This window comes from Algoriella xinjiangensis (genome assembly GCF_900115015.1).
GTDB classification, from domain to species: domain Bacteria; phylum Bacteroidota; class Bacteroidia; order Flavobacteriales; family Weeksellaceae; genus Empedobacter; species Empedobacter xinjiangensis.
This window is the reverse complement of sequence record NZ_FOUZ01000005.1, coordinates 57,672-115,342: the sequence shown is the minus strand read 5'-3', so window position 1 is coordinate 115,342 and position 57,671 is coordinate 57,672. Positions and strand designations below refer to the sequence as shown.

The 57,671-nt window shown below is 32.0% G+C and carries 52 protein-coding genes and 4 tRNA genes (2 of these 56 cut by a window edge); 13 read left to right on the top strand and 43 right to left on the bottom strand.

Annotated elements, in window-relative coordinates; translation table 11 throughout:
• The 13 genes from BM072_RS05870 to BM072_RS05810 form a co-directional block, all read right to left on the bottom strand.
• Window positions 1–470, bottom strand: partial view of a glycosyltransferase family protein gene (locus BM072_RS05870; protein WP_143080476.1) — the 5' portion only. 340 nt of this gene lie to the left of the window's left edge; the window shows 470 of its 810 coding nt (coding positions 1–470); the start codon lies at window positions 468–470; the stop codon falls past the left edge of the window.
• A 27-nt stretch (window positions 471–497) separates the two neighbouring features.
• The gene (locus tag BM072_RS05865; RefSeq protein ID WP_092907492.1) at window positions 498–1,319 is read right to left on the bottom strand and encodes a glycosyltransferase family 2 protein; all 822 of its coding nucleotides are present in this window, start codon (window positions 1,317–1,319) and stop codon (window positions 498–500) included.
• Window positions 1,320–2,393, bottom strand: a complete 1,074-nt coding sequence (gene gmd, locus BM072_RS05860) for a GDP-mannose 4,6-dehydratase (RefSeq protein ID WP_092907490.1) — start codon at window positions 2,391–2,393, stop codon at window positions 1,320–1,322. It lies immediately after the preceding gene.
• Window positions 2,394–2,400: 7 nt separating this feature from the next.
• Window positions 2,401–3,324: a GDP-L-fucose synthase gene (gene fcl, locus BM072_RS05855; protein WP_092907488.1), complete on the bottom strand. Its 924-nt coding sequence runs from the start codon at window positions 3,322–3,324 to the stop codon at window positions 2,401–2,403.
• A 35-nt stretch (window positions 3,325–3,359) separates the two neighbouring features.
• Window positions 3,360–4,646 (bottom strand): glycosyltransferase, encoded by a 1,287-nt coding sequence (locus BM072_RS05850; RefSeq protein ID WP_092907486.1) that lies wholly within the window; start codon window positions 4,644–4,646, stop codon window positions 3,360–3,362.
• Window positions 4,647–4,648: 2 nt separating this feature from the next.
• Window positions 4,649–5,794, bottom strand: coding sequence for a dTDP-4-amino-4,6-dideoxygalactose transaminase (rffA, locus tag BM072_RS05845; protein ID WP_092907484.1), 1,146 nt, complete (start codon window positions 5,792–5,794; stop codon window positions 4,649–4,651).
• The gene (locus BM072_RS05840) at window positions 5,791–6,432 is read right to left on the bottom strand and encodes a PglD-related sugar-binding protein (protein WP_092907482.1); all 642 of its coding nucleotides are present in this window, start codon (window positions 6,430–6,432) and stop codon (window positions 5,791–5,793) included. Before BM072_RS05840 ends, rffA begins: the two co-directional genes overlap by 4 nt.
• A complete protein-coding gene (locus BM072_RS05835; protein ID WP_092907480.1) occupies window positions 6,429–7,553 on the bottom strand; it encodes an ATP-grasp domain-containing protein in 1,125 nt (374 codons plus the stop codon). Before BM072_RS05835 ends, BM072_RS05840 begins: the two co-directional genes overlap by 4 nt.
• Window positions 7,554–7,573: 20 nt before the next feature.
• A complete protein-coding gene (locus BM072_RS05830; RefSeq protein ID WP_092907478.1) occupies window positions 7,574–8,371 on the bottom strand; it encodes a class I SAM-dependent methyltransferase in 798 nt (265 codons plus the stop codon).
• 18 nt (window positions 8,372–8,389) lie between these two features.
• Entirely contained in the window at window positions 8,390–9,646 is a 1,257-nt protein-coding gene (locus BM072_RS05825; protein ID WP_092907476.1) for an ABC transporter ATP-binding protein, read from the bottom strand.
• Window positions 9,647–9,666: 20 nt separating this feature from the next.
• The gene (locus tag BM072_RS05820; protein ID WP_092907474.1) at window positions 9,667–10,524 is read right to left on the bottom strand and encodes an ABC transporter permease; all 858 of its coding nucleotides are present in this window, start codon (window positions 10,522–10,524) and stop codon (window positions 9,667–9,669) included.
• Window positions 10,525–10,595: 71 nt separating this feature from the next.
• A complete protein-coding gene (gene rfbB / locus BM072_RS05815) occupies window positions 10,596–11,642 on the bottom strand; it encodes a dTDP-glucose 4,6-dehydratase (RefSeq protein WP_092907472.1) in 1,047 nt (348 codons plus the stop codon).
• Between the two features lie 15 nt (window positions 11,643–11,657).
• A complete protein-coding gene (locus tag BM072_RS05810; RefSeq protein WP_092907470.1) occupies window positions 11,658–12,977 on the bottom strand; it encodes a UDP-glucose dehydrogenase family protein in 1,320 nt (439 codons plus the stop codon).
• Between the two features lie 253 nt (window positions 12,978–13,230).
• On the opposite strand from BM072_RS05810, the gene panB reads away from it, so the two are divergent.
• The 8 genes from panB (at window position 13,231) to BM072_RS05770 (ending at window position 22,085) form a co-directional block, all read left to right on the top strand.
• Window positions 13,231–14,046 carry a 3-methyl-2-oxobutanoate hydroxymethyltransferase gene (panB, locus tag BM072_RS05805; protein ID WP_092907468.1) on the top strand — a complete coding sequence of 272 codons (816 nt, stop codon included), beginning with the start codon at window positions 13,231–13,233 and terminating at the stop codon, window positions 14,044–14,046.
• Between the two features lie 75 nt (window positions 14,047–14,121).
• Window positions 14,122–14,799 carry an RluA family pseudouridine synthase gene (locus BM072_RS05800; protein ID WP_092907466.1) on the top strand — a complete coding sequence of 226 codons (678 nt, stop codon included), beginning with the start codon at window positions 14,122–14,124 and terminating at the stop codon, window positions 14,797–14,799.
• A 30-nt stretch (window positions 14,800–14,829) separates the two neighbouring features.
• Window positions 14,830–15,690 carry a lysophospholipid acyltransferase family protein gene (locus BM072_RS05795; RefSeq protein ID WP_092907464.1) on the top strand — a complete coding sequence of 287 codons (861 nt, stop codon included), beginning with the start codon at window positions 14,830–14,832 and terminating at the stop codon, window positions 15,688–15,690.
• 3 nt (window positions 15,691–15,693) lie between these two features.
• Window positions 15,694–16,686 (top strand): glycosyltransferase family 2 protein, encoded by a 993-nt coding sequence (locus BM072_RS05790; protein ID WP_092907462.1) that lies wholly within the window; start codon window positions 15,694–15,696, stop codon window positions 16,684–16,686.
• 79 nt (window positions 16,687–16,765) lie between these two features.
• The gene (locus BM072_RS05785; RefSeq protein WP_092907460.1) at window positions 16,766–17,545 is read left to right on the top strand and encodes a GLPGLI family protein; all 780 of its coding nucleotides are present in this window, start codon (window positions 16,766–16,768) and stop codon (window positions 17,543–17,545) included.
• A gap of 186 nt (window positions 17,546–17,731) precedes the next feature.
• Window positions 17,732–18,334, top strand: coding sequence for a bifunctional nicotinamidase/pyrazinamidase (gene pncA, locus BM072_RS05780; RefSeq protein ID WP_092907458.1), 603 nt, complete (start codon window positions 17,732–17,734; stop codon window positions 18,332–18,334).
• A 144-nt stretch (window positions 18,335–18,478) separates the two neighbouring features.
• Window positions 18,479–19,252, top strand: coding sequence for a GLPGLI family protein (locus tag BM072_RS05775; RefSeq protein WP_092907456.1), 774 nt, complete (start codon window positions 18,479–18,481; stop codon window positions 19,250–19,252).
• A 103-nt stretch (window positions 19,253–19,355) separates the two neighbouring features.
• Window positions 19,356–22,085, top strand: a complete 2,730-nt coding sequence (locus BM072_RS05770; protein ID WP_092907454.1) for a TonB-dependent receptor — start codon at window positions 19,356–19,358, stop codon at window positions 22,083–22,085.
• 46 nt (window positions 22,086–22,131) lie between these two features.
• Here BM072_RS05770 and BM072_RS05765 read toward each other — a convergent pair whose 3' ends face one another.
• The 3 genes from BM072_RS05765 to dapF are packed head-to-tail and all read right to left on the bottom strand — an operon-like array spanning window position 22,132 to window position 25,368.
• A complete protein-coding gene (locus tag BM072_RS05765) occupies window positions 22,132–23,532 on the bottom strand; it encodes an FAD-binding oxidoreductase (protein ID WP_092907452.1) in 1,401 nt (466 codons plus the stop codon).
• Window positions 23,533–23,562: 30 nt separating this feature from the next.
• The gene (gene mltG, locus BM072_RS05760) at window positions 23,563–24,585 is read right to left on the bottom strand and encodes an endolytic transglycosylase MltG (protein WP_092907450.1); all 1,023 of its coding nucleotides are present in this window, start codon (window positions 24,583–24,585) and stop codon (window positions 23,563–23,565) included.
• Window positions 24,586–24,591: 6 nt separating this feature from the next.
• Window positions 24,592–25,368 (bottom strand): diaminopimelate epimerase, encoded by a 777-nt coding sequence (gene dapF / locus BM072_RS05755; protein ID WP_092907448.1) that lies wholly within the window; start codon window positions 25,366–25,368, stop codon window positions 24,592–24,594.
• Between the two features lie 165 nt (window positions 25,369–25,533).
• Here dapF and BM072_RS05750 point away from each other — a divergent pair, with 165 nt between their 5' ends.
• The 3 genes from BM072_RS05750 to BM072_RS05740 all read left to right on the top strand — a co-directional run bounded on the left by BM072_RS05750 (window position 25,534) and on the right by BM072_RS05740 (window position 28,215).
• A complete protein-coding gene (locus BM072_RS05750) occupies window positions 25,534–27,051 on the top strand; it encodes a Do family serine endopeptidase (RefSeq protein WP_092907446.1) in 1,518 nt (505 codons plus the stop codon).
• Window positions 27,052–27,235: 184 nt separating this feature from the next.
• Window positions 27,236–27,712: a hypothetical protein gene (locus tag BM072_RS05745; protein ID WP_092907444.1), complete on the top strand. Its 477-nt coding sequence runs from the start codon at window positions 27,236–27,238 to the stop codon at window positions 27,710–27,712.
• Window positions 27,713–27,732: 20 nt separating this feature from the next.
• Window positions 27,733–28,215: a hypothetical protein gene (locus BM072_RS05740; RefSeq protein ID WP_092907442.1), complete on the top strand. Its 483-nt coding sequence runs from the start codon at window positions 27,733–27,735 to the stop codon at window positions 28,213–28,215.
• On the opposite strand, the gene BM072_RS05735 is transcribed toward BM072_RS05740, so the two are convergent.
• Window positions 28,172–28,702: a hypothetical protein gene (locus BM072_RS05735; protein ID WP_092907440.1), complete on the bottom strand. Its 531-nt coding sequence runs from the start codon at window positions 28,700–28,702 to the stop codon at window positions 28,172–28,174. The genes BM072_RS05740 and BM072_RS05735 overlap by 44 nt on opposite strands.
• A 101-nt stretch (window positions 28,703–28,803) precedes the next feature.
• On the opposite strand from BM072_RS05735, the gene BM072_RS05730 reads away from it, so the two are divergent.
• The gene (locus BM072_RS05730) at window positions 28,804–29,379 is read left to right on the top strand and encodes a DUF3575 domain-containing protein (protein ID WP_092907438.1); all 576 of its coding nucleotides are present in this window, start codon (window positions 28,804–28,806) and stop codon (window positions 29,377–29,379) included.
• 37 nt (window positions 29,380–29,416) lie between these two features.
• On the opposite strand, the gene BM072_RS05725 is transcribed toward BM072_RS05730, so the two are convergent.
• The 22 genes from BM072_RS05725 to BM072_RS05620 form a co-directional block, all read right to left on the bottom strand.
• A complete protein-coding gene (locus BM072_RS05725; RefSeq protein WP_092907436.1) occupies window positions 29,417–31,441 on the bottom strand; it encodes a hypothetical protein in 2,025 nt (674 codons plus the stop codon).
• Between the two features lie 161 nt (window positions 31,442–31,602).
• A complete protein-coding gene (locus BM072_RS05720) occupies window positions 31,603–32,670 on the bottom strand; it encodes a hypothetical protein (protein WP_125113365.1) in 1,068 nt (355 codons plus the stop codon).
• Window positions 32,657–33,649, bottom strand: a complete 993-nt coding sequence (locus BM072_RS05715; RefSeq protein WP_177190265.1) for a helix-turn-helix domain-containing protein — start codon at window positions 33,647–33,649, stop codon at window positions 32,657–32,659. Before BM072_RS05715 ends, BM072_RS05720 begins: the two co-directional genes overlap by 14 nt.
• Before the next feature lie 307 nt (window positions 33,650–33,956).
• A complete protein-coding gene (locus BM072_RS05710; RefSeq protein WP_092907430.1) occupies window positions 33,957–35,255 on the bottom strand; it encodes a dihydrolipoamide acetyltransferase family protein in 1,299 nt (432 codons plus the stop codon).
• 233 nt (window positions 35,256–35,488) lie between these two features.
• Complete coding sequence (locus BM072_RS05705) at window positions 35,489–35,782, bottom strand: DUF3467 domain-containing protein (RefSeq protein WP_177190264.1); 294 nt, start codon at window positions 35,780–35,782, stop codon at window positions 35,489–35,491.
• Window positions 35,782–40,059, bottom strand: coding sequence for a DNA-directed RNA polymerase subunit beta' (rpoC, locus tag BM072_RS05700; RefSeq protein ID WP_092907426.1), 4,278 nt, complete (start codon window positions 40,057–40,059; stop codon window positions 35,782–35,784). The genes BM072_RS05705 and rpoC overlap by 1 nt, the downstream gene beginning before the upstream one ends.
• Before the next feature lie 61 nt (window positions 40,060–40,120).
• Window positions 40,121–43,963 carry a DNA-directed RNA polymerase subunit beta gene (rpoB, locus tag BM072_RS05695; RefSeq protein WP_092907425.1) on the bottom strand — a complete coding sequence of 1,281 codons (3,843 nt, stop codon included), beginning with the start codon at window positions 43,961–43,963 and terminating at the stop codon, window positions 40,121–40,123.
• Window positions 43,964–44,065: 102 nt separating this feature from the next.
• A complete protein-coding gene (gene rplL / locus BM072_RS05690) occupies window positions 44,066–44,431 on the bottom strand; it encodes a 50S ribosomal protein L7/L12 (RefSeq protein WP_092907423.1) in 366 nt (121 codons plus the stop codon).
• A 42-nt stretch (window positions 44,432–44,473) separates the two neighbouring features.
• The gene (rplJ, locus tag BM072_RS05685) at window positions 44,474–44,983 is read right to left on the bottom strand and encodes a 50S ribosomal protein L10 (RefSeq protein WP_092907731.1); all 510 of its coding nucleotides are present in this window, start codon (window positions 44,981–44,983) and stop codon (window positions 44,474–44,476) included.
• 18 nt (window positions 44,984–45,001) lie between these two features.
• Window positions 45,002–45,697, bottom strand: a complete 696-nt coding sequence (rplA, locus tag BM072_RS05680) for a 50S ribosomal protein L1 (RefSeq protein WP_092907422.1) — start codon at window positions 45,695–45,697, stop codon at window positions 45,002–45,004.
• A 20-nt stretch (window positions 45,698–45,717) separates the two neighbouring features.
• Window positions 45,718–46,158: a 50S ribosomal protein L11 gene (rplK, locus tag BM072_RS05675; protein WP_092907420.1), complete on the bottom strand. Its 441-nt coding sequence runs from the start codon at window positions 46,156–46,158 to the stop codon at window positions 45,718–45,720.
• A 72-nt stretch (window positions 46,159–46,230) separates the two neighbouring features.
• Entirely contained in the window at window positions 46,231–46,779 is a 549-nt protein-coding gene (gene nusG / locus BM072_RS05670) for a transcription termination/antitermination protein NusG (RefSeq protein ID WP_092907418.1), read from the bottom strand.
• Window positions 46,780–46,813: 34 nt separating this feature from the next.
• Window positions 46,814–47,002 (bottom strand): preprotein translocase subunit SecE, encoded by a 189-nt coding sequence (secE, locus tag BM072_RS05665; RefSeq protein ID WP_092907416.1) that lies wholly within the window; start codon window positions 47,000–47,002, stop codon window positions 46,814–46,816.
• 15 nt (window positions 47,003–47,017) lie between these two features.
• Window positions 47,018–47,088 (bottom strand) — tRNA-Trp (locus BM072_RS05660).
• Between the two features lie 65 nt (window positions 47,089–47,153).
• Window positions 47,154–48,341: an elongation factor Tu gene (gene tuf / locus BM072_RS05655; RefSeq protein ID WP_092907414.1), complete on the bottom strand. Its 1,188-nt coding sequence runs from the start codon at window positions 48,339–48,341 to the stop codon at window positions 47,154–47,156.
• A 194-nt stretch (window positions 48,342–48,535) separates the two neighbouring features.
• Window positions 48,536–48,608, bottom strand: a tRNA-Gly gene (locus BM072_RS05650).
• Between the two features lie 86 nt (window positions 48,609–48,694).
• A tRNA-Tyr gene (locus BM072_RS05645) sits at window positions 48,695–48,776 on the bottom strand.
• 35 nt (window positions 48,777–48,811) lie between these two features.
• Window positions 48,812–48,885, bottom strand: a tRNA-Thr gene (locus tag BM072_RS05640).
• A 131-nt stretch (window positions 48,886–49,016) separates the two neighbouring features.
• Window positions 49,017–49,316 (bottom strand): ribosome hibernation-promoting factor, HPF/YfiA family, encoded by a 300-nt coding sequence (gene hpf / locus BM072_RS05635; protein WP_092907412.1) that lies wholly within the window; start codon window positions 49,314–49,316, stop codon window positions 49,017–49,019.
• 2 nt (window positions 49,317–49,318) lie between these two features.
• Window positions 49,319–50,218, bottom strand: a complete 900-nt coding sequence (locus BM072_RS05630) for a tyrosine-type recombinase/integrase (protein WP_092907410.1) — start codon at window positions 50,216–50,218, stop codon at window positions 49,319–49,321.
• A gap of 81 nt (window positions 50,219–50,299) precedes the next feature.
• Window positions 50,300–50,494: a 30S ribosomal protein S21 gene (rpsU, locus tag BM072_RS05625; RefSeq protein WP_092907408.1), complete on the bottom strand. Its 195-nt coding sequence runs from the start codon at window positions 50,492–50,494 to the stop codon at window positions 50,300–50,302.
• A gap of 68 nt (window positions 50,495–50,562) precedes the next feature.
• Window positions 50,563–51,705, bottom strand: a complete 1,143-nt coding sequence (locus tag BM072_RS05620; protein WP_092907406.1) for an acyl-CoA dehydrogenase family protein — start codon at window positions 51,703–51,705, stop codon at window positions 50,563–50,565.
• A 238-nt stretch (window positions 51,706–51,943) separates the two neighbouring features.
• Between BM072_RS05620 and BM072_RS05615 the strand changes: the two genes are divergently transcribed.
• Window positions 51,944–52,591: an OmpW/AlkL family protein gene (locus tag BM072_RS05615; protein WP_092907404.1), complete on the top strand. Its 648-nt coding sequence runs from the start codon at window positions 51,944–51,946 to the stop codon at window positions 52,589–52,591.
• 77 nt (window positions 52,592–52,668) lie between these two features.
• On the opposite strand, the gene BM072_RS05610 is transcribed toward BM072_RS05615, so the two are convergent.
• From BM072_RS05610 to BM072_RS05595, 4 genes are all read right to left on the bottom strand, one after another.
• Complete coding sequence (locus BM072_RS05610; protein ID WP_092907402.1) at window positions 52,669–53,595, bottom strand: cation diffusion facilitator family transporter; 927 nt, start codon at window positions 53,593–53,595, stop codon at window positions 52,669–52,671.
• A 62-nt stretch (window positions 53,596–53,657) separates the two neighbouring features.
• Complete coding sequence (pruA, locus tag BM072_RS05605; RefSeq protein ID WP_092907400.1) at window positions 53,658–55,286, bottom strand: L-glutamate gamma-semialdehyde dehydrogenase; 1,629 nt, start codon at window positions 55,284–55,286, stop codon at window positions 53,658–53,660.
• Between the two features lie 128 nt (window positions 55,287–55,414).
• A complete protein-coding gene (locus tag BM072_RS05600; protein WP_092907398.1) occupies window positions 55,415–56,143 on the bottom strand; it encodes a DUF1003 domain-containing protein in 729 nt (242 codons plus the stop codon).
• Window positions 56,144–56,280: 137 nt separating this feature from the next.
• Window positions 56,281–57,671: the 3' portion of a hypothetical protein gene (locus tag BM072_RS05595; RefSeq protein WP_092907396.1), read on the bottom strand. 1,180 nt of this gene lie beyond the right edge of the window; the window shows 1,391 of its 2,571 coding nt (coding positions 1,181–2,571); the start codon falls outside the window, past its right edge; the stop codon is at window positions 56,281–56,283.

The window sequence follows — 57,671 nt, the reverse complement described above, 5'->3', positions numbered from 1 at the left end:
ATTCTTAATGCAAATCCAACTTTTGTAACTCTTTTAAAATATTTATCTAAATAATGAATTAATGTTAACATAAAATCTTTAGGCAAATCTTTATTAGGTACGATATCCGCATCAGTTAATACATAATAACCTTTTCCGTATTTTTTTTGTAATTCTATATTCTCAAAAAAAACGTTATGTCCATAGTTATCATCCATATATTCTATCATCACTTTATCCTCAATATCTTTGTAATAATCTAACAAAGGAGGATAGGTTGATTTATTGTCAACTATAACAATATTAGTAAAACCTCTAATAATCAAAAAATCTACTAATTGTTTTAAATAGAATAACTGGTTAAAATTAATGATAATGACAGGTATTTTTAAAGGGTTTTTACGCTGTTTTCTGATTGTTAAGTTAAGTCTAATTAAGAGTTTGTATTTTATCTTTTCAACAACTCTATTTAGTCTGTCTCTATTTATCATATTTAGTATTTCTGTTAAAATATCAACTTAATCAATTTTATGTTTTTCAAAATATTTATAAAAACCTAGTTTTTTTAGAAAAATAATAATTCTTGATTGCAATAATAAATTATATTTCTTTTTAACCAAATGATAATTAAAGAAATACACCTCATACTCATCATATAAATCCAAAAGAAGTGGAAATTCTTCATTAAGACTTTTTTCTCTTTCAAATTTTATTAGTTCTTTATTTTCTTCATTTGAACTTATTCCATCAGCATAAAATTTAGCAATTACATGATTTATTTTTTTATAAGAACAATTGTACTTCGCTATAGCTAATAGAAACCATTTCCAATCAGAGACAATTTTTAAATTTTCATCATATAAACCTATTAGTTCAAATTTATCTCTTCTAATAAAACTACACGGATGCCAAATAGTATTATAAATAAGATGCTTATAATCTACATTTTCTGGAGAAATTAATATATCACTTTTAGTTTCATCTATATGAAAAAGATTTCCGGAAATAATATCCTGATCAAAAATTTCATTAAATACATCCGAAATAACATGTTGGTTATATAATTCATCTCCACTATTCAAAAACAAAAGATATTCGCCATTTGCAGCTTTTATTCCTTTGTTCATCGCATTATAAATTCCTTTGTCGGGTTCGCTAACCCAATAGGAAATTTTATCTGCATATTTTTCGATAATTTCTTTGCTACCATCGTTAGAACCACCATCTATAACGATATACTCAAAATCATTTAGACTTTGAGAAGTTACACTTTTTATCGTTTTTTCTAAACCATCACAATTGTTATAACTAATGGTAATTATTGAAATTTTCGGATTCATTTAAGCTAATTTTAGATCACTTTCTACCATTTCTTTCACCATTGCAGCAAGATCATATTTCGGCATCCAATCTAATTGAGTATTGGCTTTTGTAGGATCTCCGATTAACAAATCTACTTCTGTAGGACGGTAATATTCTGGATCTACTTTTACTACAGTTTTCCCTATTTCTAATTGAAAATTTGGGTTATTACAAGTTTTTACTTTTGCAATTTCGTTTTCATTTTCGCCTTCACATTCTATTTCGATACCTACTTCAGCAAAAGCCATTTTCACAAAATCACGAACCGTAGTTGTTTTTCCAGTTGCAATAACAAAGTCTTCTGGTTGGTCTTGTTGTAGCATTTTCCACATCGCCTCTACATAATCTTTGGCGTGTCCCCAATCTCTTTGTGCGTTGAGGTTTCCAAGATATAAAACATCTTGTTTTCCTTTTGCAATGCTTGCTACAGCCATCGTAATTTTTCTGGTTACGAAAGTTTCCCCTCTTCTTGGAGATTCATGGTTGAATAAAATTCCGTTACAAGCGTACATATTGTAGGCTTCACGATAGTTTTTGGTAATCCAAAAGCCATAAATTTTGGCAACACCATAAGGCGAACGTGGATAAAATGGTGATTTCTCATCATAAAATCCTTTTTCATTTTTATTTTCTGGCAAGCCACCATACAATTCGGAAGTAGATGCTTGATAAATTCTAGTTTTCTTTTCTAAACCTAAAATTCTGATTGCCTCTAAAATTCTTAAAGTTCCTAATCCATCAACATTCCCAACATATTCTGGCGAATCGAAACTTACTTTTACGTGACTCATTGCTCCAAGATTATATATTTCGTCAGGTTGAACTTCTTGAATAATTCTTATAATATTGGTAGAGTCCGTCAAATCTCCGTAATGAAGTTTGAAACGAACGTTTTTCTCGTGTTGATCAACATACAAATGATCAATTCTTTGGGTATTGAAAGAGGAAGCTCTTCTTTTTACACCATGAACTTCGTATCCTTTTTCTAATAAAAGTTCGGCAAGATAAGATCCATCTTGTCCTGTAATTCCTGTGATAAGTGCTTTTTTCATGGTGGTTTTATGATAAAAATTTCTCTTGATATACTTTTGTTATTCCTTCTTCTAATCCAATTTTGGCTTTCCAACCCATTTTATTTATTTTGGTAACATCCATCAATTTTCTTGGTGTTCCATCGGGTTTAGAACTATCCCAAATAATTTCACCGGTATGACCCACGATTTTTTGAACCATTTCTGCAAGATTTTTTATGCTTAAATCTTCACCAATTCCGATGTTTACTTGTCCGTAATCGTCATAGTTTTCCATCATAAAAACGCAAGCTTCAGCTAAATCATCCACATGAAGAAATTCTCGCAAAGGCGTTCCGCTTCCCCAAAGTTCTACATTTCTATTTTTATCCAACTTTGCTTCATGAAATTTTCTAAGCATTGCTGGAAGAACGTGAGAATTATTCAGATCATAATTATCATTTGGACCATAAAGATTAGTAGGCATTGCAGAAATAAAATTGCTCCCGTATTGGTTTCTGTAACTGTCGCACATTTTAATTCCTGTAATTTTTGCAATAGCATAAGGTTCATTTGTAGGTTCCAAAGTGCCTGTTAAAAGGTATTCTTCCTTCAAAGGTTGTGGTGCCATTTTGGGATAAATACAACTTGAACCCAGAAACAATAACTTCTCAGTTCCATTAATATGAGCTTGATGAATCACGTTGTTTTGAATCATCAAATTATCATACAAGAACTCGGCTTTGTAAGTATTGTTGGCATAAATCCCGCCTACTTTTGCAGCGGCCAGAAATACAAAATCTGGTTTTTCAGCTTCAAAAAATTGAGCAACTGCAATAGGATCTCGCAAATCTAATTCCGAAGAGGTTTTGGTAAGCAAATTAGTATATCCTTTAGATTCGAGGTTTCTAAGAATAGCACTTCCTACCATTCCACGATGTCCTGCAATGTATATTTTTGCGGATTTTTTCATTTGTTTTTATTTATCATAAGGAGATGAGATTAAAATTAATCAAAAAAATCATCAATTTGTTGTAGAGAAAAGGCTTTTTCGACACTTTCGGTTGCTTTTTCTTGCATTTTTTGTTGAGGAAATTTATACAAAACATCGAATATTCTTTCTGCCATTTGTTTTTTATCAAATTTTGGAATTATAAAACCATTTTCTCCATTTTTTACATATTCTTCTACAAAACCAATTTCAAAACCAACAACAGGAGTTCCTGATGCAAGAGCTTCTATGACCATTGCAGGTCCACTGTCTTCAACAGAAGGTGATACGTAAACATCTGCGGATTGATAGAGTAATGAGAATAATATCTTTTCTGAAATAGAGTTGTATTTTATTACATTAATATTATTAAACTGAAAATCGTAATAATTATCGTTACCTACCATAACCAATGTCACAAAAACCTTTTTACTTACTAACATGCTGTCTAGAAAAACTAAAGCATCGCTTAGTTTATCAAAACCTTTTCTGGGATCACGAATGTAACTTGCTCCTGTGAGAATTACTTTATGATCTTCAGGAAACTCGAATACTTGTTTTGCAATATGTCTTTTTTTTGTGTTGAATAAATTGTAGTTCAACAAGCCATTTATTCTTTTAAATGTTTTTTGATCTTTATATAAAGTTGATTGTTTTGCTTCAATCAAGGTACCTTTAGAACCTGCAATCACTTGAATATTATACTTTTGAATTGATTTTCTTTTTAATTCCAGGTTTTGGAATGATTGATTTTGATCAGTTCTATTACCAAGAGCTGGACAAGAATTACAACCAGAAATATATCCCAAACAATCCCATGCGTAATGGCATCCACCTGTAATAGGAGCCATATCATTCATTAAAATATATGATTGAGCATGATAACGAGAAGCTAATTTCCCTAAGGTTTCCAAATTTATAAAATAACTAATCCATCCTGCTATAATTATATTTGGCTGAAAGGTTATATGCGATAGAATTTCATCTAACGAATATTGAGAAAAAGTTTCATCTTCATTATAATAATAGTATTTTGAAACATAATTAGCTTCTACTGTTTTTTTCTTAAAATTACGTGTAATTTCATATTTAAATCTGTTCTTTATTTTATCAAAGAAAGTTTTTTTTTGTGTTATTATTTTCTTTTTATTGACTTCTTTGATAAACATTTCTGTAGATGTTTTTTTTGCAACTAAAAACAATACTTCATGACCCCTTTCTATAAATGCTTTTGCAACATTTACATTTGCAATACCTGCACCACCTTGGTCTGTATAAGATAGAAAAAGTATTTTATGTTTCATTGTTATTTGTTTTGATAAAAAGTATTTATTCTCTGAATTATCTTCTGCTGCTGCTCCTCAGACAATTCATAATAAAAAGGTAATCTTAACAAGCAGTCTGTAAAATGATCAGAATTTGGTATGTCTATCTCAAGATTATCTTTCAAGAAAAACTCGCTTTTATTAAGACTTAAATAATGAAAAACGGGATGGATATCAGATTCCTTTAAAAAATTAATTAAGCTTGTTCTTTCGTCATAATTTCTACACACAATATAGAACATGTGCGCATTGTTAGTAGCAAATTCTGGGATTATTGGCAATTGAATAAAATTATTGTCTGCAAGAGCTTTTAGACCTTGAAGATAACGATTCCAAATATCAATTCTCTTAGCTTGTATGGTGTCAAGATTTTCTAATTGCGCAAAAAGAAAAGCTGAAATAATCTCTGATGGTAAAAAGGACGAACCTAAATCTACCCAACCATATTTATTAACCTCACCACGGAAAAAGGCACTTCTGTTCGTTCCTTTTTCACGGATAATTTCTGCACGTTCAAAGTATTTATTATCGTTAATAACTAACATTCCGCCCTCTCCAGCGATAATGTTTTTAGTTTCATGGAAAGAAAATGCAGCAAAATGTCCTATGGATCCTAATGCTTTCTTAGTCCCGTCAGAAAATGTGTAATAACTATCAATGGCTTGCGCGGCATCTTCTACTACAAAAAGATTATGGTCTTTTGCAATATTCATAATCGCTTCCATATCACAGGCAACACCTGCATAATGTACAGGAACGATAACTTTGGTATTGGACGTGATGTGTTTTTTTATTTCCTCAGGATCGATATTTGGATTGTCTTTGTAAGAGTCTACAAAAACAATTTTGGCACCTCTAAGTGCAAATGCATTGGCAGATGATACAAATGTATAACTAGGCACAATAACTTCATCCCCTGGTTTTATATCACAAAGGATTGCAGCCATCTCTAAAGCGTCTGTACAAGATGTTGTTAGCAATACTTTCGGGAATTTATATTTTTCTTCAAAGAATTGTTGACATTTTTTAGTAAACAATCCGTCGCCAGAAATTTTGCCACTTTTTACGGCTTCTTCAATATATCTTAATTCATTACCGATAATGAAAGGCTTGTTAAATGGTATCATAATTCTTTTTTTAATAATTTAGCAGGATTCCCAACATACCAGCCTGGCTCTAACAGATTTTTAATAGCTACAGCTCCTGCAGCTAAATTTACCTCTTCACTTAGTTTTATATTATCAACAAAAGTTACGTTTAATCCTATAAAACATTTTTCTCCTATTGTCACATAACCAGCAAACGCCGCTGAACCAGCCACAAAAGAATGTTTACCTATAACTGTATTATGACCAACCATAACTCCAGGATTAATTGTTACATTTTCTTCAATTATAACTTGCTGGTCTATTATACAACCAGGATATATTACTACTCCGGCTTTAATAATTGCCGTTTTATCTACAATACAAGTTGAATGAATAAAAGTGTAGAAAGGAATATCAATATGTAGTTCATCATATAATTTCGAAGCAAAATTAGTATGTTGATAACCAACACCAATTAAGATTACATCAAAAATATTTTTCTTAAAATCATTCAAAATATCTGTGATTTTGCCTAAAATCTGCAAATCGTTTATTATTTCTCCTTTTTGTTTGAAATCATCATAATAACCAATTACTTTGTCATCAGTATCTGTATGGATATGATGAACGTATTGTTGTGATAGCAGTCCAGAACCAATTATTGCAATTCTTTTCATAAATTAATTTTTTTATTAGATTGATAAATTAAATATCCAGATCTATCATTACTTGATTGCGCTTCTTTCAAATCTGTATTTAACAAATGTTTTTTGACTATAAAAGGAAGATTATCATTATTAAAAATTGGTAATAAATATTCTGTGTTTTTTGATAAGAAATATACACCTGAATAATTATTACTACTTTCTATTTCTTTCGGTTTATACTGATTAAGTGCAACATCAATAACCGCTTTTAGAAAATCAAAACCTGTAGATAATTCAACAAGATTGGATCCTATAAAATCACCACCCATTCTACTTCCTATTTCAATTGGATACACTTCACCTTTCGATGTTATTTTCAATTCAATATGTGATGCGCCATTTTCAACTTTTGTGGCTTTTAAAATCTTATGAGAGATATCTATAATTTTATCTTGAATATCTAATGGTAGAGCGCTAGGTTGATGATGAGCTAACTCTACAAAATAAGGTTCATCTGTTACTTCTTTATCTGTAATTGTAATAATATTGTTACTCCCTTTCCAGCTAATAGTCTCTACACTTACCTCTAATCCTTTTATAAACTCTTCAACAACACACGTTTTACTAAATGAATATTCTAAAGCTTCTTCTATTGCTTTGGTGCTTTGTTCTATATTTGAGACTTTAACTACACCTAAACTTCCAGATCGATCACTTGGTTTTACAATGAGAGGGAAATTAAGATTAGATAAGTTAAAATTATTAATATCTCTAATAACAATAGATTGAGGTGATGCAATTTCGTTTTGTTTAAAACAGTCTCTCATCATAGCTTTATTAGTTGTAAGCAACGAACATTCATAGGAGTTATTACCTAATAAATTAAGGCTCTCAGCTACAAAAGCTATTGTAGGGATACAAATATCTGTTGCGATAGTTGTAATCCCATCAATATTATGCTCTTTACAAATTTTTAATATTTGTTCTTTATCTAAAACAGAAACATCATAAAACTCATCCACATATTCTTTACAAATAGCTTTACCGTCGTCCCATGCAATATTAATTACATATAAGCCCAAATCTTTAGCTTTTATAACTAAAGGAAGTTGTAAGTAACTAGCTCCTAATATTGCAATTTTTTTTTTCAAATCTTTCAGATAAATTTTATTTAAGCTTTTCTAGCTTCAATAAATATAGAAGCTGTTTCTTCGGGATTGTCTAATTGATAAGATGACCAACTTTCTATATAACTTTCCGTTGCAGTTCTTACAATTACATCTTTGAATCCTACTTTTTCTAAAAGTCTTTTTAAAGAAAATCTATCGTACATCCATTGGTGAATTTCACCACCCAGTCGGAATTTTCCGATTTCTGAATAATTTTGCTCTAATTCATTCTCCTTATTATTATATGAAAAAAAACTGGAAAGTGAAAATTTTTTCGCCAAAAATTTTTGATCACTATTTACTTCTTGACCGCGAAGTGAGTTGTACCATTCTCTTACAACATTTCCAATTCTATTGGCTACATAATCAATGTTATTAATTTCTTTTTTTTTGAAATAATTTAACATATCTCCACCAGATTTATTTCTTACTGTTTGATCATATAATTCAAGCATAATCCAATCGTAATCTTCATCTGCATTTTGAACATTATTATTTGCACGTTCCAAATTATTCAAATATTCTCTTGCAATAACTTCTAAATTCGGACAAGCTATTCGAATAATCCCGTTCGGTTTTAAAACACGAAAACATTCACTAATAAAAAAAACTGCATCTTTTTTAGAAAAATGTTCTATTACATGGGAATGATATACTGTATCAAATTCTGCATCACCAAAGGGAATTCCATTAAGAAAATTACATTCGATAACATCTTTTGATGTAGTTGACATATCTGCATTTAACCAAACTTTATCGGTTGAATATTTTGGTCCACAACCTAAATTAATGTATTTCATCTTTTTTCTTTTATTTTTTTATTCCCAATCACAGTTTACAAATACACAACCATAATCTGCACCTTGATATAAATGAAACTCTGTCCCAGTTTCTTCTATTGTAAAATTAACAAGATCTTCTTTACTTGATAGTACTTTTACCATTGGAATATGTGTAGCAATTGCAACTTTATAATTATTTGGAACTAAAACTCCTGAAGGTATTTTAACTTTTACATTGTAGATGCTATCTTTTTCTTTAAAAATAGAAATAGGTTTCATGCTTGTAAAGACAATTCTTTCTTTTTGATCACTAACTCGTAAGCCTATTTCTGATTTATCTAGTAAGTCATTATCTAATTTAAATTGAATATTAACATAGATATCTTCTGAAAAATAAAAATTACTGGTTAATTCTCCTCTTTCATTTAAAATTTCTATACTTAAAATTTCATTTTCTAGATTTCGAGTATTAGAAATATACTGATTCCCTGAGCTTTGCCCTGAAATCAAATAAGAATCCATCGCCCCAGAAATATTACCATTGTATTTCATTTTACCGTTTTCCAATACAATTCCTTTGCTACATAATGTGTTTACCGCGGCCAAATTATGACTAACAAATAAAATCGTACGTCCTTCATTCTTGGTAACATCTCCCATTTTACCAAGACATTTCTTTTGAAAATCGGCATCACCAACAGCTAAAACCTCATCTACAATTAAAATTTCAGATTCTAAATGAGCTGCAACTGCAAATGCTAAACGAACGTACATTCCTGAAGAATAACGTTTAACTGGCGTATCTATATAACGTTCTACTCCTGCGAAATCTACAATTTCATCAAACTTACGTGTGATTTCTTTTCGTGTCATTCCTAAGATTGCTCCGTTTAAATAAATATTTTCGCGACCCGTCATTTCTGGGTGAAAACCAGTTCCGACTTCTAACAAAGAGGCAATACGTCCTTTGTATTTCATTGTTCCGGTTGTAGGTTTTGTTACTCGCGAAAGTAATTTTAACAAGGTAGATTTTCCAGCACCATTTCGTCCGATAATTCCAACAGCTTGTCCTTGTTCTACCTGAAAATTAATATCTTTTAATGCCCATACATAATCAGAATCTCCTTTCGCTGTACGATCATTTGTTTCTCCAATTTTAAGATATGGATCTTCTTTTCCTTGAATTGAAGCCCACCATCTTTTTATATCGTGTTGCAATGTTCCTGTACCAACTTCGCCTAAACGATATTGTTTTGAAACATTTTCTATATCTAAAACTATATTTTTTGACATTTTTTTTCTTGCTCTAAAAATTAAACAGTGTCCATAAAACTTTTTTCTACTTTCGTAAAAATAACAGTTCCTATAGCTAAAACAATAATGGTAAACAATGTAGAATATCCCAACATACCTATTGTAAAATCGCCTACACCTAAATAACCATATTTAAAACATTCAAAAATCCCTGTTAAAGGATTAAGATCTGCAATCCATCTGTATTTTTCTGGAAAAGCAGAAATTGGCATAATTACAGGTGTTGCATACATAAATAGAGAAACACCAAAACCAAGTAACATATTAACATCTTGGTATTTTGTTGTTAATGCAGAAAAAATCATTCCCATTCCCATTGCAAAACCAGCCATTAATAGAATAAGAAACGGAGTTGCTAAAATCCAAATATTTGGGTGAATTGTGCCTTCTGCAAAATAATAGTAAATAACCACTACTATAAACAAAGCGAACTGTACGCCAAATCGCATTAAATTAGAAATCACAACAGACAGAGGCATTACTAATCGTGGAAAATAGACTTTACCAAAAATAGACGCATTTCCTCTAAAAACAGATGAAGTACCCGTTAAACAAGACGAAAAATAGTTCCACAATATGTTTCCTGCTAAATAAAAAGCAAACATTGGAGCTCCATCAGTTGATAAACTTGCTACTCTTCCAAAAATAATAACAAACATTATTGTTGTAAAAATAGGATTGATAAAAAACCAGATTGGTCCTAGCACAGTTTGTTTAAAAGATGTAATAAAGTCTCGTTTTACAAGCATGTAAACTAAATCTTTATACCTCCAAACTTCTTTAAGATTCAATGAAAATAAGCTATGTTTAGATTCAATAACTTCTGTCCATTGATTTGTATTTGTTTGACTACTCATCAAGGTTAGTATTAATTATTGCGTGAAAAGTAAAAATAATCAATGTTTTAAAAACATTGATTATTTTCTATTTAATTATATTGTGTATTGTAGTATTTTTGATAATCACCAGACGTTACGTTATCCAACCATTCTTGGTTTTCTAAAAACCAATCGATAGTTTTTGATAAACCTTGTTCGAAGGTTACAGATGGTTTCCAACCTAATTCGTGGTTAATTTTTGTTGCATCAATGGCGTAACGTAAATCGTGTCCTGGACGATCTTTTACAAAAGTGATTAATTGTTCCGAAGTTCCTGCTTCTTTACCCAATTTTTCGTCCATTTGTTTGCATAATTCTTTCACCAAATCAATATTTTTCCATTCGTTGAAGCCTCCTACATTGTAAGATCCTCCATTTTTACCTTCATGAAAAACTAAATCAATCGCTTTCGCATGATCAATTACAAACAACCAATCGCGCGTATATTTTCCATCTCCATAAATCGGAAGTGGATTATTATTTAAGATATTATGAATACATAATGGTATCAATTTCTCTGGAAAATGATTTGGTCCATAATTATTTGAACAGTTTGTTAAAACAATCGGTAAACCGTATGTATCGTGGTATGCGCACACAAAATGATCCGAAGATGCTTTTGATGCCGAATAAGGCGAATGTGGATCGTAAGAAGTTTCTTCAGTAAAAAATCCTTCGTCGCCTAATGCACCAAAAACCTCATCTGTAGAAACATGATGAAAACGTTTTCCTTCGAAATTATCTTTCCAGATTTCTTTCGCAGCATTCAAAAGATTAACCGTTCCGATTACATTTGTCATTACAAATTCTAACGGATTTGTAATTGATCTATCAACGTGAGATTCGGCCGCTAAATGAATAACACCATCTGGTTGATATTTCTCGAAAATGTCAAGAATATGTTTTGCATCGGTAATATCTGCTTTTACAAATTCGTAATTAGAGTGACCTTCGATATCTTTCAGGTTTTCTAAATTACCAGCATATGTTAAGGCATCTAAATTGATAATTTTTATTGTAGGATAGTTGAGCACAAATTCTCTTACAACGTGCGAACCAATAAAACCGGCTCCACCTGTAATTAAAATAGTTTTCATAGTATAGTTTTTTGTTTAGGTACTTGGTAAAACTGTTTTACGACCGATTGATTTATAGAAAAAACCTTTTTCTTCTAAAACTTCTAAATCGTATAAATTTCGTCCGTCAAATATAGCTTTATTCTTTAATTTTTCGGCAATAACTTCATATTTAGGGTTTCTAAACTCTGACCATTCAGTTACAACTAACAAAACGTCTGCATCGTTTAAGATTTCGTACATGTCGTCCCCATACTCAATTTTATCTCCAATTGCACGCTTTACATTTGGCATTGCAGCAGAATCATATGCGATAACAGAAGCGCCTTGATTGGTTAATTCTTCAATCATATCCAATGATGAAGCTTCGCGAATATCATCTGTATTTTCTTTAAAAGCTAATCCCCACATGGCAATTTTTTTACCTTGTAATGATCCTCCTAAATATTCTTTAATTGCTGGAACTAAAATTACTTTTTGCGTTTGATTAACTTCTTCAACCGCTTCTAAAACTTTAAATTGATAATTTTCTTGCTTACCTGATTTAACCAATGCTTTTACATCTTTCGGAAAACAAGAACCACCATATCCAATTCCTGGAAATAAGAATCGATTCCCTATACGATCATCAGAACCCATTCCTAAACGAACTTTATCAACATCAGCACCAACTAATTCGCAAAAATTAGCAACTTCATTCATAAAAGTAATTTTTGTTGCTAAGAAAGAATTGGCCGCATATTTTGTTAATTCAGATGATTTTTCGTCCATTGCAATAACTGGAATTCCAGCTTCTGTTAAAGGCTTGTAGATACGATTCATCATATCCAATGCTTTTTGAGAAGATGTACCAACCACAACACGACTTGGTTTCATAAAATCTTGTACCGCATAACCTTCGCGTAAAAACTCAGGATTTGAAACAACATCAAATTTTATTGTCGTTTTTGAAGCGATTACTTCGTGTACTTTATCTGCTGTACCAACCGGAACAGTACTTTTATTTACAATAACTTTATAAGAAGTCATCAACTCTCCTATTTGATTGGCTACACCAATTACATACGACAAATCTGCAGATCCATCTTCGCCAGGAGGCGTTGGTAATGCTAAAAATACAACATCGCATACATCTAATGCATCTTTTATATTTGTTGTAAATTCTATACGATTAGCTTTTATATTGCGTAAAAAAACTTCTTCTAAACCTGGTTCGTAAATCGGCACATGTCCTTCGCGCATCATTTCAACTTTTTTCTCGTCGATATCTACACAAATCACATGATTACCAAAATCGGCTAAACAAGTTCCTGTTACCAATCCTACATAACCAGTTCCTACAATTGCTATATTCATTTAAGGTTTTTCTAATAAATTTAAGAGAGCAAATTTAATACTATTTCTCTAAAATTACACATTAATTTATTTATAATGAGGATAGAACAAATCTATTTTTTAAATAATTAATAATTACTTTATTCAATCCTAATTATTCGTAATATACGGTATTGAAAAGTATTAATTTGAATAAGTTTTGCAAAAAAAAAACATCAAAATTAGTCGTACTTCAATTTTCAATTTAACTTTACAGAAATCAAATTATAAGATAATGTCTGTAAATAAAGAAATCAAACGAATTACTACCGAAACAATTCGTAACATGAAATTTACTGGAGAAAAAATTTCAATGTTAACGGCTTATGATTTTACAATTTCAACTTTAGTAGATGCTGCTGGAACAGAAATAATTTTAGTTGGAGATTCTGCTGCTAATGTTATGGCGGGTCATGAGACAACTTTACCTATTACTTTAGACCAAATGATTTATCATGCGCAATGTGTGGTTCGTGGTGCAAAAAGAGCTTTAGTTGTGGTTGATTTACCATTCGGAACGTATCAATCAGATCCACAAAAAGCATTAGAATCTTCTGTAAGAATTATGAAAGAATCTGGTGCACATGCCATAAAATTAGAAGGTGGAAAAGAAATTGAAGAATCTATTCGTCGCATTGTAAATGCAGGAATTCCTGTTATGGGACATTTAGGTTTAACACCACAATCTATCTATCAATTTGGATCATATAAAGTTCGTGCAAAAGAAGATTCTGAAGCAGAAAAATTAATTAGTGATGCTAAATTATTAGAAGAATTAGGTTGTTTTTCTCTTGTAATGGAAAAAATTCCTGCAGATTTAGCTGCTAAAGTAACTGCAGAAGTTAGTATTCCGACAATCGGAATTGGTGCTGGTTCTGGTTGCGATGGTCAAGTTTTGGTTGTACATGATATGTTGGGATTAAATAATGAATTTAAACCAAAATTTGTACGTAGATATTTAAATCTAGAAGATCAAATTCACGAAGCAATCGGAAAATATGTTGCAGATGTAAAGTCTGGTGATTTTCCTAATACGAATGAACAATATTAATTAATTTATGAGTTGTGGGTTTTGAGTTATAAATGTAATTTTGTCAACTCAAAACTCATCACTCAAAATCTCTTCATGAATCCAGAAATTTTATTCGAAGATAATCATTTACTGATTATCAACAAAAAAGCAGGTGAGCTTGCGCAAGGCGACGAAACAGGCGACATTCCTCTTATCGATAGTCTAAAGACCTATATAAAAAATCGTGACAACAAACCTGGAAATGTTTTTTTAGGATTGGTGCATCGTTTGGATCGTCCGACTTCGGGTGTTTTAATTTTTGCAAAAACATCAAAAGCATTAACACGTATGAATGAAATGTTTCAGAAACGTGACATTGACAAAGTTTACCGCGCAATTGTACAAAATAAACCACCAAAAGATTTTGAACGATTGGAACATTATTTAAGAAAAAATCCGAAAAATAATAAAACAACCGTTTTCACTAAACCTACTCCAGATGCTAAAAATGCAATTTTAGAATATACTTATTTAGGTGCATTAGATTCTTTTCATTGTGTCGAAGTAAAATTATTTACGGGTCGTTCTCATCAAATTCGTGCACAATTAGCAACAATTGGTTGCCCTATAAAAGGCGATTTAAAATACGGTGCAAAAAGATCAAATCCTGATGGTAGCATCTGTTTACATGCATATCGCATTACATTTGAGCATCCTGTTAAAAAAGAAGAATTAACAATTATTGCTCCCGTACCAAAAGATCCAATTTGGCAAGCAACAACCAAATTTTAATTGTAAATTTATCGCTTATAGATTCATCTAATGAACGCCATTTTTTATTTTATCATTTACCAAATCTCTCGATTACCACTTGGAATTTTATATCTCTTTGCAGATTTTCTATTCTTTATACTTTATACCGTTATTGGTTATCGCAGAAAAGTGATTAGAACAAATTTAGAAAACTCTTTTCCAGAAAAATCGAAAGAAGAAATACGAATTATACACCGAAAATTTTATCGCAATTTTTGTGATTATTTAGTCGAAACATTAAAAACGTTTTCTATTTCTCAAGATGAATTAGATAAACGTCATACTTATTCAAATTCTGAAGTCTTTGAAGAAATTAAAGCTGAAAAGAAAAATTTAATGTTTATGGCTGGTCACATTTTTAATTGGGAATGGTATGTTGGCACAGCTAAAATAATGGGAATTGAAAATACAGTTGCCGTTTATCATAAAATTAAAAATCCGTTTTGGAATGATAAAATAAATGCAATGCGTGGCAAATTTGGCACTGTTCCTATGGATATGAAAGATGTTTTACGCCATATTATGAAAGTTCCTAATGATGGTAATCACTCTTTTTTATTTGTTGCAGATCAAAGTCCAAAACAATCAGCAGTACATTATTTTATAGAGTTTCTTAACCAAAGAACACCAGTTTTTAATGGCTTTGATAAGATAGCTCGCAAAAAAAATATGGGTGTTATTTATGCAAAAACAGTAAAAGTAAAACGTGGATATTATCACACAACTTTTATTCGCTTGGAGCCTAAAAACGAACAGTTTGAAGAAAATGAAATCGTACATCAATTCTTTGGACATTTAGAAAAAACAATTCAAGAACATCCAGATAACTGGCTTTGGAGCCATAAACGTTGGAAATACGCCAATTTATAAAACATGAAAACAGCAATTGCCATCTTAAATTGGAATGGAGAAAAATTACTTCCTCAATTTTTACCTTCGGTTATTAACAATTCTAAAAATGCAGAAATATATGTCATTGATAATGCTTCGACTGACAACTCTGTTCAATTGTTAAAAACTCAATTTCCAAGTATTAAAATTATTCAGAATAACGGAAATTATGGTTTTGCAAAAGGCTATAACGAAGGTTTAAAACACATTAACGCCGATTATTTTTGTTTATTAAATTCGGATGTTGAAGTAACCGAAAATTGGATTGAGCCAATCGAAAAATTGTTAGATAATAATCCTGAAATTGCAGCTGTACAACCTAAAATTTTAGATTATAAAAACAAAGAATATTTTGAATATGCTGGTGCTGGCGGTGGTTTTATAGACAAATATGGTTATCCGTTTTGTCGTGGTCGTGTTTTTTCTACTTTAGAAAAAGACAATGGGCAATATAACGATACCGTTCAAATATTTTGGGCAACTGGCGCAAGTTTATTTATTCGTAAAAAAGATTTTTTTGAGCAAAATGGTTTTGACGAAGATTTTTTTGCACACATGGAAGAAATTGATTTGTGTTGGCGATTAAATAATGCAAATAGAAAAGTATATTATTGCGGAGAATCTACTGTTTATCATTTAGGTGGTGCAACATTACAAAAATCTAACCCAAAAAAAGCGTATCTAAATTATCGAAATAGTTTGTGGATGAATCTAAAAAATCTTCCTAAAAACAAATTATTTCCGATGCTTTTTACGCGACTTTCTATGGATGGTATTGCGGCAATTGCATTTTTACCAACTCAAGGTTTTCCGCATCTTTGGGCGGTTTATCTTTCGCACATGCATTTTTATGGTGGTTTTTTCAAGATGTATAAAAAACGTACACAAAATCAACTTAAAAAATATTCTGACAAAGCATTGCTTCCTGTTCAATATTTTTTACAGAAACGTCAGTACTATAAAGACTTAAAATAATTAGTTCAATTCTTTTTCATTTAATGATTAAACATTTCATTAGTTTTATTGTCTAATCAAAAACTAATCACATTATAAAATGAAAAATATTTTTGCAATTACTGCTATCTTTCTTTCCGCTTTTTCTTTTGCTCAATCAGAAAAATTTGAAGTGACGTATTCTACTCGTTTAATTTTACCTGAAGATTTTACATTTCAACCACCAGGAGGAGGAAATGGACGACAAATGTCCAAAGAAATGATAGACGAGATGAAAAAACGTATGCAAGAACCGCAAACTAATACGTTGACAATTTTTGGAGATCAATCTATTTATAAACCTGTCGAAAAAATTAGTAACGATCAACAAAATAATTCGAATGGTCGCGGTGGTATGCGCATAATGCGTACAAGTGGAGATAATATTTACAAAGATATTTCTACAAAAATATATTTTAAAGATGTTAACATGTTTTCTAAATCGTATACTGTAAAGGATAATTTACCGAATTATGATTGGAAAATGACGCGAGAAACGAAGAAAATCTTAGGAAATGATGCGCGTAAAGCTACTTTAGAAAAAGATGGAAATATAACTACAGCTTGGTATGCAGTAAATATTCCGAGTAAAAGTGGTCCAGAAAATTATTGGGGTTTACCAGGTTTAATTCTCGAAGTTGAGACTGAAACACAACAAGGTCAAATAAAAGGTAAAAAAATTATTACGATTACTGATATCAAAACGTCTACAGATAATAAAGCAATTGAAGTTCCGAAAGCTAAATCAACAATTACAGAAGCTGATTTAGAGAAATTACAAAAAGAGCAACGTCAACGTTTTGAAGAAATGCGAAACGAAGGTGTCAATAAAAAAGATTAAAAGAGCATTATAATTAAATAGCCAAATCAATTGATTTGGCTATTTTTTTGCTATTACTAATCAGTTAAAAAACAACTTCTAATTTCAAAAATAATCGTACAAAAACTTTTTATAAAAATTTTAGAAATCAACCGATTAAAACTTATATTTAACTATCAAAATAAACTTAAAAAAACAAAAAATACTATGAAAGCATTAATTATCGTTGATCTGCAAAATGACTTTTTACCAGGTGGCGCATTGGCTGTAAAAGATGGTGATCAAATTATTGACCGCATAAATAAACTTCAAGATAAATTTGACTTAGTTGTTGCTACACAAGATTGGCACCCTGCAAAGCACAAAAGTTTCGCTTCGCAGCACACAGATAGCCAAGTTTTTGATGTGATTGATCTTAATGGAACACGACAAGTTTTGTGGCCAGATCATTGCGTGCAAGGAACAAAAGGTGCTGAATTACACAAAGATTTGAATCAAAATAAAATTAGTGCAATCATCAGAAAAGGAATGAATATAAATGTAGATTCGTACAGTGCTTTTTTTGATGTAAACAAAAAAAATCCGACAGGCTTAAATGGTTTCCTAAAAGACCACAACGTTACAAGTGTTTACATTTGTGGTTTAGCTGCCGATTATTGCGTGTATTACACTGCAAAAGACGCGTTGGCATTGGGTTACACAACAAATATTTTAGAAGGTTCTACAAAACCAATTGATGCAACTCATTTTGATGCATTAAAAGAAGATTTCATCAAAAAGGGTGGAAATGTTTCAACTTATTTATTATAAATTTCAATTAAATAATTGACCAAAATACAGAAAAACATCACTTGAATTCTACTTTATTTAAGTGATGTTTTTAGTTTTAGAAAAATATTTTCTATTTTAATGTAACATTTTAAAAATCTTACTACTAATTATAAAAATATAACTATGAAAAAAGCATTTTTAACCTTTGCTTTAGGAATTATTACAACTACAATTTCTTTGGCTCAAGATAAAACTCAAAACATTGATGCAACTTATGTTTGCGAAATGAAATTGGATTACGATCAAACCATGAAAAATATTCCTGCAGAATATCGTGCACAAGTTGGACCGATGTTAAAAGCAGAACTTGATGCAGGTGTTTTTATGACTTACTTTTTTAAAAGTAACACAAAAATGTCAACTTTTGTATTAGAACAAAAAGTTGGTAATGCACAAACACAAGGCGGAATGATTGCGCAACAAATGGCTGCATTTGATAACAAACCAACTTACAAAGATTTTACTGCTACACCAGCTACATACTACAAAGAAGTAGATTTAGGTTCAAAACAATATTTAATAAAAGATGCTATTCCAGATTATAAATGGAAAATCTCGCGCGAAAAAACTGAAATTGCAGGTTATCAAGCTACAAAAGCAGAAGGTGTAATGATGGATTCTATTAAAGTTGTTGCATGGTACGCACCGTCAATTCCAGTAAAAGATGGTCCAACTTCTTTAGCTGGTTTACCAGGATTAATTGTAAAAGCAGAGTTTGAAGCAAATGGAGCTACAATGATTTATACATTGAAAGAATTAAATATTTCTGATAAAGAATTAAAAGTTACATTACCAAATAAAGGAGAAGTTGTAACACAAGACGGCTTTATGAAAGCAATGAAAGAGCTTCAAGAAAAATACAAAGAAATGATGAGTAGCGGTGTCGACACCAAATAAGTCATTCAAAAATAATATACTTCTCAGCTCAAAATACAATTATTGAGCTGAGATTTTTTCTTAACAAATCTTACAATTTCGTTTCTTCTTCTAAAACACATGTATGAAAAAATTTCTCTATTTATTTCTATTTATCGCCTCTACTCCATTTGCTTTTGCGCAAGAATGTAAACTAAAAGGAATGGTTGCCGATGAAAACGGTATTCCAGTAACAGATGCTTCTGTATCAATATTTGATAGTAAAAACGAAGGAAAAGGTTTCATTTTTACAAGTAATGTTGGTGAATTTGAGTTTAAATTACCTTGTGGCGAAAAATATGACATCGAAATTGAACAACCAGGTTTTGAAACTTATGTAGAAAATGTTGATTTAAAAGAAAATGTCAATAAAAAAATAAAACTTGCAAAAGGAAAAGAAATTTCGCTTAAAGAAACAATTGTAAAAGCGCAGCAAGCAATTAAAGTAAAAGGTGATACGATTGAGTTTGATGCAGATTCTTTTAAAGTCGGAAACGAAGAAGTTTTAGAAGATATCTTGAAAAAACTACCTGGAATTGAAGTTCAAAACGGAAAAGTTTTGTACAAAGGGAAAGAAATGAAACAAGTAACTGTTGGTGGACGTGAAGTTTTAGGCGGTAACGAAAAGTTATTGAATAAAAATTTGCCTTCGGATGCTGTTTCTAAAATTCAATTAAATACAAAATTTAAATCAAATCCTTTTGCTTCGTCATTACAAGAAGATGACGAGCAATTTTCTTTAAACATCGAGCTAAAAGATGATATGAAACGTTTGGCTTTTGGTAATGTTACATTGGGTGGTGACGCCGATAAACATACAGATGCACAAGCTAAAATTTTCTATTTCTCAGAAAAAACAGACGCTACTTTAATCAATGATTTTAATACGTTTGGAAAACAAGTTTTTGACCAAGATGACTATGTAAGTTTCTTTGGTGGATATTCAGAATTTAATTCGGAAGGAAGTATCTATTCTTTGCGTGGTGGAACAAATAACTTTATGTTTCCTTCGGAAAATACTTATCCAGATATGAATACCTATAACGGTGCAGTGCATTTTGGAGTTGAGCCGAACAAGAAATTAAAAGTTTCTGGTTTTGGTTTAGTCAACACAAATAATGTTCGTTACGATTCTAAAGTAGAACGTTCTTATCCAAGTTATACAAAAGAAAATCAATTTTTTACAGGTTATACAACAATAGATGAGCAAAAGAATAAAAATAACACATTGATGGGAATGTCGCGCATTCGTATCGATTATAACCCGAATGATAAAGGTCAAATTAAGTATCGTTTAAATCTTAATTATTTAGGAAATGACGACGAGCAATTAGTTGATAAATATTTAGATGGAGCAAAAAGTGGTTTTGGTAGATATTATACAGATCGCAAAAATTATTCGTTATCACAAACGCTTTCTTATATTAGAAAAGTAGGACGAGATGATAATGTTGGTTTTTATTTACGTCATCAATACCAAGATGAAACACCAGAATATCAAATGTTTTCGTCTACAATTCCATTCAATACATTTGGAAGTTTATCAACAATAAATGGCGAATATAACCTCAACCAAAATCAAAAATACAATGTAAACACAATTCAATTGTATGCGATTTACAATCATTTATTAACAAATACATCGAATATAAAATTAAAAGCTGGTACAAATTTTAGTACACAAGATTTTGAAAATAAATTATACGATTATCAAGCATTAATTACGGCTGACAAAGCAATTAGTAATACTGAATTTGATTATAACGAAACTTTTTTTGATGTAACTTTAACAAAGAAGTTTGGTAAATTTCAGGCAGATTTAGGTGCAGGAGTTTCATTTTTTGATGAAAGAGCAAAATTTGTAGACGCAACAAAGCTTAATTTTAAAGAAACAAAAGTTTTACCGCACGCCAATTTAAGTTACAAGTTTAACAATGCAACATCGTTATCGGCAAGCTACAATCAAGCGTATAATTTTCCACATGCAAAAGATTTGAGTGATTCGTATGTTTTACAAAGCTATTTTTCTGTTTTCGAAGGAAATCGTAATCTAAGACAAGCGCTTACACATACTGGGAATATAAATTTTAGTTACTTTAACTCGTTTACATTTTTCAATTTCTTTACAGGATTAACGTACAATAAAAGAGAGAAAAGTATTTTGACAGCTTCTCGATTCAATCCAGATAATCAAACACAAATCAATTCATTATTAAATTCTGATTTTGAAGACCAAACATATTCTGGTTATTTTATGATTGGAAAACGTTTTACAAAATGGTTTAACACAAGATTAAATGGTAATGTTTCGGTTGGTAATTATTACACATATCTAGGTAATAGCAAAACCAATAATTTACAAAATGCAGAAAACACGTCTATCTCTCAAAATTATACGTTAACAAATACATTTACGTTTAAAAAGAAATTAGAATTAAAAGCTGGATTAAATTTTAGTTTGAGTGATTATAAATCTCAATTAAAAGATACTTCTGAAACATTGAATGAACAAAAGTCTGAAAACTGGCGTCCATTTGGTGAAGCTGCATGGTCTATAACAGATAAATTATTGTTACAATCAGATTTTTCTTACCGTATACAATACATCAATAAAGCACGTATTAACGAAGCAAAAGAATGGAATGCTTCGATTAGATACAACATTGCAAAGAAAACATATGTTAGTGTAGTTGGAGGAAATTTATTAGGTAATAATGTAATTGTTAGCAATTCGTTTAACGATAATTTTATACAAACAACAACGCGTAATGTTTTGGGAAGATATTTTATAGTTAATGTGAGATATAAATTCTAAAACGATTAAAATAATAAAAAAAGCACTTCAAATTGAAGTGCTTTTTTTATTTAATAACTTGTGGATAATCAAATATATTTTGTGGATCATATTTCTTTTTTAATTGTTGCAATCGTGCTAAATTAGTTCCGAAATAAGCAGAATTAGCTTCAGGAAAATTAATATCCGGATAATTTCTGTATTGTTTATTGTTTCCCAAACTTCTCAAAAGTTGCTGAATTTCTTCAAAAGCTTTTAAAAATTTACCTTCTTCCTTTCGCGAATCCCAATACGTTTGCAATTCGCTCAAATAATTAATATCTCGATGTGGATAAGCAGAATCCGAAGTTTTAACCTCATTTATTTTTCCACCCAAAGTATTTATCTGATAAATTGTACCACGCGTAGCTGTAACTTTTTCGAATAATTTGGTCAAACCAGCTTCAATATCTTCGATACCATCATATAAACCAGCTGATGCATTTTTGAAATAAATAGGCGTTTTTATTCCATAATAATTTTTGAGTGCTGCCGCAAGATTTCTATTCTTCATCGGTTTATACTCGTTTGCTTGCGCAATTAATTCCGTAAAATTTTTCTCGAAATTAGTTTGATTCGCTTCGTAATTTGTAAACAAAATCGTCAAAAATTTTCCATTCAATACAAATGCAGAAAATGCTTCTTTTGGTAAATTTTGTGTTGATTTGAACCATAATTTTATGACAGAAATAAATTTTTCTGTTGTTAGATTAGAAAACTTTAAACGATAACCGCTAAAAGATTGTGGCGCAGCGTAGGTTTTAAAATACAATTCTGTAATTACGCCAAAGTTTCCATTTCCTCCACCTTTGCACGCCCATAATAAATCTGGATCTTGATCAGAATCGATTGTGTTTCCTTTATAATCAATCATTTTTACACGATATAATTGGTCGCATGTTAATCCATATTTTCGACTAAAAAAGCCATAACCGCCGCCAAGTGTTAATCCACCAATGCCAACGGTTCCACATGAACCTGTGGGAATAATTCGTTTTTTTGGTAAAAAATTATCATAGATTTCTTGTAACAAACAAGCTGGTTGTAGTTTTACATTATTATCTTTTAACCAAGTGATATTTTTCATCAATCCGAGATGAATCAATAAACCATCATCGATATTCGAAAATCCTTCAAAACTATGTCCACCACTACGAATGGCAATTTTGAGTTTCTTTTGAGTTCCAAATAATATAGCTTTTTTAACCGCAACATCAGTTTTACAAACGGCGATGTATTTTGGTAATTTATTAATTCGTTTATTAAATGAATTTCTATAATTTTCGTACTTCTCATCATCTTTTGTCAACAACAAAAAATCGTCATCCATAAAATCATCAAACGAATAAAAAGACATAAAAAAAATTCCTAAACTACCTGTACCAAGTAATTTTAGGAATTCTCTTTTTGTATAATCATTTTGCATCATAGCTAAATCAACTTAGCCTAAAGATACAATTTATTTGATATTATTCTCTTTCAGCCAAGTTCTATATTTCTCCGCATTTTTTAAATGCTCTTGATAATCATTTGTATAAACATGATAACCAGGCTTTGCAGGATCTGCTACAAAAAATATAAAATCGTGATTTGCAGGCGATAAAACTGCATCTATTGCACCTAAATTCGGTAAACAAATTGGTGCTGGTGGCAAACCTTTGTTGCGATATGTATTGTAAGCATTAGAAGACCATGTCCACTTTTTGTAAACACGTTGCACTTTTTGATCCCAACCATTCTCCATTTTATAAGCATAAATTGAAGTTGGATCGGCCTCTAAACGCATATCTTTTGCCAAACGATTCATGTATGCACGTGCAACTTTTTGCTGCTCTTCCATATTATCAGAAGATTCTAACTGAACAATAGATGCCAATGTAACAACCTGAAGCGGTGTCATGTTTAACGCTTTTGCTTTTGCTAAACGATCTGCATTCCAAATTTTGTCATGCTGCGCCACCATTTTTTCCATAAACTTATCGGGCGTTAATCCCCAATACACAAAATATGTTTCTGGAATAAAATATTGTTTAACTGTTTCGTCATTAAGCGTCGAATCGTTTTTTTCTTTTACCCAATCGCGAATGGCTGTTAAAACTTCGATAGAATCTGCATCAATTTGTTTAGAAACAGAACCTGCCAAATGATAAATTGTTGGCTCATTCTTGATTCTTAATTTTACTTCTTCTTGCTCTCCGCCTTGCAAACGATCAATAATATCACGGTTAGAATCTGACTTAGAGATTTTGTACTTTCCTGATTTTATTGTTGCAGGATAATCTGCATCTTCTGCGTATTGTTTAAACAAATTTACATCCTTCAAATAGGGTTTTAAAGAGTCTAACACTTGTTCAAAATTTGCTCCACGAGAAATATAAATTGCACCATCTTTGGTTGCATTTCCCTTAAAACCATCTATAAATGTACATCCGACAAATGCGAACGAACAGATTATTACGAGTAATAAATTTAATTTTTTCATTTAGAATTAAATTTCTATTTCACCTTCAAAAACTTTAACTGCTGGTCCGTTTAACCAAACATTTACAAATTTATGATTATTTTCTTCAAAATTAACAGATAAATCTCCACCTAAAGCTTTTATTTCGATTGATTTTTTATCAACTAAGTTTTTGACATAAGCCGAGATAGCTGCCGCAGTAATTCCTGTACCACAAGCCAAGGTTTCGTTTTCTACACCGCGCTCATAGGTTCTAATTCTAAGATTATTGTCGGGCATAACTTCTACAAAATTGACATTAGATCCTTTTTCGAAATAAGGCGAGCCATTTCTAATTTCTTTTCCACGGTTGTAAACATCAACATCGTCTACTTTTTCTACAAATTCTACGTGATGCGGCGAACCTGTATTCATAAACAAATAATGATCGTGATCTTCTACTTCATCAACGTCAATCATCTGTAAACGAATCACATTATTGTCAACAATACCATGATGTAAACCATCTATGGCAGTAAATGTCATGTTTTCTGACGCAATGTCTAAATCATTTGCAAAACGAATAATGCAACGTCCTCCGTTTCCGCACATTGTACTTTCGTTACCATCTGAATTGAAATAAACCATTTTGAAGTCAAATTCTTTATCATTTTGTAACAAAATTAACCCATCTGCTCCAACACCAAAATGGCGATCACATAGCCTATTTATAAGCTTTGTAGAGATTGGAAACGTTTGTTGACGATCATCAATCATTACAAAATCATTTCCTGCTCCTTGATATTTAAAAAACTTTAATTTCAAACTTCTTAATTTTTAAACAAAGTAAATACATTTTTGTCACTCTTAACTAATGTTATAAAATATTTATAATACAGTGTTAAGATGCGTTAAAGCCGTTTGAAATGTTAACGTTTTGGTCTTAAATTTGATTTAGACTAATCACATTAAAAACTTATAAATATAAAGATGAAAAAATATACAGGTTACTTACTAGTTGGCTTAATGAGTTCTATGACAACTTTAGGAGGTTTTTATTTTATGAACGAAAGTGGTAATAATCCTTTTATCACAGATGCGAGCACTAGTAAAAACGGAGATTTTCAGTTAGTAGATTACAAAGGAAATTACGGATATGATGCCCCAAATTTTGTGGAAGCTTCTAAAAAAGCCGTACACACTGTTGTAAGTATTAAAAATTATTCGAATCAAAAACAACAACAGCAACAACAACAATTTGATCCGTTTGACTTTTTCTTTGGGCAACCAGAGCAACAGCAACGTCGTGGTCAACAACAGCAGCAACAACCTGATCAACCGTCAGGAATGGGTTCTGGTGTAATTATTTCGCAAGATGGTTACATTGTTACAAATAATCACGTGGTGCAAGGAGCTTCTAAAATTGAGGTTACTTTAAATAACCAAAAAAGTTATACTGCCGAATTGGTTGGTACAGATCCAAGTACAGATATTGCGTTGTTAAAAATTACTGAAAAAGGTTTACCATTTACAAAATTTGTAGATTCGGATAACATAAATGTTGGTGATTGGGTATTGGCAGTTGGTAATCCTTTTGGATTAACATCTACTGTTACAGCGGGTATTGTATCTGCAAAAGGACGTAGTATTAATATTTTAGGTAAAAACTCAGAATCACCAATCGAGTCGTTTATTCAAACAGATGCGGCTATAAATCCAGGAAACTCTGGTGGTGCATTGGTTAATGCAAACGGAGATTTAATTGGTATTAATACAGCAATTTCTTCGCCAACTGGTGCATATACAGGTTATGGTTTTGCGGTTCCTGCTAACTTGGTTAAAAAAGTTGTAGAGGATATAAAATCTTACGGAATTGTACAACGTGGATATTTAGGTGTAAAAGGTTTTGATTTATCAAATGACCAAGCTGTTGCACAATATAACAAAGAGTTTAAGAAAAATATAAAAACACAAAACGGTGTAATGATTACCGAATTAGTTTCAAAAGGTTCTGCAATTGATTCTGGTATAGAAGCTGGTGATATTATTACAGAAGTTGATGGTAAAGAAGTAACATCTTTCTCTAGCTTATCTTTCTTAGTTGGTAGCAAACGTCCTGGCGACAAAGTAAACATCAAAGTAAGACGTGGTGCGGCAGACAAAACCTACACAATTACATTGAAAGATGCAAAAGGTGGAACTAAAATTAGAAGTAAAGCAGATTTATCGCCAACAGAAATTTTAGGTGCAGAATTTGAACCGTTAACAGAACGTCAAAAAGATAGTTTCGGTATTAATTACGGTGTAATGGTTAAAAACCTTGACAATGCCGGAAAACTAGCTTCAGCTGGTGTTCAAGACGAATTTATTATCTTATCGGTTAACGACAAAGAAGTAAGTTCTCAGGATGATATCGAGAAAATATTGAAAAACCATAAAGGGCGCGTTTCTATAAAATTCGCAGATTATTATGGTAGAATTTATACAAAAGGATTTACGATGGATTAAAGTTTTGAGTCGATTTTAATCAATCATTTACAAATAGCGCGAACAAATTTTGTTCGCGCTATTTTTTTATACAGAATTTTAGTTTTGGCGCCAAAAAACATTTAAATTTTAGTCATCATAAATCAATATAAATAGCTATTACAAAATCCATTATCACTGGTTATTTTTGTAAAAACAATTCTCTATGAAATATAAATTACTTGCCTTATTGCTTATTTTGCTTGTATCTAAAACATTTGCTCAAGGAAAATTTAAAAACGACAATTTTTTGTTTGGACCAACAATTGGTTATGCAAATCAAGCAGGAAATTTTGGTAAAATTGGAGGATTTGTATTACTTGATTTAGGTGAGAATACAATTTCTTATAAAATTGATGCAAATGCAAACATGGCTTATATGCGCGACAATTTTCATGTAATTCCAGAAATTGGAGTAACTGGATATATAAATGCTGGAGAATTAATTTACAGTTTTCCTTTTATAGAAACAGAATTTACTCCTTATACAATTACTCCAAAAGTTGGTTTATCCTTAGCCAGTTTTATTGATTTTGGAATTGGATATGGTTTTAAAATTAATGAGAAAAAAGATTTTAAACCGATTAAAGGATTTCAATTTAGTGTTGGATTAAATCTTCCATTAAACTTCAACATTTATTAATTATTCATTAATTTTATCACATGAAAAAATTCATCGCAATCTTTGTTTTAATCTTTAGTTTTCAAGCAAAAGCTCAACAAAAGTTAACGGATTATTTTACGCTTAATTTAGGTTATGAATATTGGAATGGAAATTATGGAAAAGTTGGTACAGATTTATATTTGGTGCAACCAAACAACAATATTTTAGCGTTTAGTGCAAACGCAAATTTGGGTTATATGAAAGATAAGTTTCGTGTAATTCCAGAAATTGGCGCTGGATATTTATTCAATTTTGAAAACAATCCTGGCGATCCATACAGTTCTAATTTTAGTTCTGCATTTTATGTTGTTCGCGCAGAAGTTTCACCTTGGACGATTACGCCAAAAGCGGGAATTGCAATTCTTAGTTTGTTAGAATTTAACGCTGGTTATTCTTTTGAGTTTAGAGAAAATAAAAATTTTAAAGATATGAGTGGTTTTAGAGCTGGTTTGACTCTTCATTTGCCGACTCAACTTTTTTAGCATTTTTAAGCTCTTTACGTAATCCTTTCAAACGAATATATAAATCGGACGTCGAAGCATTTTCTTCGATTGTTTTGAAGATAAATACACCTTTATCAATGTAAAAAAAGATAATTGCTTCGTGATCGGCAACTTTAAATGCATTTGTAATTCCGTTAATTTTATTTTCTACCCAAGACATTTTACACGTTTCCAAATCATACGTATGATCTTCGTTACCCAAAATATCTTTAAAAATTAATTTATCTCCTTGTACATATAGAACACCACTCCCTTGAAAAGATTTCATTTTCAAGAATCTACCTTGTGGACGACCAATATTGTAACGCACAACAGCTTTTAGTACAACATCGTGTGGTAAACTTTCTAAAATAAACAGTTCATTTTTCTCTCTTACTTTTGCATCAGAAACGGCAATAATAAAGAAAGTCGAAACAAAAACTCCGAAAATTAAAAAGATAATTAGTAGTGATAATAATGCTGTCATATTGTGAAACTATGTTAGGATAAAGTTATAAAAAACCACGAATTATACTCTATAATCTCGTAAATATTTACCTTCGTACAGAAATCAATTCAAAAAAAATAATGAAAAAATTATTTTGGCTGCTTTTTCCACTTGCTGTATTCGCTCAAAAAAACGAAACGCAATTAAAAGTTAACGCCGCTACCTTACCACTTGGTATGGTAAATTTAGGAATAGAACATGCAATAAGTAATAAAATAACGCTGCAAGCAGACGGTTTTATATCACCATGGAAATCTTTTTCTGGTAATCATTTGCAAATGTATATGGCTTTTGCAGAAGGAAGATATTATTTTTCGGAAGCAATGAGCAAGTTTTATGTTGGACCAAATATCGGAATTGGTTTTTTTGATATTCAAAAATGGAATTATTGGAATACGGATAAATACCAACGTGGAGTTGCGATATTAACTGGTGCTACGATTGGTTATCAAGCAAAATTAAATGATCGTCTAAATTTAGATATTTTTGTAGGTGGTGGACATTCGCAAGGAAACTATAAAGGTTATTATAAAGATGAATCTGGTATCGGAAGATATGATTCTGCACAATCTTTTAACAAAAGTGGCGAATGGTTACTTTACAAAGGCGGAATAATGTTAACCTATAAATTGAAAAGAAAAAATCCATCTAAATAAGATGGATTTTCTTCATAATTAGTGTTAATTAGTAAATTTAGAAAACCAATACTTTTGCAGCATTTGCCTTTCCTTGTTTATCTATTGTTTTGATAAAATAAACTCCTTTATTCCATCCATTTGTATAAATTGTTTTAACAGATTTGCCTGTATCAACTAAAGTTCCGTTTACATTGTAAACTTGGTAAGTTGAATAATCATAATCAATTCTGATTTGATTTACATTACTTAAATATTTAATTAGTTGTGTATTTTTTGTTATATCATTAACGCCTAAAGTTTCGAAAGGAAATTTATAAAACTCTGTTAAAATACTTGTCGCAGAATAATCTGAACCGTAATAAATAAACATACGGTCTAATTCTCCTTTTTTATTCATTAAATAACCAGCAGAATTTATATTTCCTTTTTCTGTTCTTCCCGAAAAAGATGCTAATAAATTATCACTTTGCGCAACTCTATATGTATTTGCAGCAACGTTATCTATTCTGTCTTGATATGCATAAACATACTCAATTTCGTCATCGCTATTTACTACATGAGGATTTAGAGTTCCTTCTGTCATAAATGGTGCAAAACGCTCGGTAGTATTTCCTACAGGTAATCTTACTTTCGCAACCTCTGCTCCTTTTGAGTCATAATGTTTTACAAGTCCGTAAAAATCATCATTTTCACGTTCTCCGTAAGTTAAACCGATTAAGTAATTGATTGAGTTATCTTTAGAAACTCTATTTACAGCTAAACTTAATAAATCTTCATTATGAAGAGCTGGAAAATCCATTGCCAAATCTAAATCTGGTAAATTATAAACTTTAATATTCGAAATTCCCTCTTCAGAACCAAGTAACATCACCACTTGATCTTTTTGATTTGGTAATTCTTGCATTGCAATATTTTGTTCTATACCTGCATTTACAATTGTTTCATCAAGTTTTTTAAGAATTTGTCCATCTTCATTTACAACATAATAATTAAACCACTCTGTGTCTTGAGTCATGCTGTAGAAATTGATTCCGTACGTAAATTCCATTTTACTATCAGAATTATAAACATCAGAAGAAATATCGTATTTATCTGTGTTATAAAACATACCAAAAGTAATCATCGGAATTGTATATGGATCCTCTGGATCAAATCCAAAAACTGGTAATTGATATGATTTTTCGACTTTGAATGTTTCAAAATCAATAAAATCTAAAACAAATTTTGCATTAGTATTAAACTGATATGTATCGTTATCCATCAAAACTTCGCTATAACGTGTAAAAACTAAATAATCTTTACCATTAAACGTTTTGAAAGCAATCGGAACGCCCGCAAAATAATTCATTAAACCAAATTCTACTTTGTGCTCTTTATTATTTGCGGCATTATCTAAATCAACTTTTGTTGCCGTATAAAAATCATCATTTCCTTCAAAAACAAAAATGTTCAATTTATTCGACACGTCTTTTACTATTTGAGCAGAAGAACCAGTAACTTTTTGAATAATTTCGCCTGTTTCACTTACAAACCAAATTTCATGTTTTTGAAATTCTGGACCTTGTCCACCTTCAAAATAATGCACATAAATTGGAACAATTAATTTGTTATTATTTGAAACAATTTTTGAAGAAAAATCTGGAACAACTTGTACACTATTTGCCGTTTCTGGTAAACTGATTGTAAATTTTTTTTCAACTTTAAAATCATCTGAGTAAGTTTTAAACGTAAAAAAAGCACCAGCTTTAAACTTATAATCCATACTAAAGAAAATAGATTCGTTAGTATCCAAATTAGTTCCGAAGCTCCATTGTTTTACATCAATTGATGCAAAAGGAGTTGTTGCATTTTCGTTTTTAGAATAGTTTCTTGATGAACTAGCTTCCGTTGCTTCACCAAATGTGTTAAAGCCTTTTGCCTTATTAAAATTTACAAAATCTACTTTTTTGTCTAGTTTTTTACTCTTGCTTTTTATTTCTGTTTGAATCAAATTTGTGTTCGATTTCTCAAAAATTGTTGATTGAGCAAGTGCAGTTCCTATTCCTAAAAGTGTTGTTAAAAGTATAAAAGACTTCTTCATATTCAATGTGTTATTTTTCTCAAATGAAGAACGTTTTTCTTAGAATAAGAACTACTTATCATTTAACATTGACGAATCTTACTGAAATTCATCAAGAATAATAAAACGATTAACTAATTCAAAATAAAATAAATACACTACAACAAAACCGAATAAAACAATTAAGCTATTTTTTTATTGGATTTACAAATTTTCCGAAATATTAAAATTAGTAATACAACGATTAAAAATATAGGAAGTTTAAAAAATGATATTTTATCCAAAAACGTTTGATCTTTATGCAACAAATAATCAAAACTTCTTTCTAAAGCTTTTAAATTAATTTTTTCTATTTTAGAATTTGAGGTTTTTATGATATCAATGTATTTTTTATATGCAACATAATCCTTTAATTCGAACGCATTTTTAGCCAATAATTTATACACTTGATTTTGCACTAACAATTCTTGAGCTAGATTTGTTTCCTTTAAAACCTGATTCAATAAATTATTTGATTCTCTAAATTCTCTTTTCGATTGATGAATCCTCGCTAAACTTATTTTTGCAGATTGATCATATTCTATCAAATTATTTTTTTTGATAACAGACAAAGCATTGTTCAAAAAATAGCTTGCCGAATCTAGCTCTTGTTTATCAATCAAACAATTTGATTTTTCGATATAAACCAACGCCAAATTATTTACAACACTCTGATTTTGCTTTGTACTTTTATAGGCTGCGATAGACTTGTTGTAGTATTTTAATGCAAAATCACAATCTAAATCATCTTTATAACCATTTCCTTTTATTGCATAAATATTTCCCAAATACATTGGTCGTTTTTCTTTCGGAAAACTAGTCGATGTAATTAGCTTTACAGATTCGTCCAAATACTCGCGCGACTGCGTATTGTAACCATACAACTGAAAAAGTTCGCCAATTCTTCCTAAAATACGCGCTTCGTTAAAAATATCTTTCTCTTTTTTTACATATTCATACGTTTCAAAAACGTATTTCAACGCATTATAACTATCGTCTAACGAACTATAGGCATTCGTTTTTATTAATCTGGCAGTAATTTGATCGTTTCTATCATTCGAAGTTTTAATAATTCGATCTGCAATTTCGATTGCTTTTTTGGGATTAATGTAAACATAATCGTACGCAATTCGAATGCTGTCAACCTTTTCTGCAAAAACAAATTGAGAAGCAAAAAAAAGTAGTATATATAAAATTTTATTGCCCATCATCGTTTAATTTTTTGATAAAAATTGAAGGTGTAATTCCTGTAATTAATTTAAAAAATGTCGTAAAACTACTTTGAGAGACAAATCCACTCAATTTTGCTAAATGACTAATTTTATACAATCTGTACTTTTTATCTTCTTTTAAACAATTAACAATATATGCTATTCGCAATTCATTGATGTAATTATTGAAACTTTTTTGCTTGATATTATTTAGAATCGAAGATAAATATTTCACATTTGTATCCAATTCTTTGGCTAAAATTGCAATAGAAATTGTTGGATTTAAATAACCTTTACTTTTTTCGAATGCCTCTAATCTCTCTAGAATTTGAGATTCTACACGATCCGAAATCATATTTGTTTTAATGGCAGAAGAATCTATTTCTACCTTTTTCTTTTTGAATAAAATAACAACCAAAATCAATCCTAAAAGTATTACACTAAATATGTTCGACAATAAACGTAAATTTTTATCATCAACAATTTGTTGTGCTTTTTGCTTTTCTAATAATTTATTTGCTAAATAATTTCGGGTAATTTTTTTCTCAATCGTTAATCGGTCATTTAATTCGTTTAATTTTCTGTTGTAAACTGCATAATTTTCTAAATTATTTTGCTTGAGAAAAAATGATTGAAGTTTCTTAATCAGTATAAATTGTTCAACTTCATTTGATATTTTAGGTAAACTATCTTGCAATAAAGTTGCTTCATCTTCAGTAGAAATTGGCTTCGTGATGATTGCATTAATAGCCAAATCATAACGTAAATCGACAAATTTATGATGAATAGAATTTATCCATGCTTTATCATCGGATTTTACTTGCTTTTGCATTTTCTGCGCTTGCTTTTTAAATCCTAAATAATAAGCTAAATCTGATCCTATGATATAATATTTGTCTTTTAACTCTTGATTATCTGAAGAAAGAATTTCAGGTTCCATCGAAAAAAATAATTCTAAAGCTTCTATATCTTTTGACACATAAACTTTAATTTTTATTAAATCGAGTTGGTAGTTTAATTTCTGAAAATTAGAGGTCGAACTATTAATCAGGTATTCGTATATCCTAATACTTTTATTATTATCTATTTTGATTTGTTGTATTGCTTCGTTGTAAAATGTATTATTCTCCTCAATATTCTGAGAATAACAACTAATCGATAACAACAAAACTATTAAATATACAAACTTCATCTTCTTACAACTAAACCTAACTGTAAAAATAAAAAAACTCTGAACTAATCAGAGTTTTTTAAGGATATATAATTTAAAAATTACATTTTTTTTATTAAATCGGTGTATTCATATCAAATGCTTCCAAATATTCGGCAACACGTTTTACAAACATTCCTCCTAAAGCACCATCTACAACACGATGATCGTAGGCATGCGATAAGTACATTTTATGACGAATTGCAATTACATCTCCTTGTGGAGTCTCTATAACAGCAGGTTTCTTAACAATAGCACCTACCGCTAAAATTGCAACTTGTGGTTGTGGAATAATTGGTGTTCCCAAAATATTACCAAAAGTACCAATGTTTGTAATGGTATATGTACCACCTTGTATTTCGTCTGGTTTCAATTTATTTGTACGTGCGCGATTTGCTAAATCATTAACTTGTTTAGCTAAACCAGCCAAATTGTATTGATTTGCATTTCTAATAACCGGAACAATTAAATTTCCACTTGGTAAAGCCGCAGCCATACCTACGTTTATATTTTTCTTTTTGATGATTTTATCTCCGTCAACAGAAACATTAATCATCGGAAAATCTTCGATTGCTTTAGCAACAGCTTCTATAAAAATTGGTGTAAATGTTATTTTTTCACCATGTTTTTTCAAGAATTCGTTTTTGTTTTTGTTTCTCCACAAAACAATATTCGTCATATCAACTTCTACAAAAGAAGTAACGTGAGGTGCAGCTTGTTTTGCCTGAAGCATATTTTGCGCAATAATTTTACGCATTCTATCCATTTCTATAATCTCGTCTCCATTAGCAAGAGAAACTGGCGCAGGTTGAGTTTTTGCAGCCGGAGCAGAAGTTGGTGCAGCAGCAACTGGTGTTGCAACTTTATTACCTTTATTTTTTACAAAATCTAAAATATCATCTTTTGTAACACGACCTTCTTTACCAGAACCTTTTATTTGATCTAACTCAGTCTGAGAAACTCCTTCCTCTTTTGCGATAGATTTTACTAAAGGCGAATAAAATTTATCTTCTGATGAAACGATAATTGTATCAGTTTTGATAGCCGCTACATCTTTTTCTATCGTTTGTACAGCATCTGCAATTTCTTGATCGCTATTTGTATCAACTGTATCTTGTGGTTGATCTACAACTCCATCAACAGATAGGATTGCGATTGGTTCACCTATTTTTGCAATTCCATCAACTGGAATTAATATTTCTTTTAAAACTCCTGCAACTGGCGAAGGAACATCAGAATCAACTTTATCTGTAGCGATTTCTACGATTGATTCGTCCTCAGCAATTGTATCTCCAATATTCTTAATCCAATTGGTTACAGTGGCTTCCATCACACCTTCACCCATCGAAGGTAGAATTAATTTATAATCAGACATGCTTGTGTTTATTTGCTTCATACAAATCTAAACATTTTTTCGATTCAAAAAAATGCATTTTTTAAGATTTATTCAATTTAGTTTTTGATTATCCTTAAAAAAGACGACTTATATTCTCTTTTTCATAAAAATACTAAATCTAATTGCATCTATTTTACGAATTTGACATTTATCCATAAAAAAATCCCCCAATCATTGATTGAGGGATTCTTGAAATATTTAAGAATGATTTCTTAAGCTTCGTAAGTCGCTGTACCGTTGTTAGTTTGAGGTTCTTTGATTTCACCAAAGCTTTTCTCGAAGTTAACTACGTTTTCTGCTAACGATTTAGATAATTGTTTCGCTTGTAATGGAGACAAGATAATTCTTGATTTTACACTTGGTCTTGCACCTGGTAAAAATTGAACGAAATCTACAACGAACTCTGATGGAGAGTGGTTGATGATTGCTCCTGTTGCGTAAACACCTTGAGCTACTAATTCGTTTAACTCAATGTTTAATCCTTCGTTTTGTTGATTTTCTGACATTATAATTCTTGTTTTGCGTTTATTAATTCTTCGTATTCACGGTTAGATCCTACGATTATACTTTGGTACTCTTTTAATCCAGTTCCTGCAGGAATTAAGTGTCCAACAATTACGTTTTCTTTTAATCCTACTAAACCATCTACTTTACCGGCTACAGCTGCTTCGTTAAGAACTTTTGTTGTTTCCTGGAACGATGCTGCAGACATAAATGATTTTGTCTGTAAAGATGCTCTTGTAATACCTTGTAAAACTGCTTCTGCTGTTGCAGGTAAAGCTTCACGCGCTGTTACTAAAACTTTATCTTCACGTTTTAATTTAGAGTTTTCGTCACGTAATTCGCGAACTGTGATAATTTGTCCTGGTTTTAAATCAGCACTATCTCCAGCTTCTTCTACGACTTTCATTCCGAACAAACGATCATTTTCTCTCATAAAATCATCTTTGTGCTCTAAACTATCTTCTAAGAATCTTGAATCTCCTGAGTCTACAATTCGAACTTTACGTAACATTTGACGTACAATAATCTCGAAGTGTTTATCATCGATTTTTACACCTTGTAAACGGTAAACATCTTGAATTTCGTTTACTAAGTACTCCTGAACCGCTGTTGGTCCTAAGATTTTTAAAATATCTTCTGGTGTAATTGCTCCATCTGATAAAGGCTCACCTGCACGAATAAAGTCATTTTCTTGAACTAAGATTTGAGCAGATAATTTAACTAAGTAACGACGTACTTCACCATTTTTAGATTCAATGATGATTTCACGGTTACCACGTTTTATTTTACCAAATGATACAACACCATCCAATTCACAAACTACTGATGGGTTAGATGGGTTACGAGCTTCTAATAACTCGGTAATACGAGGTAAACCTCCTGTAATATCTCCAGATTTTGCAGATTTACGTGGGATTTTCACCAAAATTTTACCAGCATTAATTTTCTCTCCATCATTTACCATAAGGTGGGCACCTACTGGTAAATTGTATGTTTTCTCTTCACCATCAATTGTGATAACTCTTAACGCAGGAACTAACTTTTTATTACGTGATTCCGAAATAACTTTTTCTTGGAATCCTGTTTGCTCATCAATTTCGATTTGGAAAGTGATTCCTTGCTCTAATTGTTCGTACTCGATTTTACCAGTAGATTCCGCGATGATAACCCCATTATAAGGATCCCAACTTGCAACCTCTTGACCTTTCTTAACTATAGCGCCGTTTTTAACTGCTAAGATTGTACCGTAAGCGATGTTAGTTTGTTGACGTACGTTTCCAAATTCATCAGAAATTTTCATCTCTGTAGAACGAGAAACTACTATATCAACTTTGTTACCAGCATCATCTGTACTTTCTACTGTACGTAAATCATCAAAATCTACTGTACCATCAAATTTAGATACAACTGTGTTTTGCTCAGAAACGTTTCCGGCAGTACCCCCAACGTGGAAAGTACGTAATGTTAACTGTGTACCTGGTTCTCCAATAGATTGTGCAGCAACTACACCTACAGATTCTCCTTTTTGTACACCTTTACCTGTTGCCAAGTTACGTCCGTAACATTTTGCACAAATACCTGTTTTTGCTTCACATGTTAATGGAGAACGTACTTCTACGTGCTCTATACCAGCAGCTTCTAAGGCTTCACCAGCTTCTTCATTAATAATTTGTGCAGCAGCAACTATTAATTCCCCATTGTCTGGGTTAAAAATATCATTTAAAGAAGTACGACCTAATACACGAGAAGATAAACTTTCGATAATATCTTCTTTTTTCTTAAGTGCAGAAACTTCTAGTCCTCTTAATGTACCACAATCCTCGTGCATTACGATAACGTCTTGTGCAACGTCTACTAAACGACGAGTTAAGTATCCCGCATCGGCAGTTTTTAAGGCAGTATCGGCAAGACCTTTACGCGCACCATGCGAAGAAATAAAGTACTCTAAGATTGACAGACCTTCACGGAAGTTAGAGATAATTGGATTCTCGATGATATCCCCACCAGATGAACCGGCTTTTTGAGGTTTTGCCATCAATCCACGCATACCTGATAACTGACGAATTTGCTCTTTAGATCCACGTGCTCCAGAATCAAGCATCATAAATACAGAGTTAAATCCTTGTTGATCTTCTGTCATACGTTTCATTACAATTTCTGTTAATGTTGCATTGGTTGTTGTCCAAACATCAATAACTTGGTTGTAACGTTCGTTATTTGTAATAAGTCCCATGTTATAGTTCATCTTGATGTTCTCTACTTGTGAGATTGCACCTGAGATAAGCTCTTTCTTTTGTTCTGGGATTAAGATATCTCCTAATGAGAATGATAAACCACCTTCAAAGGCATTACGATATCCTAATTGTTTCATGTCATCAAGGAAGGCTGCCGTTGTAGGGAAGTCTGTAATCTTGATGATTTTATTAATAATCGTACGTAACGATTTTTTCGTTAATACTTCGTTAATATAACCTACAGTTTTTGGTACGATTTGGTTAAATAACACACGTCCTACTGAAGTTTCTATTAATTGGTTCTCGATTAATTCTTCTCCTTGACGGATAGTTCCTTTTACACGAATTGGTGCATTTAAATCTACTGCTCCTTCGTTGTAAGCGATTTGAACTTCTTCGTCAGAATAAAAAGTTAATCCTTCTCCTTTTACTGTAAACTGGTGGTCAGTACGACGAATTTTCGTCATGTAGTACAGACCCAGTACCATATCCTGAGAAGGTACAGTAATTGGAGAACCATTTGCAGGGTTTAAGATATTTTGAGAAGCCAACATTAACAATTGTGCTTCTAAAACAGCTTCTGGTCCTAATGGTAAGTGAACGGCCATCTGGTCACCATCGAAATCGGCATTGAAGGCAGTACACACCAATGGGTGTAAACGAATTGCTTTACCTTCGATTAATTTCGGTTGGAATGCTTGGATACCTAAACGGTGTAATGTAGGGGCACGGTTTAATAAAACTGGGTGTCCTTTGATTACGTTTTCTAAAATATCCCAAACAACTGGCTCTTTTTTATCAATAATTTTCTTAGCCGATTTTACTGTTTTTACAATTCCACGTTCGATTAATTTACGAACAACAAATGGTTTGTATAATTCAGCAGCCATATCTTTTGGTAAACCACATTCGTGTAATTTAAGTGTTGGTCCAACAACAATTACAGAACGAGCAGAATAATCTACACGTTTACCTAATAAGTTTTGACGGAAACGACCTTGTTTACCTTTTAATGAATCAGATAATGATTTTAACGGACGGTTACCATCAGCTTTTACAGCAGATGCTTTACGTGTATTATCAAATAATGAATCTACAGCCTCTTGTAACATACGTTTTTCATTACGTAAGATTACTTCTGGTGCTTTAATTTCCATTAATCGTTTTAAACGATTATTACGGATAATTACACGACGGTATAAATCATTTAAATCTGATGTTGCGAAACGACCTCCATCTAGAGGAACTAATGGGCGTAATTCTGGTGGAATAACCGGAATAACACGCATTACCATCCATTCTGGGCGGTTTACATGACGCATATTAGACTCACGTAACGCTTCTACAACTTGTAAACGTTTTAACGCTTCTGTACGACGTTGTTTAGAAGTTTCGTTATGTGCTTTGTGTCTTAATTCGTAAGATAATTCATCTAAATTGATGCGAGATAATAGGTCTTCTAATGCTTCAGCACCCATTTTCGCAACAAATTTACTTGGATCAGTATCTTCTAAATATTGATTTTCTACAGGAAGAGTTTCTAAAATATCTAAATACTCTTCTTCTGATAAGAAATCTAATCTTTTTAATTCTTCACCTTCTGGTCCTTTAGCAATACCTGCTTGTATTACGACATATCTTTCGTAATAAATTACCATATCTAATTTCTTAGATGGTAATCCTAAAATGTAACCAATTTTGTTAGGTAATGAACGGAAATACCAAATGTGCGCAATTGGCACAACTAAGTTGATGTGTCCTATACGCTCACGACGAACTTTCTTTTCAGTAACTTCAACCCCACAACGATCACAAACGATACCTTTATAACGGATTCTTTTATACTTTCCGCAGGCACATTCGTAATCTTTTACAGGTCCAAAGATACGTTCACAGAATAACCCATCACGCTCTGGTTTGTGCGTTCTATAGTTAATCGTTTCAGGTTTTAAAACTTCACCTTTTGATTCTTGAAGAATCGATTCTGGAGAAGCTAACCCAATACGAATTTTTGTGAATTGACTTGTTTTATTTTTTGTTGACATATAGAAATGTATCTAACAATTATATTATTATAACGAAAAGGTAGAATAATAGGTTGCCCTATTATTCTTCCAAGTTTATGTCTAATCCAAGACCTTGTAATTCATGTAACAATACGTTAAATGATTCTGGAATTCCAGGTTCTGGCATTGGCTCTCCTTTTACGATTGCTTCGTAAGTTTTTGCACGTCCAATTACGTCATCCGATTTAACTGTTAAGATTTCGCGTAGGATATTAGCAGCACCAAATGCTTCTAATGCCCAAACCTCCATCTCTCCAAAACGTTGACCACCGAATTGTGCTTTACCACCTAATGGCTGTTGAGTAATTAGTGAGTATGGTCCGATAGAACGCGCGTGCATTTTATCATCTACCATGTGTCCTAATTTCAACATGTAAATTACACCTACAGTTGCTTTTTGAGCAAAACGTTCTCCTGAGTTACCGTCGTATAGGTACGTTGTACCGAAACGTGGTAAACCAGCTTCTTCTGTTAATTGGTCAATTTGCTCTGCTGATGCACCATCAAAGATAGGCGTTGCAAATTTGCGTCCTAATTTCATACCAGCCCATCCTAATACCGTTTCATAAATCTGACCGATATTCATACGAGAAGGTACCCCAAGTGGGTTAAGTACAATATTTACAGGCGTTCCGTCTTCTAAGAAAGGCATATCTTCGTCACGAACGATACGAGCAACAATACCTTTGTTACCGTGGCGTCCGGCCATTTTATCCCCAACTTTCAGTTTACGTTTTTTCGCAATATAGATTTTTGCTAATTTAACGATACCTGCTGGTAATTCATCTCCAACAGAAATTGTAAATCTTTCGCGGTTAAGTGCTCCTTGTAAATCGTTGTACTTAATTTTGTAATTATGTATTAACTCTTTTACTAATTCGTTCTTATCCTCGTCTGTTGTCCATAAAGATTCTAAACCTGTTAAGTTTAAGAAATGTTCAACGTTAGATAATATTTTTTGAGTATACTTAACGCCTTTCTTGATAACTTCTTCATTCAAGTCGTTGTAAATACCTTGAGAAGTTTTTCCGTTTAATAAAACGTATAATTTCTCTAATAATACTTCTCTTAATTCGTTAAATTTAACGTCGTATTCTCCTTCTACACTATCAATGATAGCTTTGTCTTGAGAACGTTTACGTTTATCCTTAATACTACGTGAAAATAATTTTTTGTTGATAACAACACCGCGTAATGATGGAGAAGCTTTAAGAGAAGCGTCTTTTACATCACCTGCTTTGTCACCAAAGATTGCACGTAATAATTTTTCTTCAGGTGTTGGATCTGATTCTCCTTTTGGAGTAATCTTACCAATTAAGATATCACCAGGTTTTACTTCTGCTCCAATACGGATCATACCGTTTTCGTCTAAGTCTTTTGTAGCCTCTTCAGAAACGTTAGGAATGTCAGCTGTTAGCTCTTCCATACCTAATTTTGTATCACGTACATCTAATGAATATTCATCGATGTGGATAGATGTAAACCAGTCTTCGCGAACTGCTTTTTCAGAGATCACAATGGCATCCTCAAAGTTGTACCCTTGCCAAGGCATAAAGGCAACAACCATGTTACGACCAATTGCTAATTCTCCTCCTTCAGTTGCGTAACCTTCAGATAAAACTTGACCTTTTTGTACACGGTCTCCAACTTTTACGATTGGTTTTAAAGTAATCGTAGTTCCTTGGTTAGTTTTTCTGAATTTTGTTAAATTATATGTTTTCTCAGATGAGTCAAAGTTTACTAACTCTTCGTCTTCTGTTCTATCATATTTTATTGTTATAATGTCAGCATCTACATAAGTTACTGTCCCTTCACGTTCTGCATTTACTAAGATTCTTGAATCTTTTGCAACTTGTTTTTCTAGTCCAGTACCTACAATAGGTGCTTGAGGTTTTAATAATGGAACTGCCTGACGCATCATGTTCGATCCCATCAACGCACGGTTGGCATCATCATGCTCCAAGAAAGGAATCAATGATGCTGAGATAGAAGCAATCTGGTTTGGCGCAACGTCGATTAAATCTACTTCGTTTGGTGTTACCACAGGGAAATCACCGTCTTCACGAGCAGTTACACGTTCTGTAGCAATAACACCATCGTCGGTCATGTCAATATTGGCTTGAGCAATTACTTTAGATTCTTCCTCTTCCGCAGTTAAATAGATAGGTGCTGATTCGACGTCCACTACCCCTTGTTCTACTTTTCTGTACGGTGTTTCGATGAACCCTAAGTTATTAACTTTAGCGAATACACATAATGACGAAATTAAACCAATGTTTGGTCCCTCAGGAGTTTCAATTGGACATAAACGTCCATAATGAGTGTGGTGTACATCTCGTACCTCGAATCCCGCTCTTTCTCTTGATAAACCTCCAGGTCCTAATGCTGATAAACGACGTTTGTGTGTAATCTCTGATAATGGATTTGTTTGATCCATGAACTGAGATAACTGGTTCGTTCCGAAGAATGAGTTGATAACAGATGATAATGTTTTTGCATTAATCAAATCGATTGGTGTAAACACCTCGTTGTCACGAACATTCATTCTTTCGCGGATAGTTCTAGCCATACGTGCTAAACCTACTCCGAATTGGCTAGCCATTTGTTCACCTACTGTTCTAACACGACGGTTAGATAAGTGATCAATATCATCCACCTCTGCTTTAGAGTTGATTAATTCGATTAAGTATTTAATAATCGAAATGATATCTTCACGAGTTAATACTTGTACTTCCTCGCTAATAGATAAGCCTAATTTTTTATTTAAACGGTAACGTCCTACTTCACCTAATGAATAACGTTGGTCAGAGAAAAATAATTTATCAATAATTCCTCTTGCAGTTTCTTCATCTGGTGGCTCAGCGTTACGTAATTGTCTATAGATATACTCTACTGCTTCTTTTTCAGTGTTAGTAGGGTCTTTCTGTAGTGTATTGTGGATAATTCCATAATCTGCAGAATTGATATCTTCTTTGTGTAATAAGATTGTTTTTACACCTGAATCTACGATTTGATCGATGTGATCTTTCTCTAAAATAGTTTCACGGTCTAAGATAATTTCATTACGCTCGATTGATACAACCTCTCCAGTATCTTCATCTACGAAATCCTCGTGCCATGTATTTAATACACGTGCAGCAAGTTTACGACCTACAACTTTTTTCAAAGTTGCTTTGTTTACTTTAACTTCTTCTGCTAAATCAAAAATTTCTAAGATATCTTTATCTCTTTCATATCCGATAGCACGTAATAAAGTTGTTAAAGGTAACTTTTTCTTACGGTCGATATAAGCGTACATAACGCTATTAATATCTGTTGCGAACTCAATCCAAGATCCTTTGAAAGGAATGATACGAGATGAGTACAATTTTGTACCATTCGCGTGGAAAGATTGCCCAAAGAATACCCCAGGAGAACGGTGTAATTGCGATACAATAACACGTTCGGCACCATTGATAATAAATGATCCTGAAGGAGACATGTAAGGAATTGTTCCTAGATATACGTCTTGTACAACTGTTTCAAAATCCTCATGTTCGTCGTCAGTACAGTACAATTTAAGGCGAGCCTTAAGTGGAACACTGTACGTTAATCCTCTTTCGATACACTCATCAATTGTGTAACGTGGTGGATCTACGAAATAATCTAAGAATTCTAAAACAAACTGATTGCGTGTATCCGTAATTGGAAAATTCTCAGCAAATGTTCGGTAAAGACCTTCATTTTTTCGTTGGTCAGGTCTTGTTTCCAACTGGAAAAAATCTTCAAACGATTTGATCTGAATGTCAAGGAAATCTGGGAACTGAGCGACTGCTTTTGCAGTAGAAAAGTTCAATCTTTCTTTTTTCTCAGTCGAGTTGCTTAATGTTGCTTTAGTGGCCAATTTCGAATGAATTTTGGTTTATATAATGACTTTATGCGTAAAAAGGTTTAGACCTAACACGCTATGTGTTAGGTCCAAACCTATATTGTTGAGTAATAAAAATTACTTCAATTCTACTACTGCACCAGCTTCTTCAAGCTGTTTCTTTAAAGCTTCAGCTTCGTCTTTAGAAACTGCTTCTTTAACTGTTGCAGGAACTGAATCTACTAAATCTTTAGCTTCTTTTAATCCTTTTCCAGTTAATTCTTTTACTAATTTAACTACTGCTAATTTAGATGCACCACTTTCTTTTAAGATAACGTCGAATTCAGTTTGCTCCTCAGCAGCTTCCGCTCCACCTGCAGCAACGATAACTGCAGCAGCAGCTGGCTCGATACCATATTCGTCTTTTAAGATTGTAGATAATTCATTAACTTCTAAAACTGTTAAGTTTACTAACTCTTCAGCTAATTTTTTTAAATCTGCCATTTTAATTTTTTTTGTTTGTCAACTATTTAATATGAGTGTGTCCTATTCTTCTGATGCTCCTTCTTCTTTCACAGCGTCCTTGTTCTCTAATTGAGATACAAGAGTTTTGATTGGAGATTGAAGTAACATTACGATATCTGCGATTAATTCCTCGCGAGATTTTAATGCAACTAATTGAGGTAATTTGTCATCACCAACAAAAGTATTATCTTCAATCCAAGCTCCTTTTAAGATAGGTTTTTCAGATTTTTTTCTAAAAACATCAATTACTTTAGCTGGTGCATTACCAACTTCAGCAGTCATTAAAGCTGTATTTCCTTTTAAAGATCCGTAAAGCTCTTCGAAGTTCTTGTCTTCTACTTGCTCCATTGCTTTCTTTAATAAAGTGTTTTTTACTACGCGTAAAGATACATTGCCTTTATAGCAAGCTCTTCTCAATTCAGTAGTATTAACAGCGTTTAATCCATCGATATCTGCTAAGTAGATGATTTTTGCGTCTGCTAATACAGCTTGCAATTCATCTATCATATTTGCTTTATCTTGTTTTGTCATTGCCATAATCTACTAATTTTAAGCGTTTACACTTTTTGGATCAACTGGTACACCTACTGATTGAGTTGTAGAAAGCGTAATGCTTCTTACATAAACCCCTTTAGCAGCTGTTGGTTTTAATTTAATTAAAGTTTGAATTAATTCATTCGCATTTTCTTTAATCTTATCAGCATCAAAAGATGCTTTTCCAACTGCAGCGTGGATAATCCCGTAACGGTCTACTTTGAAATCGATTTTACCTGCTTTAACTTCAGAAACGGCTTTACCAACTTCTACAGTTACAGTTCCTGATTTTGGGTTAGGCATTAATCCACGAGGTCCTAAAATACGTCCTAATGGTCCTAATTTACCCATTACAGCTGGCATTGTAACGATAACGTCAACATCTGTCCAACCTTCTTTAATTTTTTGTAAGTATTCATCTAATCCTACATAATCAGCACCTGCAGCTTTTGCTTCGGCTTCTTTGTCTGGAGTTACTAATGCTAATACTTTTACATCTTTACCAGTTCCGTGAGGTAATGAAACTACTCCACGTACCATTTGGTTAGCTTTCTTAGGATCTACTCCTAAACGAACTGCTATATCAACTGATGCATCAAACTTTGCGTAATTAACTTCTTTTACTAATGAAGATGCGTCTTCGATTGAGTAAAGTTTGTTTTTTTCTACTTTAGCTTGTGCTTCCTTTTGCTTTTTTGTTAACTTTGCCATTTCCTAAAATGTGTTTTTAATTATTCTGGAGCTTGACCGCCTTTTACAGTTATACCCATAGAACGCGCAGTTCCAGCAACCATTTTCATAGCAGACTCGATAGTAAAACAGTTCATGTCTACTAACTTGTCTTCAGCAATAGCTCTAACTTGATCCCAAGTGATTGCTCCAACTTTTTGACGGTTAGGAACACCTGATCCTTTTTTCAATTTCGCAGCTTCCATTAACTGAATTGCAGCTGGTGGAGTTTTAATTACGAAATCAAACGATTTGTCTTGATACACTGTGATAACTACTGGTAACACTGCACCTTGTTTCTCTTGTGTACGTCCATTAAATTGCTTACAAAACTCCATAATGTTAACACCTGCAGCACCTAAAGCCGGTCCTACTGGTGGCGAAGGATTTGCTTGTCCTCCTTTAACTTGAAGTTTTACAACTTTTTCAATTCTTTTTGCCATTTTTTTAATTCTTAAAATTAAGCGTTATGTGGAAGCAGCCTAAATTTCTACTTTATAAATTGTGTTGAAAGGTTATGATACCTTCTCAACTTGATTAAAACTTAATTCTAAAGGTGTTTTACGTCCGAAGATTAAAACCATTACCTCTAGTTTACGTTTGTCCTCAATGATCTTTTCTACAGTTCCATTGAAACCGTTAAAAGGTCCGTCGATAACTTTAATATTTTCTCCTATGATGTATGGGATAGACATTGATGTATCTATGTTCTCTGCTAATTCGTCAACTTTACCTAACATTCGGTTTACTTCCGATTGTCTCATTGGTACTGGACTTCCTCCTTTTGTTGCGCTTAAAAAGCTAATTACACCTGATGTGTTCTTTACCATGTGAGGAATTTCTCCTACAAGTTCAGCCTCTATCATAATGTAACCAGGAAAGTGAACTTTTTCCTTTTGATATTTTTTACCGTTACGGATTTGAATCACTTTTTCCATAGGAACAACAATCTGCCCTACATAATCATTCAAATTTTGGTATTGAATTTCTCTTTCAATGTAATCTTTTACTTTTAGCTCTTGACCAGCCACAGTTTTGATTACGTACCATTTCTTTTCACTCATGATTCTATAATTGCTAAACGGGATGTATTACAAACTAAAAAGCGCCGTAGACAAAATTCAGCACTTGTGTGAATATCGTATCTACCGCATATAAAAATATAGCTAACAAAACTGTAGCTATTGCAACAATAATTGTGTCTTTTTGTAGATCAGCAAAAGTTGGCCATGTGACGTGTTCTTTAAACTCTACAAAAGAATCTTTAACATATTGTACGACTTTCATATCGTTTTAAATTAGCACGGGCACAAGGATTCGAACCCTGATCAACGGTTTTGGAGACCGCTATTCTACCATTGAACTATGCCCGTAGAATAAAAAAAGAGTGGTAATCTATGAAGATTACCACATCTTCTGTATTATATAATTAGAATAATTATTCTAAAATTTCAGTTACCTGACCTGCACCTACTGTACGTCCACCTTCGCGGATAGCGAAACGTAAACCTTCGTTTAATGCAATTGGTTGTAATAATTCAACTGTAATAGTTAAGTTATCTCCTGGTAAAACCATTTCTACTCCTTCTGGTAAGTGGATTTCTCCAGTTACATCAGTTGTACGTACGTAAAACTGTGGACGGTAACGGTTATGGAATGGAGTGTGACGACCACCTTCTTCTTTAGTTAAGATATAAACCTCAGCTTTGAATTTTTTGTGTGGAGTTACAGATCCAGCCTTAGCGATAACCATACCTCTACGGATATCAGACTTTTCAATACCTCTTAATAATAAACCTACATTATCTCCAGCTTCACCTCTATCTAAGATTTTACGGAACATTTCAACACCTGTTACAGTAGAAGTTAATTTTTCTTCTCCCATACCTACGATATCTACACCTTCCCCTGAATTAATAACACCTGCTTCGATACGTCCTGTTGCTACAGTACCACGACCTGTAATAGAGAATACATCCTCTACTGGCATTAAGAATGGTTTATCTTGATCACGAACTGGTTGCTCAATCCAAACATCAACGTTAGCCATTAAGTCTAAAACAGTATCAACCCATTGAGGCTCACCGTTTAATGCACCTAAAGCAGAACCTTGAATAACTGGAGTGTTATCACCATCGTACTCATAAGAAGACAATAAGTCTCTTACTTCCATTTCTACTAATTCTAATAACTCTTCATCGTCAACCATATCAACTTTGTTTAAGAAAACAACGATACGAGGAACGTTTACTTGGCGACATAATAAGATGTGCTCGCGAGTTTGAGGCATTGGACCATCAGTAGCAGCTACTACTAAGATACCACCATCCATTTGAGCAGCTCCTGTTACCATGTTCTTTACGTAATCCGCGTGACCTGGACAGTCAACGTGTGCGTAATGACGGTTTGCAGTTTCATACTCTACGTGAGATGTATTAATTGTAATACCTCTTTCTTTTTCTTCTGGAGCGTTGTCGATTTGATCAAAAGCTTTTGCTTCTGAATAACCAGCGTCAGCTAATACTTTAGTAATCGCAGCAGTCAAAGTTGTTTTACCGTGGTCAACGTGACCAATAGTACCAATATTTAAGTGCGGCTTGTTACGGTTAAAAGTTTCCTTTGCCATTTTACTTTTTATTAATTTCTATTGTTATACTTAAATTAAAAAAATAACTTTAAATTATTTTCAAGTGCAAAAATACACTTTTTGATTGATATATAAAGTATTTTATTTCTTGATTTAATGTTAACCTTGAATAAATTTAGTTTCAACAACCACTTTAAAGATTAACCAAACTGGATTCCACCAGATTTTTATTGAGCGGGAAACGAGACTCGAACTCGCAACATTCAGCTTGGAAGGCTGACGCTCTACCAATTGAGCTATTCCCGCATTTACTTTAAATTCTAATAAAGCATTGCAAATTTAGGTATTAAATACTAATTCGCAAAATGATTTAAAAAATTTAAAATAGTTTGTGGGGAGAGCAGGATTCGAACCTGCGAAGGTGAAACCAACGGATTTACAGTCCGTCCTCGTTGGCCGCTTGAGTATCTCCCCAACCTATATTATTTTGTTAAATTTAAAAAATTCAGAGCCGATGGAGGGATTCGAACCCACGACCTGCTGATTACAAATCAGCTGCTCTGGCCAACTGAGCTACATCGGCAATTTTTAAAAATTTATTACTTTTTAAAAGAACAATCCGTTAATTCTGTATGTTTAACGGATTGCAAATTTACGTTGTTTTTTGAATTAACCAAATTTTTATACTTATTTTTTAATCAATTCAATCAAATTTTATCTATCGCTTACTTTTTCTTTCTTTCTGATTATTAGTTTTTTTAATGTATCTACTGCTAAATCAATGCATTCCTCAAATGATTGACCTGTTTTACTTACTACGATATCATCTCCAGGAACTTCTAACTTAATATCCACTGTTTTGTTACTTTTTTCAGATGTATTTTCAAGTTTTAGAAATACTTGTGCAGAAATTATTTTATCAGATAATGTTTCTAATTTCTCTAATTTTTTTCCTAAATACTCCTCTAAACCTGGTTTAGTGTTGAAGTTTACTGCTTGAACATTAATTGTCATAGTTAATCTTTTTTGTTCTCACGTGGGTGAGCTTTGTTAAACACTTTTTTTAGATTCTCTATACTTCCATGTGTATAAACTTGAGTCGACGACAAACTTGAATGCCCTAAAATATCTTTAACCGCATTCAGATCTGCTCCAGAGTCTAACATATGGGTCGCAAAAGAATGCCTCAACATATGAGGACTTTTTTTATGCTTTACACTTATAAGACTAAGATAATATTTTACTTTGGAATAAACAAGATTATCGTACAATGGTTTTCCTTTTTCTGTCACAAAAAGATTAACACAATTTAGTTCAATTTCTTTGTTACGCACTTCTTTGTAAGCCGCAATATCTTCTAACAAAAAGGTAGAAATTGGAATAAAACGTTCTTTATTTCTTTTTCCTAAAACTTTTATTGACAACAAATTAGGGTCAATATCATTTTCTTTTAAATTGATTAATTCTGCACGTCGAATACCGGTTTGATACATCAAATCGATCATCAAACGGTCGCGCACGCCTTCAAAAGTTGTTGGGAAAAATTCTTCATTCGTTAACAAATCATTTAGTTCTGCTTCGGTAAATGGAATCAAAACTTGCTTATTTTGTTTTAATGAATGGATTTGTTCGATTGGATTTACAGTAAGTTGCCTTTCTTTGATTAAGTATCTATAAAAGCTACGAAGCGCACTTAATTTACGGTTAACTGTTTTTTCGGATTTCTCCAACTCAGTTAAATACATAATAAATGCACGAATGTGATTTTTAGATGCAAGATGAATTTCGGTGGTGTTTTCTTCTTGTTGGTAAAAGTTGATAAAATCCTCTAAATCACGTTTATAACTTGTTACCGTTAGCGCAGAATAGTTTTTCTCGAGTGCTAAATAATCTAAAAATTGATGCGTAAAATCCATAAAAAAACCTATTTATCAAAGTTACAACTTTAATAAATAGGTCAACAGAAATTAATTCTTTATATTGTCTAAAACCGTAGACTAAGCTTCTTCTTGAACTGATAAAGACAATTTGTAGATTGCTCTACTCATTTTTTGTCTTTTAGTAACTGAAGGCTTAATAAACTGCTGACGTGCTCTTAACTGACGTACAACACCTGTTTTATCAAATTTTCTTTTGTATTTTTTTAGAGCTCTTTCGATTGACTCTCCGTCCTTTACTGGTATAATCAACATAATTTTATCTATTTCTTTTTAAGATGGCAAATATACAACTCTTTAGTTATTAAACAAATCCTTTTATATTAATCTTTCAAAATATTTCTTCCGATTACTAATTTTTGGATCTCAGTTGTACCTTCCCCGATTGTACATAATTTTGAATCGCGGTAGAATTTTTCTACTGGAAAATCTTTCGTATATCCGTATCCTCCAAAGATTTGTACGGCGTCGTTAGATATTTTTACACATGCTTCAGAGGCATAATATTTTGCCATTGCACCTTCTGTAGACATTGGTTTTTTATTATTTTTTAAATACGATGCTTTACGAATTAATAATTCTGAAGCTTCGATTTCTGTTACCATTTCTGCTAACTTAAAGTTAATTGCTTGGAAATTTGCAATTGCAGTTCCAAATTGGTGACGTTCTTGTGCATATTTTAAAGCTGCTTTGTATGCTCCTTTTGCAATTCCTAAACTTAAAGCTGCAATTGAGATACGACCTCCGTCTAATACTTTTAAGGCTTGTTTAAAACCATCTCCTACGTTACCTAAACGGTTTGCGTCTGATAAACGAACGTTATCAAAAATTAATTCTGCTGTTTCAGAAGCACGCATCCCTAATTTATTTTCTTTTTTACCTGATGTAAAACCTGGTGTACCTTTTTCTATTACAAAAGCAGTTGTATTATTTTTTGCTCCTTTTTCTCCTGTACGTGTCATAATTACAGCAACATCACCAGAAATAGCGTGTGTAATAAAGTTTTTTGCTCCGTTTATTACCCATTCGTCACCATCTTTTACAGCTGTAGTAGACATTCCACCAGCGTCAGATCCTGTGTTGTGTTCTGTTAATCCCCAAGCACCAATCCATTCTGCTGTTGCTAATTTTGGTAACCATCTTTGTTTTTGTTCTTCGTTACCAAATTCTAAAATATGATTTGTACAAAGTGAGTTATGCGCTGCAACTGATAAACCAATAGAAGGATCTACTTGAGAAATTTCGTCTACAATTGTTACGTATTCTTCGTAAGATAATCCGCTACCACCGTATTGTTCTGGAACTAAAACGCCCATGAAACCCATTTTTCCTAATTCTTTAAATACTTCTACAGGAAAAGTTTGCGCTTCATCCCACTCCATTATGTTAGGTTGAATGTATTGCTTTGCAAAATCTTGTGCAGATTGTGCGATTAATGTTAAGTTTTCGTTTTCTAAGAAATTCATTTTTTTGAGTTTAATTATGATTTTTGTCAAAAATAATAAAAATAAAGACTTCTATTATTATTTAATTAATTATCTTATTTTAATTCATTAAAAATTACTGACTATCAGCGTGTTTAAGGTATAAAACTTTCGCAAAACACCAAATGTTATCTCTCATTTTGAAGTATGATTTTTAACATTTTAATTCGGACAAAATTATCCTAATATTGCAGTAGAGAAAAGATAAAACAAGAGTACTATGAAAAAAGGATTATTAGTGTTGAGCGGATTATTACTATCTACTTTATCATTTGGGCAAGAAGCAGGAGAATTACATATGCGTGTTAGAGCAACTGGCGTTGTTCCGATGGAAGATGCAAAAATTGAAACAATTGGAGGAAATGTTGCAGTATCTAATAACTTAATTCCTGAAGTAGATTTTACTTATTATTTTACAAAAAATATTGCGGCAGAATTAATTTTAGGAACATCAAAACACGAAGTTGTTGCTGTAAATACAGCATTAGGAAATTTAGATTTAGGTCGCGTTATGTTATTGCCTCCTACGTTAAATCTTCAATATCATTTTTATCCAACCAAAAACTTAAAACCTTATGTTGGCGCTGGACTTAATTATACCATTTTCTACGATCAAGGTCAAGGAAAAGGGCGTAATGCAGCTGTAACTAGCGTTGCTTATGACAACAATTTAGGTTACTCTTTTCAGTTAGGATTTGATTATAAAATAAACGATAAACTTTATTGGAACGTTGATGTAAAAAAACTTTACTTAAATACAGATGTTGAAGTTGGTGCGGCTTTACCATCAGGACAAGTTTATGTTCCGGCTGAAGTGGATTTAAATCCATGGTTAATTAGTACAGGTATCGGTTTCAAATTATTTTAATACCAACTCACTTATATAATTCCTTTAATTTAGAAAATTAAAGGAAACAAAAAAGAGAAGCAACTGCTTCTCTTTTTTTATTCTTCTACTCGTTTATCTTCAATTTGATGATCACGAAAATATTTTCTAACCGATACAAAAGTTGGTTCTATATGTACCAAAACATCTTGTACTTGCGGCATTTTTTCTTTAATTTCATCTTTCAAATGATGGCTAATTTCATGACCTTCTACAACAGAAATATTTCCGTCAACAATCATGTGTAAATCCACAAAATAGTACATTCCACTTTTACGAACATTGCATTTTTCGGTTGCAATAACGCCCGAAACATTTAACGAAATCTTTCTGATTTCTTCTACTTCATCTTCATAAAGTTGTTCGTCCATAATTTCTCCTAAAGCTGGACGCAAAATTTTATATGCATTATATAAAATCAATCCCGAAGCTAACAAAGCCGCAACATCATCCGCAGCTTCCCAACCTGGTCCCATAACCAATGAAATAGAAATTCCGATAAAAGCCATTAACGATGTAATTGCATCAGAACGATGATGCCAAGCATCTGCTTTTAACGACGAACTATTGGTTTCTACGCTTTTGCGCATAACATATTGAAAAGAAATTTCTTTGAATAAGATAATTCCTCCCAAAACTAATAACGTAAATGGTGCGGGTTGACTGTGTGGTGTAATAATATTGTTGATACTTTCTTTTGCAATAACAATTGCCGAAATAACAAGAAAGGATACGACTAAAAATGTGATTAAAGCTTCTGCTTTTCCGTGTCCGTAAGGATGATTTTCATCGGCTGGTTTTGAAGAATATTTTAATCCTAAAAAAACAAAAAATGAAGAAAATACATCTGCCGAAGATTCTATTGCATCTGCAATTAATGCATAAGAGTTACCAAAATATCCAGCGATAAATTTGATTCCTGCCAAAGATGCATTTCCAATAATGCTGAATATAGAAGCTTTTATTGCTGTTTCTGAGTTACTCATACTATAAAAAAAATAAGCCCTACAAATGTAAGGCTTATTCTAAATTTATGTCTTGAAAAAGATTATTTTTCTAAGAATGGATATTTATAATCAGTTGCAGGAACTAAGGTTTCTTTGATCGTTTGAACAGAAGTCCAACGTAACAAGTTCATTGCAGAACCTGCTTTATCATTTGTTCCCGAAGCACGAGCACCACCAAATGGTTGTTGCCCAACTACTGCACCTGTTGGTTTATCGTTGATATAGAAATTTCCACATGCATTTTTTAATGCTTTAGCTGCGATTTCTACTGCAGAACGATCTTTTGCAAAGATAGATCCTGTTAATGCATAAGCAGAAGTTTCGTCAACTAATTTTAATGTTGCTTCAAATTCGTTTTCGTCATAAACATAAACAGATAATACAGGTCCGAAGATCTCATCTACCATTGATTCATATTTAGGATTTGTAGCTTTAATAACCGTTGGTTGTACAAAATATCCAACAGAATCGTCGTAAGTACCACCAATTACTACTTCAGCTTCCGAAGATGCTTTTGCTCTATCAATATATGCTTTTGATTTCTCGAAAGAGTTTTTGTCAATAACAGCAGTCATAAAGTTTGAGAAATCTTCTGGTGAACCAACTGTAATTGTTGCAACCATTTCTTTCATTTGCTTTTCAACTTCTGGCCATAAGTTAGATGGAACGTAAGCTCTTGAAGCAGCAGAACATTTTTGACCTTGGTACTCGAAAGAACCACGAACTAATGCAACAGCAACTTCTGTAGGACAAGATGATTTGTGAACCATTACAAAATCTTTTCCTCCTGTTTCTCCAACAATTCTTGGGTAAGTTCTGTATTTATCAATGTTATCACCAATTTGTTTCCATAATGTATTGAAAACGCGTGTTGATCCTGTAAAATGTAAACCAGCAAAATCTTTGTGCTCTAAAACAGTTTTTGCAGTTTCTGCACCATCAGTTAAAATTAAGTTGATTACACCGTCTGGTAAACCTGCTTTTTTGAAAATTTCCATTGTTACTTTCGCAGCCAATGTTTGTTTATCAGATGGTTTCCAAACAACAACATTCCCCATTAACGCCATACAAGATGGTAAATTACCAGCAATTGCTGTAAAGTTGAATGGTGTAATTGCGAATGTAAATCCTTCTAATGGACGATAATCTACGCGATTCCAAATTCCTGGAGAAGAAATTGGTTGATCAGCATAAATCTCTGTCATGTATTGTACATTGAAACGTAAAAAGTCAATCAACTCACAAGCCGAATCAATTTCTGCTTGCATTGCATTCTTAGATTGACCAATCATTGTTGCAGCATTTAATTTTGCTCGGTAAGGACCAGCAATTAAATCTGCAGCTTTTAAGAAAATAGCAGCTCTATCTTCCCAAGCCATTGCAACCCAAGCTTCTTTTGCAGCCAAAGCTGTATCAATTGCTTTTTGTACATCTGCCTGTGTACCTTCATGATAATAACCAACAACTTTTTGGTGATCATGTGGTGGGCGAATTTCTTTTTTATTTCCGCTAAAAATTTCTTCAGAACCAATGTACTGAGGAACTTCTGTTACCTCATTATACATTTTTTTATAAGCGTCTAATAATTGTGCTCTCTCTGGCGTACCAGGAGCGTATGATTTTACCTCTTCATTAATAGCTTGAGGAATTTGAGCAAATGATTTTGACATTTTATTATTTTGTTTGTTTATACTTTTTCAAAGTCCAAATTTAAGAAAAATAAATGAAAACGATTCAAATTGAATGATTAACTATATGTCATCAAACTCTTTCTTAACTCATTAACATTAAAACTATTCTAAGATTCCGAATTATCGTCCGATTTTTTAGATTTACTTTTAGCTTGAAGTACTTGCTGCTCAATATTCTCTAAATATTGAATCTGCATTTCCTGAATTTCTAACAATTTTTTATTTTGATGAACCAATAAATGATCAATTTTTTCGCTCAATAATTTAATTTCTAATTCAGCTTTCAAATTAATTTTATAATCATGTTCCGCGCGCTCACGGTCTTTGTCCTCTTGCCTATTTTGACTCATCATAATAATTGGCGCTTGTATTGCCGCCAAACATGACAAAATTAAATTGAGTAAAATAAATGGATACGGATCAAATCCTTTATCATGTAACATCCAAAAATTGAGAAACATCCAAAGCAATAAAAACGTAAAAAATATAATAATAAATGTCCAACTTCCACCAAAAGACGCCACTTTATCAGCCACTCTTTGTCCTAAAGTTGAAACATTTTCTGTTTCATCTTTTATATTTTCGGAAAGAATAGAATTATCCCGAATTGCTTCTACAACATCTTGATCCAATTTTTCCATTTCTCCTTTTTCTTGCGAAATAAGATTTGCAAAAAATAATCGTCTGTATTTATTTAATTCTTTGATTGATATATAATCTTCATCCGTAAAATTTGGATAATCGGTGCTGATTAAATCATAAATCTCGTGTTGCAAATCTTTTCCTTGCACCAATTCATATTTTTTAGCTTTTTGGTTGGTTATAAAACATTTCATGTTGGTATTTTTTATGAAATTAGGGTTTTAATATTATTTTAAATAGATAAGTTCAGAATATTTCAATAATAAACATTTATAAAACGAAATAATTTATCTATAACTAAAAAAGCAATCAAATTAGAGCGCTTTTTTAGTTAATAATTGCTTGTATAATAATCAAAATATTTACAATTTGACTTTGTTTCTTTGTACGATTTTGTGTCCGAATATTGTTTTAATTCCTTAAAATAAGTTCTGTAATTAACCGCTTTATAAGCCAAAATCTTATTTTCGTTCTCGTATTCGTTTTCTCTTAATTTTTTTAAAACAGGATCTGTCGCGATATAAAATCGTCCTTGCTCATTTTTAGATAAAGCAAATAAAATCTGCGCTTTCAACTCGCGATCTTTTGTTTGATTAAGCGCTGTTTTTAAATAATTTTCTGAAATCGAGAAGTTGTCTTTGTAATTAGAATTCCAACCGAAATCTTTGTAATAAAAATCGAACGATTTTACATATTCAGCATCATAGTTATTGTATTTTGGACCGTTTGAATTATTTTGATCAAACATTAATAAATAACGATAATAGCCTAAACTTGTCGTGTTATAATAAAAATTCCCTAACAAATAATTGGCTTTTGTACCCGAATCATCTTTCTTTTTTCCAATTTTAACCAAATCAATCAACGCATTTGTCAAATCCAATTTGCTCATTGCAGGTTTTATAAAAGAAAAATCGCTGTTATATGGCGTCGCCATCACAAAATCTTCTTCACAATTAAAACATTCTATTTTATTGTACCCAAAAATTTTTGACGAAATATTATGATAACCATCAAATTGATTTGTCATCAACGTTTTGGTTTCTTTATCAGTTCTCGAATCGTAATCATAGCTATAAAAAGAACTTGGCGAAACATGGTATTTTTGATCAATTTTCTCAAATTCTTTCTTCGCTTGTTCAAATTTCATTTCACCCAAATACAAAGTTCCTCTAAAATCGGATAAATAATCTGAAAGCTTAAATTGAATATTTTTCAACTTTTCATCTTTCATATCATAATAATCCGACTTCACTTTTGCATCAATCAAATACTTTTCGAACGCTGTTTTGTTTGATTTTTTATCTAATTTATCTAAATCATTAATAATATCCCAACTCGGATTAAAACCTAATTCCGTGATTTCGTTATGAATTAAAAATGCTTTTCCTTTATCACCTTGTAAATAAAAACGATTCGCCAAAACGTCTAAAATAACATTTTTTAGATTCATTTTTTGTGTATCAGTTGTCGAATACGTCCATTCATCTTCAGATAATTTAGGATATTCATAGTTTAAAATCGATGAATATTTTTGCATAATTTGATTCTCAAAACTATCTGTAATTTTCTTTTGCTCAAAAATTTCAAACAAAATTTCAATTACTTTTTTCTGTTGTTGAAACTCTTTCGAAGTTGAATTTACTTTGGCTAAATAATTTTTAGTTTCGGAAAAATTCTTGTTCAATAAATTTAAATATGCAACAGATAAATTCCAATAAT

Excerpts from the sequence above, each read along its gene's own strand:
- BM072_RS05725 (WP_092907436.1), bottom strand. The coding sequence starts at position 31,441 with ATGAAGAAGTCTTTTATACTTTTAACAACACTTTTAGGAATAGGAACT.
- BM072_RS05795 (WP_092907464.1), top strand. The coding sequence starts at position 14,830 with ATGAACGCCATTTTTTATTTTATCATTTACCAAATCTCTCGATTACCA.
- BM072_RS05775 (WP_092907456.1), top strand. The coding sequence starts at position 18,479 with ATGAAAAAAGCATTTTTAACCTTTGCTTTAGGAATTATTACAACTACA.
- rfbB (WP_092907472.1), bottom strand. The coding sequence starts at position 11,642 with ATGAAAACTATTTTAATTACAGGTGGAGCCGGTTTTATTGGTTCGCAC.
- BM072_RS05800 (WP_092907466.1), top strand. The coding sequence starts at position 14,122 with ATGAATCCAGAAATTTTATTCGAAGATAATCATTTACTGATTATCAAC.
- BM072_RS05830 (WP_092907478.1), bottom strand. The coding sequence starts at position 8,371 with ATGAAATACATTAATTTAGGTTGTGGACCAAAATATTCAACCGATAAA.
- BM072_RS05840 (WP_092907482.1), bottom strand. The coding sequence starts at position 6,432 with ATGAAAAGAATTGCAATAATTGGTTCTGGACTGCTATCACAACAATAC.
- BM072_RS05740 (WP_092907442.1), top strand. The coding sequence starts at position 27,733 with ATGAAAAAATTCATCGCAATCTTTGTTTTAATCTTTAGTTTTCAAGCA.
- fcl (WP_092907488.1), bottom strand. The coding sequence starts at position 3,324 with ATGAAAAAATCCGCAAAAATATACATTGCAGGACATCGTGGAATGGTA.
- BM072_RS05745 (WP_092907444.1), top strand. The coding sequence starts at position 27,236 with ATGAAATATAAATTACTTGCCTTATTGCTTATTTTGCTTGTATCTAAA.
- hpf (WP_092907412.1), bottom strand. The coding sequence starts at position 49,316 with ATGACAATTAATGTTCAAGCAGTAAACTTCAACACTAAACCAGGTTTA.
- BM072_RS05735 (WP_092907440.1), bottom strand. The coding sequence starts at position 28,702 with ATGACAGCATTATTATCACTACTAATTATCTTTTTAATTTTCGGAGTT.
- BM072_RS05790 (WP_092907462.1), top strand. The coding sequence starts at position 15,694 with ATGAAAACAGCAATTGCCATCTTAAATTGGAATGGAGAAAAATTACTT.
- BM072_RS05620 (WP_092907406.1), bottom strand. The coding sequence starts at position 51,705 with ATGAATTTCTTAGAAAACGAAAACTTAACATTAATCGCACAATCTGCA.
- rplJ (WP_092907731.1), bottom strand. The coding sequence starts at position 44,983 with ATGACAAAACAAGATAAAGCAAATATGATAGATGAATTGCAAGCTGTA.
- BM072_RS05865 (WP_092907492.1), bottom strand. The coding sequence starts at position 1,319 with ATGAATCCGAAAATTTCAATAATTACCATTAGTTATAACAATTGTGAT.
- secE (WP_092907416.1), bottom strand. The coding sequence starts at position 47,002 with ATGAAAGTCGTACAATATGTTAAAGATTCTTTTGTAGAGTTTAAAGAA.
- gmd (WP_092907490.1), bottom strand. The coding sequence starts at position 2,393 with ATGAAAAAAGCACTTATCACAGGAATTACAGGACAAGATGGATCTTAT.
- rffA (WP_092907484.1), bottom strand. The coding sequence starts at position 5,794 with ATGATACCATTTAACAAGCCTTTCATTATCGGTAATGAATTAAGATAT.
- rplK (WP_092907420.1), bottom strand. The coding sequence starts at position 46,158 with ATGGCAAAAAGAATTGAAAAAGTTGTAAAACTTCAAGTTAAAGGAGGA.
- BM072_RS05705 (WP_177190264.1), bottom strand. The coding sequence starts at position 35,782 with ATGTCAGAAAATCAACAAAACGAAGGATTAAACATTGAGTTAAACGAA.
- panB (WP_092907468.1), top strand. The coding sequence starts at position 13,231 with ATGTCTGTAAATAAAGAAATCAAACGAATTACTACCGAAACAATTCGT.
- tuf (WP_092907414.1), bottom strand. The coding sequence starts at position 48,341 with ATGGCAAAGGAAACTTTTAACCGTAACAAGCCGCACTTAAATATTGGT.
- BM072_RS05820 (WP_092907474.1), bottom strand. The coding sequence starts at position 10,524 with ATGAGTAGTCAAACAAATACAAATCAATGGACAGAAGTTATTGAATCT.
- nusG (WP_092907418.1), bottom strand. The coding sequence starts at position 46,779 with ATGAGTGAAAAGAAATGGTACGTAATCAAAACTGTGGCTGGTCAAGAG.
- BM072_RS05770 (WP_092907454.1), top strand. The coding sequence starts at position 19,356 with ATGAAAAAATTTCTCTATTTATTTCTATTTATCGCCTCTACTCCATTT.
- BM072_RS05600 (WP_092907398.1), bottom strand. The coding sequence starts at position 56,143 with ATGAAATGTTTTATAACCAACCAAAAAGCTAAAAAATATGAATTGGTG.
- BM072_RS05720 (WP_125113365.1), bottom strand. The coding sequence starts at position 32,670 with ATGATGGGCAATAAAATTTTATATATACTACTTTTTTTTGCTTCTCAA.
- BM072_RS05785 (WP_092907460.1), top strand. The coding sequence starts at position 16,766 with ATGAAAAATATTTTTGCAATTACTGCTATCTTTCTTTCCGCTTTTTCT.
- BM072_RS05730 (WP_092907438.1), top strand. The coding sequence starts at position 28,804 with ATGAAAAAATTATTTTGGCTGCTTTTTCCACTTGCTGTATTCGCTCAA.
- mltG (WP_092907450.1), bottom strand. The coding sequence starts at position 24,585 with ATGAAAAAATTAAATTTATTACTCGTAATAATCTGTTCGTTCGCATTT.
- BM072_RS05850 (WP_092907486.1), bottom strand. The coding sequence starts at position 4,646 with ATGAAACATAAAATACTTTTTCTATCTTATACAGACCAAGGTGGTGCA.
- BM072_RS05615 (WP_092907404.1), top strand. The coding sequence starts at position 51,944 with ATGAAAAAAGGATTATTAGTGTTGAGCGGATTATTACTATCTACTTTA.
- BM072_RS05825 (WP_092907476.1), bottom strand. The coding sequence starts at position 9,646 with ATGTCAAAAAATATAGTTTTAGATATAGAAAATGTTTCAAAACAATAT.
- BM072_RS05750 (WP_092907446.1), top strand. The coding sequence starts at position 25,534 with ATGAAAAAATATACAGGTTACTTACTAGTTGGCTTAATGAGTTCTATG.
- pncA (WP_092907458.1), top strand. The coding sequence starts at position 17,732 with ATGAAAGCATTAATTATCGTTGATCTGCAAAATGACTTTTTACCAGGT.
- pruA (WP_092907400.1), bottom strand. The coding sequence starts at position 55,286 with ATGTCAAAATCATTTGCTCAAATTCCTCAAGCTATTAATGAAGAGGTA.
- BM072_RS05610 (WP_092907402.1), bottom strand. The coding sequence starts at position 53,595 with ATGAGTAACTCAGAAACAGCAATAAAAGCTTCTATATTCAGCATTATT.
- BM072_RS05810 (WP_092907470.1), bottom strand. The coding sequence starts at position 12,977 with ATGAATATAGCAATTGTAGGAACTGGTTATGTAGGATTGGTAACAGGA.
- rpoC (WP_092907426.1), bottom strand. The coding sequence starts at position 40,059 with ATGTCAACAAAAAATAAAACAAGTCAATTCACAAAAATTCGTATTGGG.
- BM072_RS05630 (WP_092907410.1), bottom strand. The coding sequence starts at position 50,218 with ATGGATTTTACGCATCAATTTTTAGATTATTTAGCACTCGAGAAAAAC.
- rplL (WP_092907423.1), bottom strand. The coding sequence starts at position 44,431 with ATGGCAGATTTAAAAAAATTAGCTGAAGAGTTAGTAAACTTAACAGTT.
- rpsU (WP_092907408.1), bottom strand. The coding sequence starts at position 50,494 with ATGTTGATTATACCAGTAAAGGACGGAGAGTCAATCGAAAGAGCTCTA.
- BM072_RS05765 (WP_092907452.1), bottom strand. The coding sequence starts at position 23,532 with ATGATGCAAAATGATTATACAAAAAGAGAATTCCTAAAATTACTTGGT.
- BM072_RS05710 (WP_092907430.1), bottom strand. The coding sequence starts at position 35,255 with ATGTCTGATTATAAATTAATTCTACCTTCGATGGGTGAAGGTGTGATG.
- rplA (WP_092907422.1), bottom strand. The coding sequence starts at position 45,697 with ATGGCAAAGTTAACAAAAAAGCAAAAGGAAGCACAAGCTAAAGTAGAA.